Origin of the sequence: Paracoccus sp. PAMC 22219, assembly GCF_000787695.1 — a bacterium.
In the GTDB taxonomy this organism is placed as follows: domain Bacteria; phylum Pseudomonadota; class Alphaproteobacteria; order Rhodobacterales; family Rhodobacteraceae; genus Paracoccus.
The window spans coordinates 1-56,288 of record NZ_BBPH01000020.1 but is presented as its reverse complement, the minus strand read 5'-3'; the positions used below and the strand labels follow the sequence as shown (position 1 = coordinate 56,288).

Genomic DNA, 56,288 nt, shown 5'->3' with positions numbered 1-56,288 from the left:
GCTGAAGATGCGCTCGCCCCGCGAGTTCATCGCAGCTCAAACCGCAACCGGCTGAGCGTCCGGTGAAATGGGGGCAAAGCCAGATAGCTGGGCAAAACCTGTGTCTTCCGTTGTGAAATAGTGTATTCCACTTCCGCAGAGCGTCACAGACTTGGTGGTAACTACACTTTCCCAAAGATTCTTTGGCATGAATGAGGGTCACTAACTGCTCACGCCCTATACGATTTATTTAACGGACTGGTCTGCAGAACGGATTCATAAGTCAAAGCGCATAGCGAGCGGCAGAAAAAGGTTTGCAACTTAGAGGAGATATCCCTCATATAGCTCGCATAACTCTGCAGGACCGTGACCCACGAGTGACCAAATGACCCGATTAAATTCTCGCCAAGAGGCTTTCTGCCAAGAGTACGTGATCCGAAAGGATGCGAAAGCATCAGCAATCGCTGCTGGATATTCGGAAAGCCGGGCGAAGCAGACGGGGTTTGAACTACTCCAGTACGACCATATCATCTCCGAAATCGCTCGATTGCAGGCGATACGTGACGTTGAATTCGGAATGACGGCCGCTGACGTGCTGCGCGAGATCGTCATCGTCGCCCTTGCCGATATTGGGCAGATGCTGACCTGGGGCATGGAGGAGGTCTTCGATGAAGGCGGGCTGCCTCTCACCCTGCCGAACGGCAAGCCTGTCATGCGCCCTGTATGCCACCCGATCTCTTCTCAACAGATGACCGAGTACGAGCGCCGCGCAATTAAGTCCGTGAGCGTATCTAAGGACGGTACATTCAAATTCGAGCTTCACGACCGGATGAAGGGCTTGGAGCTTCTTGGCCGGCATCTGGGACTGTTTGACAAAGACAACAAGCAGAAGGGTGAGGCTAGCGCCAACAATGCCCTCGCCGCGCTGGTCGCCGCAGCACAGGGCACGCCCCTGATGCCCAACGCGATGACCTACGACAACTGAAACGGGACACAGACCTCTGCCCCGTAAGCGAGCAGACGCTATCAGACACGGACAAAACCGTGGCAAAAACAGCGGAGTATTGGGAAGGGTGTTGATTTCCACCCAGAACTGATGGGGTGGAAATCAACAACTAATCGTCAAATAAACGTTCTCTTGGGTGGCGGGTTGTACCTAGGGTTTTAAAATTCGCGAAAACAACTATTTAGGTTGATGAAGTCTAAAGTGACAGATCGCCTTAAATCTGTTTACTTGGTGGTGCGTCTCGGTCAACGTAAAGAGTATTTCCGATGGAAGTCTGGATTCCGCTGCTTTCGGCCTTCATGGGTGCCTTCAGTGGCCTCTTGGCAGCGCTCATACCGCTAAGAGCGCAAAGCGCAAAATTTGCGCGGGAAATCGAATTTCAAAGAGAGAAGCTAGAACGCGAGCTTGCAGCGGAGAGACAGGCCCTTCTCGCCGAGTTTGGCACAGAGCAATCCGTCGAGACTGCGATCAGTCACCACTTAGGTATATCTGAGTTTCCGTATCGAAGCTTTCCCATGATACGTCATCATCTCGGGGGCTTCGAAAGCAACGAGCTGCGACGCCTGCTCGTGCGTGCCGGAGCCGTCCGGTTCATGGCGGCAGATGAAACGGAACTATGGGCGCTGCGGGATCGAGTTGCAGACGATTACCGCCGAAGTAGATGGAAGCATCCAGATGCACCGCTAAACAAGGTCACTGACGATCATCTGTTCCCCGGTGCTTTTAACGATCCGACGCAGTTTTAGACTCACCTTTGGCTGGAGGTTCTAACCGAGCCAGAAGCTACTGCTTTCGTCCTATATATTTTTGATAGGAGCACACATCATCCGTCGCCACGGTGCTTGTGAAAGGCTTTCGCGACATTCTACTCTCGGTGGCCGTCGCGCCAGCGCGTCTCGTCGGTAAGTGATATCGACGCAAAGGTCGTTCGCATGTTTTTCAAGCGGACGAGCCATTCGACAAACTCAAGATACCTGTCCGCCAACTCTTCTCCCCGGAACTTCAGGGCGCCTCCCGGATCCTTTGTCGGAGGTGTCATGTCCAGACGGATATGCAGGGAGGTCTGCCCGGGATCGATATCTGCTAGACGTTCGACCTCGTCGATCAGCACGAGCAGAAGCTCCACGGTCGTGGCAAGAAGCGTATTCCCATAACGGCAGAACCAGTAATCCTCCACGACGAAAAGGGAATGAAGCTGGAGGGAGATGTCGAACATGACCTCGTCCCCGCAATCCAGAGTACGGCTACGATATCGAACGCCCAAAGCGCCACGAACTGGTCCAGACATGATATCCCTGACAACCAAGGTCTGCGCATACCAGCCATCCACGAACATGGCCCGAGGAAGGTAATTCTCGAAGGGTGGGAACCGGCTATGACAACCCTCACATCCAACGCAGCTGTCGTCCTGACAGGCGTCTGTGTGGGGTGTGGTTGACCAAGCGATCGCGAGCTCCGCGTATTCCTTCGGTTTGCTCACGAAGTGAACAAGCCGCTTCTCGAAACCGTCGACGAGATGCTGATGCTGTCGCCCGTATGAAAGTGCCCTGACCTGCTCAAGGGTGATGTCGATCCGAAAGTCGGCCGGGATCGGGGTCCGGAGGTAGTTTATCGTCATGGTTCGGATCGACATGCCATTGAAGAGATCTGATCCCTCACGCTTACGACGGGCATGCTGCGAAGTCGTTAAGGAAGCCCGTCGCTGAAGCAGCGATGTGTCGATCTCGCCGCAGTGCGCTACTGTAATCTGCGAGGCTTAAAGCGTTTCGGCTTTAACCTGATACATACCCTGCGGCGTGTAAGTAATTCCAGCACTCCTGGGTTGAGAACATGTTGCAGATGTTGCCGAGGGCTTTGAACAGGTCATCGAAGGTCCGTGCGCCGATCTTGCGGAGTTGCGCCGTCAGCTTCGAGAATGCCTGCTCGATGGGATTCAGGTCTGGCGAATAGGGCGGCAGATAAAGGAACCAGCATTTCGCAGCCCGGATGGCCTCAGCGGCTTCGACGTTACGATGAGTGACAAGGTTGTCGAGGATGACGGCCGTGCCTGGCGTCAGCTCCGGAGCCAGAACATCGCGAATATAAGTCGCGAAGGCGGGACCATCCATCGCGCCTTTGATGACCCAGGGCGCGATGAGCCCTCTAACCCAAGGCCTGCGATGAAGGTTTGCGTGCCCCAGGCACCGAAAGGCGCGTCCATCCGAAGCCTCTGGCCGCGCCGGGCGCGCCCCCGCAGCCGGGTCAGGTTCGTCTTCACGGAGGTTTCGTCAATGAACACCAGCCGTTCAGGCTGCCGCCGCATGGGGGCATGCGCCGTTCCAGCCACTCACGGCGCGCTTGTCTTATGCGGGCTCGGTGCTGTTCGGAGGTGACCAACGATTTTTTTTATAGCTGAAACCAAGCCGCTTGAGCAGTGCTGCAATCGAGGAATGATGCACCTTTACCCCCTCGGCCATGGCCAGGGCATCAAGCAATTCGAAGAGCGTGATGTCCGGGCCCTGAGCGACCAACTCCTCGAGAAAGGCCTGATGTGGCGCAAGCTTCCCGCCCCCGCGTGGCCGTCCTTGCGGCGCAGGCGCTGCCTCCCCTCGCTGCCAGATCGCCCGGGCCCAACGTGTTCCCGTCGCAGGCGAGAGCTTCAACCGCGAGGCGGCGGCTCGCCCGCTCAAGCCTTCTTCGAGATAAGCCTTGAACCGCGCACGCAACGCATTCGGTAACAGTGCCGACATGATCCATCCTCCCAGAGAAGGTGAATCACAAACAGGCCCTTTGGGGAATCCCACGACTCCGGTTTGCGCAGAAACGCTCTAGTGCCTGAACTGGCTCGGGGAGAGCATCAGCGCTAGGCAGAGCTGGCTGTCTTTCGGACCTCGCAATCTCCTTAAGGCGCTCGGGCAGCCTGCCCACACGGCCGGTGATCTCAATGCGGGCATTGATCTCCTAAAGTACGGCGGGCGTGATGGCGGTCACCGGGACCTCGAACCGCTCATTCCCTTTTAGTTGCGCATCAAGCTCATCCAAGGCGGCGGAATCACTTCTCATCGTCTGTCGAATGGCTAGGGGCGCTCCTGTCAGTGACTGCGATCTGCCTCGGGGGTGCCACAGCTCGTTTAGATCTACTCAACCACCTAGGCAGTGAATGACATCTTGGAACACGGCAGCGCATCCGGCAGGCCAGTTAGGGACGGGGCGTCTTTCCGCCCCGCCCCACGCATCACGTGAAGATAAAATCTTCAGCCCCAAGCTGGGTATGATCGAAATTCGACAGAGTGATGGTCACGTCGCCGAAGGAGACCCGTGCATCAGCACCCAGGTCGGCAATTCTGACATGGCCAAAGGTCTCAGCGCCACTGTCGATGACGATCCGGTCAATGCCATTGGCAAAATCGGTAATTCTGTCATTGCCGTCGCCCCTGGAGAACAGGAAACGGTCTGCTCCGATCCCACCGGTCAGGATATCGTTCCCTGCCCCACCTTGCAGACGATCGTTCCCTGTCTGGCCGAAGAGGCGATCATTGCCCGCCAATCCCGACAGAACGTCATTGCCCGATCCTGCAGTCAGGGAATTGGCTCCTGCACTGCCAATGATCCGGTCGTTGCCAGCACCGGTCAAGGCGTTCTCGACATTGCGGATCGTGTCCAGCCCCGCGCCGGTGTTTTGAGCGGCTGCTTGTGAGAGATTAACTGAAACAGCAGTGCCGGCTGTGAACCGGACCGTATCGTTACCAAATCCACCGTTGAGCAGATCGTTGCCCGAACCCCCTTCCAGAGTGTCGTTGCCCGCTTCGCCATACAGGCTGTCATTCCCGTTGCCGCCGTTGAGCATGTCGTTACCGCCGCCTGCAGAGAACGAGTTCGCTGCGCTGTTGCCGGTAAGCCTGTCGTTCCCAGAACCCGAGGTGAGGTGTTCGATCTCCTTGAAACTGTCTTGCCCATGCCCTGTGCTCTGGAAGCTCGTGAGGTTAAGATTGACAGTCACGTTCGTCCGAACATCATAGATGACACGATCTGACCCGGCGTCGCCAAGAAAGGCATCGTCAGCACCACTCAAGAACGTATCGTTGCCATCTCCTCCAAAGAGGATGTTGAAACCATTTCCACCATATAGGAAGTCGTCTCCAGCAAATCCGACAAGTGTGTCGTCCTCATAGGAACCAGTGAGCTTGTCGCTTCCGGAGAAAACGTAGGCCTGCGCGCCCCACGCATCGTCCCGGTCGATGAAGCTCTGAAACGTCGCAACGTCACGATTGATCCTCGTCGCGCTCACCCAGGTCGTTCCGTAATAACTCACGTCATAGCCATCAAGTCGGCCTTGAGGGTTGCCGTAGTTGTCATACCAGAAAGAGCCTCGATAGGTGCCCGCCAAGCCGCCGTTCTCAACGCGGATCGTCGTTGAATTTGCGACAGTTACGTAGCCGTACCACACGTCGGTACTGAGCATATCAAGAGCGTAGTTCGCTTTTAGATCGGCCACATGTGCCTCCTACGAAGGGCGGTCATTCAGGTGCTTTGGCGTCCCCTAGAAGGTGCGGAACGGGAAGCAACAATGAACGCTAAATATTTGGGGAACACCTTCTGGTGGACGAGCGACATCGACGGTTCTAGGTCCCTGTGTAATGGAGTTAAGAAATCCTATCCATTACAACTAAAGGAAATGGTAAATGACTGGGACCTCCTGCGCGATGCTGGAAGGGCCGCTTTAGGGTCGGCCTCGAGGCAAAAGAACGCAAAAGATTTTGGAAGAAGGGGACTTAGTGCTGCGGCCGGCGAGACCGGCCTCCCCCATGCTTGGCTTCAAGCCATCGCATTCCACCGGATAAGTTCAAAGACTCTAATGCAGTTGGCCACAACATTCAGCATGGCTGGAGCCTGCGGCGCCATCCATTAACATTGCTTCTTCTATGTAGTGGCCGTACCAAAAAAGCGCCTGCATTATGTCCCCGAGAGAGTCATGACACCCTTGGCGTACATAAGTGTCACATCCCAGGTGATTATACGGCCTCTTCCTGAACAGGTGCGGCCTTTGTTTTTGCCAGTCCTTGAGCGCATCGACGGGCGTTCGGCCCTTCAGCACTGATTGCGGGAGCTGACCGTTGTAGAGCCGGACGTAGCGCAGGATGGTCTGTTCGAGATCCTCGCCGCTGCGGAAGCGGTGGCTCTGCAGGACGTCCTCGATCCGGCCATTGAAGCGTTCGACCATACCATTGGTTTGCGGGTGCATCGGCGGGGCCAGGCGATGCTCGATACCGAGGTCGGCGCAGAGGCGGTCGAAATCGTGGTTGCCGGTGGGCCCCCGCCGGCGAAGTCCGAACAGACGATCGGTGAACTCCTTGCCGTTGTCGGTGAGCACACGGGTGATCGTCATCGGCGCGGCGCGTTCCAGATCGCGCAGAAAACGGCGGGCGTTGGCAGCAGTCTTGGCTGGGTAAATGCGCACGAAGACCCATCGCGTGGCGCGGTCGATGGCCACGAACAGATACCGGCGGCGGCTCTCGTCGGCCATCTGCGGCAGGTATTTCACGTCGACATGCAAGTAGCCCGGCTCGTAGGTCTTGAAGGCCCCGTGTGCAGGCCGTGGCAGAGCAGGCTTCAAGGCGCGCAGGTTGCCCACGCCATGCCGGCGCAGGCAGCGGTCCAGCCCGGAACGCGAAACATGCGGGTTCAGGAACTCCCGCACCACCGATAGCAGGTCATCCAGCGGTAACAGCAGCGACTTGCGCAGTGCCACTGCCACAGCTTCTTGCGCGGGCGTGAGCGTCGACTGAAGCCTGTGCGGCGTGTGGCTTCGGTCATGCACGCTGTCCCGGCTCCGCCACTTCCAGACGGTCTGCATGGAGATGCCGTAGCGCTCCGCCACCCTCCAGGCCGGCTCAGTGCTTGCCTGGATCGCAGCTCGTATTTTCGGTGTCGTTGCTGCCTGCTTGTGAAGAGAGATCAGCATCCTCGCCTCCCGTCCCGAAACTCGGCCAGGATCGATCTTGCCACGAAGAACGCGGTCCGGCGAGGGTCTATGTGATCATCCGGGATGGAACACATAAGGAGCAACCAAGAATGGGCGGTACGGTCATCCATCGAAGTCCGGTCGGTTGGAATGTAAAGGAAGGCAGCGGCATGCCGCAGGCCATGACTCCTGAAATTGCAGCCGCGATGAAGAGAGCCGCAGCCGCCCACCAAAAAAGGAAGGACGACCAGGTAAGGCGAGAGAGGGAGGTAGCTGGGGCCAAACGCGACAGGTTGGCTTACGAGAAGTTGAGCAACCTGGATAAAGCGAGCCTCCTGAGGGCAAACGTCACTACGACACGGGAGTGGCTGTCACTAATTGAGAGGATCTGGCCGCTTCTGCCAGAGGTGCAAAGGCCGCACTGCGAATGGATTCATTCCTTGCTCGAGAACAAACCAGAGCCAGCGCCGAAGATGCGGAAAGTAAATCATATTTCCCCGGTCACGGCAGGAACACCTTTGGGGAGCAGTTTGAGCATGACAGAGATGCTCCTTGTATTACAGGCAAAATACTCCTGATCAGTATGGCATACTAATTTTGCCATCCCCGATTGTCAAAAGGTGACGTCATTCTCAAGGCTCCCACCGCCTGCTGGGAGGCAGAGCAATTGAAATCTCATAGTCATAACCGTTCCAGTTGCGGAGCAACGCAGACAGCAGTCTGAGGAGAAGAAACATGTGTCAGCCAAGCCTGCGCGCCATATTCTGCACCTGTACCGGTGATGAGCCGCTCGGCTAATTACGTTGGGAGCTGTGGCGTTCTGAACGGGAGCTGCTTGTAGTTGGCTCACTCATGCCCCCCTCCCTCGACCATGAGCTCCTCGTTGATCGCGTGCTCCAAGATCTGAATGGACCTGATGCATTCGACACCGATCTAGGTTTCCGTGACGGCCACAAGCTGGTTCTGCACTAGCGCGAGGACGACTGTATGGAGTTCCGCTATGAGGGCCAAGGATGGGAAAAGTCGTGGGGGTCAGGCCTTAGGGAACAGAGTGAAGAGCGGCCTCTGGCATCGGGCCGGATGGAAGGCCGTCGCCGCTAAAGCGTTGAAATATGCTTAGACTAGAAGCCGTACCGCTTCCGGCTCATCTGGTAGGCTATGACAAAGGCAACCCGCAAGCCATTTATCCATCATGACGCGCCGCTTCAAGTGCCCGACCTCAGCAATGATCTGTTGCTTTAGCTGCTGAGGTCAGCGTGATGTATACTCTACTGGAGGGCCGCCTCCTGAGCTTCACTTTGTACCTCGTCCGTGATCGCCTGATAGACCAGCTGCATCACGTGACGGCGGTAATACGCCCGGCTCGGACCGGCGCGTTGGGACATCAACACCGCCACGAGATCGTATTCCGGGTCGACCCAGAAATAGGTTCCCCCATAGCCTGCCCACATGAACTGGCCTTCCGCGCCGGGGACGCTGGCGATGCCGTCGTCTTCGCGCACCATGACGCCAAGGCCGAACGTGTAGCCGGGCGATCCCATAAGAAGCTGGCCCGGACCTGCGCCCGGATCGATCTCGCCGAGGTGGTCTGAGGCCATGAGCCGTACCGTGGTGGGGCTCAGGATCCGCACGCCGTCAAGTTCGCCGTCATTGGCGAGCATCTGTGCAAAGCGAAGGTAGTCGCCGGCAGAAGAGACGGCTCCTGCGCCACCGGAGTCATTGGCGGGCCGCTGGCTCACGTCGATCATCGGCAAGGGCTCTTGGCTTCCCGGATCGGTGGCGAAGGGTTCGGCAAGCCGCGTCGCGGCGTTCTCGGGCACGTGGAAGCCGCTGTCCTGCATCTGGAGGGGGCCGAAGACACGCTCTTCAAGGAAATCGCCAAGTCGCTGGCCAGAGACCTTTTCGACGACCCGGCCCAGCACGTCCGTTGAAAGGCTGTACTCCCACTGGGTCCCGGGCTGTCGTGCGAGGGGCGCACGGCCCAGGCCCGCCACCTGTTCGTCGCCGGAGAGTGCGCGAGCGTCGAAGGCCATGCCATCGGGATTAAAGGCACCCGCTTCGGCATAGGCAGCCTTGACCGCCTCGTTCTGGGTCAGCTCGCCGTAAGCGAGGCCTGATGTGTGGCGCAGCAGGTCCTGAACCGTCATCGGGCGGTCGGTGGGCTCGGCCCCCTGCCCCGCATCGTCGCCGGTACTGACCTCCAGCCTTCGAACTCGGGCAGGAACTTGTGCACCGGATCTGCAAGCTGCAGCTTGCCTTCCTCCATGAGGATCAGGGCAGCGACGGACGTCAGCGGTTTGGTCATCGAGTAGATCCGGAAGATCGCGTCATCGACCATTGCTGTATCGGCCTCAGGTGCGAGTTCGCCGACCGCTGCCGTGTAGACAAGCTGTCCGTCGCGGGCGACCATGATCACCGCACCCGGCAGTTCGCCGCGGTCAACTTCGGCATCGAACGCTGTGCCGATGCGGTCGAGACGCTCGGAAGACATGCCTACCGTGTCCGGCTCGGCGGTTGGAAGAGCTTGTGCCCACGCTCCTGCAGCCGAAAGTGCGGCAGCACTCCAGATTGCCAGACCCATCATCAGCTTCATGCGGTTTCCTCCCCGTTCGGTGCCGTGCATCCGCCCCGAATTGCGTAGCCGCGGCGATGAGCGCCGCAGCCAGACGCCTCCTCCGCGCCTTGGGTCAGGCTAGCTGCGGCAGCTGAAGCGGTCAATCAGGAGGAAGTTCGTCGGCATTGGCTTGGAGGGCTATGCTGCGAGGACGCATATTGCGGAAGATCGGTGTCGAATGCCATCTACCACTTGAGGTCGTTACCACCAGTAAGTTCAATTCTTGCTTCGACAAGGGGGAGCTGACCAAAGTTCTCTTGTAAATTCGCGAGTGCTTGCAGCTGTAGTTAGATTAGCCAGCTTACCCATCACTCTTCTCGCATAATGTTCCTCTTTCATTTCAGTAGATCAGAAGAAGTGCGATGCGCCATGACCAGACACTGGACCCGCAAGATCACCGGATGCCAACGATTGGGTCGTTCTCTGGGATAGGATGGTTGTCGGGCGCATTGTGCGTGATGACCATCAGAGGAGCCGTCTCAGCCGCCCCCAGTGGGCGTGGTTGATCATCACCATACCGTTGGAGAATGGCTTGTCAGATTCAATGGCAGTGGCGCTGGAGGAGGTTCGTGCGCGAGCGTCGGACGAGTGGGATTACAAGCCTTATGGCTGGCCAGACGCCCGCATGTAATTTCTTGCCCTCCTCACTAGCATCTATCATTATCGGTCCTCTCCGCATAACCAAGGGTGGTCTTTTGCGTATGGGGGACATGTCATGCGTCCCCTATTTCAGCAACCTTCTTTTCTTCTCTTTCTTCTTCTTCATTGGCATTTAGAGCTTTGAACAGAAACAGAAATGTATCACTGAACCGTAGCTATTGGGTGCAAGCCCCGTAGAAATTGGGTCGTTCAGATGCTCGAACCCGTAGAAATCGGGTCGTAAAGCCGTAGAAATCGGGTCGTTCTGCGCCAGAGTTGGCGTTTTAAGCCCCCTGCCTTGTCAAGCGACCCGAAAACTACGGCTTTATCGCTTTCATTTGACCCGCAAGGTTCAGCCGTAGTTAAAGACATGACGCGCAGCTACGGTTTGACATGGAAAACGACCCGAAAACTACGGTTTCAACGCTTGCTTTACGGCCCTTCGGTGGCGAGATGCTCAAGCCTGCCGAACTGGTAGAGGTCGATGGTGCCGAGAAGCTGACGCTGAATGCCCGCCGTGCTTTCAACCTGTTGCTTCATAATGCTCATGGTCCGGACATGGCGATTCCCCATCAGCGATTTACCATTCCCCTGACTGCACTCAAGTTCTCGCACGCAGGCAACGAGCGCCTGGCGCAAGCGATCAAGTCCCTCATGCGGACCATCGTTACTATTCGCTCCCCTGACAGGGTCGAGCTGGTACCCCTTCTAGGCCGCACCACCATCGCAGATCGCAAGAACGACCGTGGCTATCTCACTTACGAGTTTGACCCGGTTCTGGTTGAGCTACTGCGCGACAGCCAGATCTTCGCCAAGCTGCAGCTTGACGTGATCCATGCGGTGTCCAGCAAGTATGCCTTGGCCCTTTATGAGATCGTCGCCAAGCGCGCACGTCTTTCGTACGTCCGATCCGAGACCTTCGAAATCGACCAGTTTCGCTCAATGTTGGGTGTCGAAGCGGGAAAGCTAGGAACCTATTCCAACTTGCTGAAATTCGCGATCCGGCCAGCTTTTGAAGAGGTGAATCGGTTGGCAGAATTCCATGCAGCGTTCGAACCAGTAAAGGTTGGCCGCAAAGTTGGCGCAATCAAGATCGCATGGGCCGTCAAGAGCCCTGAGGCACAGAAACTAGCATATGCTGAGCTTCATGGAGCCCCTGCCCTTTCGCCTAAGAGCACGCAGCAATCAATTCCCGGCTTGTTGGAGTGATCGCGCGATGAATTTTCAGAGCGGTAAATTCGGCACGTTAATACTCGAAAAATTGTTCACTCTGGCACGTGTACAAACTCATCTGCCCACAATTGAAAGCGCTGAAAATTTGTGGCTCACCCAATTTTCAGAGTTGAAAATTGAGTGCGCGGACACTTTGCCAATTGGCAACCCGGACTGGTGGAGATTTAGCCTGTCGCGTAAGCAAGCGGGAAATTGGTCACGTTACAAATTTCCCGCGCTGAAAATTGAAACCGTAGAAAATGGGTTAATTCGACAATGAAAACGATCGTCATCGCTTCACAGAAAGGTGGGGCTGGAAAGACCACCACGGCCATCAATATGGCTGTCGCCGCATCCCAGGATGGCATGAAGGTGGCAATGATCGATCTCGACCCGCAACGCAGCCTGCGCGGATGGTGGGAGGGCAGGGACGGCGAATGGCCCTCAATGCCTGATACGGATCCGGCGCCGGACAAGGTCAAGGCGGCGCTTCCCGCGCTGGCAAAGCACTTCGACCTGCTTGTGGTCGACACGCCCCCAGCTGCACCGGAGTGGCTCGAAAGTGTCATGGCAGCTGCTGACTTGGTGCTGATCCCCGTTCGACCCTCACCGCATGATCTGCGAGCCGTAGGAGCTACCTTGAAGGCCGCGAAGGCCGCGGGGTCGGACTTCGCATTCGTCCTCTCTCAAACCCCGCGCGCAAAGGTTACGGACGAGGCGGGGCGCGTGCTAGCCCAGTATGGGAAGGTCGCGCCCGTCAACTCGGTCATGCGTGTGATCTATGCCGAGACGGCTGCCACGGGGCAGGGGGTCACCGAGGCTGGGGATGCCAAGGCAGCGCAGGAAGCGCGCGACCTGTGGGCTTATGTACAGGGGCTGCTCAATGGCTAAAAAAGGTGGGTTCTCATTCGACGGCATGGTCGACCCGGGAGCAGATGAGCCGGTACCGATAGAGGGTGTCGAGCAACGCGGGGCAGGGGAGAGGCCTAAGCGTGAACCTAAGCCTGTCGAGAAAGCTGCACCGGCGCGCCGAGGGCGCCCGCCGAAGCCTCGTACTGCGACGGAGGCTCGACCGAGCTTTGGTCTCGATCCTGAGACACACGCGCTGTTCAAGATCTGGTTGCTGCGTCGCGGGGTTTCTATGCAGGACTATCTGGAGAAGCACATCTGCGATCTAGTGAAAGATGACAAGCTTTGAGAATTTTCAGCGCCGAATTTTTCAGAATTAAACGAGTTGTAAATTCTGAAATTCTATCAATAAGATGAAAAGCCTCGCAGCGTTATGATCGCTGCGAGGCAAGTACAGATGATGAGGTCCCCTAAGGGACCTGGTAATCATATCTGCGGCAAAATGAATTGTAATCCATAATCAACTGATGCCCCAGACAGCGGCAGATTTCCCACCGCCATCCGTTCCCGCTCCGTCTGCAGCCGATACCCACACCTTACCAGATCGTTCCGTCGCCCGGCCTACCATGCCTTGCAGGGCCAACTGCAGCTGCCCTGCTGGCGCGCTGCGTTGACGGTCTCGATCCGATGGGGCAGGGGGCGTCATAGGACAGGCTGATGTTGCTGCAATCAGATAATATGAGCTACAGCGCGTGCGGCGCTAGCCAAAGACCTCATGCTTCGCGTAGAGGTATGTCCTGAGCCGGTAGCGATAGCATCCCCAGCTTCTCAGCCTGTGCCAGCAGCATCTTGACCGACGAGGGCTGCCATTTGCTTCGCCCACGGGGCGTCCTCTCCCGCATCTTCTCCAGACGGTCGCAGACTGCCTGCAGGGTCATGTGGGGATCAGCCCCCTTTATCGCAGCCACGATTGCCGGCAGACGGTCATCGCCAACGCGTCGGGCGGCACGTCCGAGTACCTCCTTGGGCAGGAAGCCGTCACGAACATAGGCTCGCACAGCCCTCAGGAGCCGCGGCTGTGTCCATTGTCGGTTCTGGGGCAGAGATGCATTGATGATCCGCAGGATATCCTCCCAGGCCATGTGTGGGCGCAGCTGCGTACATGGGGAACCCAGTCCGCTGCAGTCTGGGCAACGCGCTCCATATAGCCGTCATGCCGCGCCAAGCGCACCTTGCGAAGCGCCTCCGGGTTTCGGGCACGCAGCCCGGGATTTCCGCCAATGCGGCCTTCGAGACGGGCGCTGGCCAGTCCCGCCTTGGTGCGCTCGCGGATCAGAGCCCGCTCGAACTCGGCCGCAGCACCGAGCACCTGAAGCGTGAACTTCCCCTGGGGCGATGCCGTATCGATCGGATCCTCGATCGAGCGAAAGAACGCGCCCTTCGCGTGGAGCTGCTCGATGATCTCCAGCAGATGCGAGAGGGACCGAGCCAGTCGGTCGATCCGAACGACGACCAGCGTGTCTCCCTTACGGATACCGTCCAGGACGCTCGTCAGGACGGGGCGGGCGCGATTGCCTCCGGAGCCGTGCTCCTCGCGAATAACCGAGCAGCCTGCGGCTTTCAAAGCCTGGGCCTGCGGCAGCAGTGTCTGATCATCCGTAGAGACGCGGGCATAGCCAATCAGCGGCATAGAGGGCCACCTTCCAAAATTTGGATATTCCAGTAAACGACCGTTTGTAAACAGATGCAACGCCAATGTCTGCTGCAGCTGTAAGGATGCCCAGATCGTTTGCGCTCAGCAGGAGACGGAGTTTGGCGCCTTCATACGCTCTCTGGGCCGTATTCTAAGGCTGTCGCTATCTCACCTGCGTCAGCGGCAGGATGACGAAGATTTTTGACTCATTATTAAAAGTACTAGGCAACTGTAAAATACTGCGCTTATGCTAAATGTTGATCGACATAGTTATGGATTATCAGATGGATATCGGGTCTCGTCTTCTGAGTGCCGAGACCCATGCAGCCAGGGTGGAGGGCATCCTTCTCGCCGACCCCGCCCTGGCTGGATTGTGGCGGATGGAGACAAGCCTTCTGGAAGCCGCCGCCTCGGTCGGGCTCGAAGGTGAACGGATTTCGACACAGGGGATGGTACTCCGTCTGACCAGCGGCACGGCGGTGGAAGAGGATGCCCGGGCGGTCGAGATGGCCCTGAAGCTTCTGACTGTCATCCGCCGGCCCGGAGACCCGTTTGGCGCGCCGGTCGCGGCGCTGCGCCGGATCGAAGCGGCCTCTGCACCCATCGGCCAAACACGCGACGAGGGCGATCGTCTCGAGGATGCGGAGCTGCCCCTGGTCGTGGAGGCCGGTCGCACCTGGTCCCATGTTCCGATCCTGGCAGGATGGCGTGCGGCGGCCAGCTATGCCTTCCGTTCCCGGCGCAGCAGCCCGGTGGCCGAGCGGCTCGTCTTCATGGCCGTGGAGGGTGCCGCGCGTCACCTGCAGGGACTGTCTCCCGATCAGAGGGCTGGTCGCGATGAGGTTGATGAGACGGCAGGGGGCCTGCTCATGCCGGCGACTGCCGGGTGGATCGTCCCGCCATCCGTGTCGCTGACCCGCAATGGCTTCCGGGTCTGGTCGCCGATGACCGGGCTGGCCACGTTTCTAGAGGCAGCCACGCGGAGCCTCTCTCATGACCTCGGCCACTTGGGGACCCTGCGCCATGAGTTGGCACGTCTTACGGCCATGACGTCTTCTGCGCATGGCCGGTCGCGCCTTGTCGACCTGATCACCTATCTGAAGGCGCAGCCGGTGATCAGCTCGGCGATGGTCATGGATCATCTGGGTGTGACACGCCGAACGGCCCTGTCGCTGATCGGCGAGCTCGTCGAGGCCGGCTGTCTTAGCAATCTCACCGCCCGCGGCACCTCCCGGTTCTGGGCGCTGCCCTCCCTCGCCGCGCGGATGGGCCATGCGGGAGGGGCAGGGGCCATTCGTGGCGGTATTTTCGCCGACCGCGAGGGGCCGCGCGGACACTTGAAGCCAAGCGGTCAATTGGATCGGCTTCGGGAGGAACGTGACGAGGGCCAGCTCGACCGGATCATGGCGAATCTCGATACCGCGATGTCGGGCGTGGATGATGTCGTGCGTCGGGCGGGGGGCCCGAGACCTCGGGAGAAGTAGGAAAAGCTGTACAAACGGCCGTGGAAGCCGAACGATAGCCAATACTAGTTGTCGCGTAGCCCCTAAATGTGATATATGAAATTAAATAAAGTCAAGGTTTATGCGCTACCGTTAAACATGACACGTTGCCCTCAAAGGCAATGTTTTTGCCTATAAAACGTAGATAAAGCGCGACCCGATAATTGCTGAAAATTTAAAAATTCCTTTGGGCGTAGATCAAATCTCATCTTTAAGGGCAAAAATGACGGTGAACGCGGGGCGTGTCAGATTTACGGGCTACGCGACACCGGTCAACCGGATGCCCAAGGCATCGAAGAATTTGGTATTTACCCAAGTTTAAGCCTAATCTAGAAACGAATAACTGGCCAATTGTCAAAACAGAGGTGGGCCATGTACGCGATCAGTCTTACATTGTGCGCGCTCGTTTTTGCTGCCATGCCGGTGTTCTCCGTAGCGGCAATCTGCGACGAAGACCCCTTCGACCTTGTCGTTGATACCGGACGGCTTTCTGACGATCCCCGCCATTTTAATTGGTTTCTCGACGGGGCGGATCGTAATCGGGGCGCGTCGACCGGTCTGCTTGAGCCGCTTTTCACTACCGATCCCCGCACCGGCAAGACGGTCGGCTGGTTGGCGACAGAGGCCGAATGGATCGAGGAGGGCCGGCTTATAAGGCTACACCTGAGGCGCAACATCCGCTGGTCGGACGGCACCCCCTTCAAAGCCCAGGATGTGGCTTTTAGCTTGGGTCTAGTAAAGGCACATCCGTCGCTCGACGGCCTGCATGCCGACCAAATTCGTGCAGCCTTATTAGAGGTGAAAGTAGAGGACGACCGGCATCTGCTGCTGACATTGCATCCAGGCCATGAAGACTTTGTCGATGAAATCCTGACTGCGGGGGCGACCGACGCCTTTGCGATCGTGCAAAGCCAAGCATGGCAGGGCGTCGACCCGTCCTCGGCGGATGTACCTGCCCCAATTGGTACTGGTCCCTACATGCTAGACATGGCCAACGCCGACCATGTCTTGTGGCGGCGCAATCCAGATTGGTGGGGCGCGCGAACCCGCTGGTACGCCGCCCCCAAGCCCGAGCGCTTGGTCTGGCGCAGCATTGCCGCCGACGAAATTCGCGCATGGCGGCTGACTCGCGGCTGCTCAGACATCGCGAGCGATTTCTCTCCCGGTTTGATAGCCGGCCTCACTGAGATAGCGCCGGCCACCCTGCGCGGCGGGGCAGAAGAGCACCGGCTCTGGAGTGAAGCAAACTGGACCGGGCTGTTCGACGGCGGAGCCGCGACAGCGCTCAGCCTCGGTACGCAGATGTCGCAATGGGCGCTTTATGGATTGCAGCCCGTGAATGAAAAGATGTTGACTTTGCGTCACCGCTAGCTGACCGTTTCAATTAGTTCTTTCGGCTTGCAGGGGCGGCTCTTCGAGAAACGATAAATCGGTCGTAAATTCCGCACGCTCCATTTTAAATAGTATTCGCGTCCTGTGAGGTCGTGCCTCCGATGATCACCTCGGATAAATACCCACACGTTGAAAGATCTAGATCCGCATTTACGCTTACCCGTCGCAACTTTCTCGGTGCCATTGGAATGGCGCCACTTGCGTCGGCGGCGGCGTATGTCGAGACTGAACCATTCGATGATGTGCGCGTAGAATTTGTACAGGCGACCGAGTCCAAGACCGGGCGTGAGGTCCTTGACATCGTCCTGATCCAGCGCCTCGCAACCTCCGAGGGCGAGGCTGTCCTATCAGCCTACCACCGCATCTGGCGGTTGCGGGCAGAGGCCTTTGGACCTGAAGCCCGGTTTGTACTCGATCCGCCGCCATCGCGGGCTGAGGCGCTGGGACCTTGGCAAGTCCGCATCGCCAGTGTCTCATATGCTAGGCTACGCGGGCGTGAGCTATCGCTAAGCTTCCGAATCATACCGCTTGTTGTTGATGGGAAGACCCGACAGCGCTTGGTTGTGTCAATGAACACCACTGTCTGGAGTTCGCAGAACGGACCGACCAGCGTCAACATGATCCGCTTTGCGGCAGTGCGGCCGGTGCCCGGCATTGATCCTAGCTTGGTGGTATTCCGCAACCTCGTCGCCCCTGAGGCTTCGGCCTTTGCGCCGACGACCTTGGACTCCGAACTGTTTTTTTTCGGATGGACGTTCCTGTCGCGCGGATTGTTAATACCGCTCGGCTGATGTTCAACGGCGCGGTCAGCGCAGTGCGTGACGCCACCGGCAATCCCGACATCTTGTTTAGCCGGGATCTGCACTGGCGCGTCGAGGCGCCAAATGGCAATCTCGCGGCTCTTGGCGGGCGCGCGCGGCTGTCGCGGCTTGACGTCTGGTGGCCGACGGACCGGCCCGCGGATCAGGTTGCGGACGCCGCACCGCTGTTCGGCAAAGGCACGATCCTTAATGAGTCAAACGGGATAGACGAGGTCGAGATCGGCGGCGGAGGCGGGCCCGTAGCCCGGCTCACAGTACTTGACAAACAGCCGTTACGGCTGCGTTCTCAGCCACCGCGCAACCGCGACCCCGAGGCCAGGCAGGTTGGTGAGATTGAGACTGAGACGGTTCTTTCCGGCCGCTGGCGGTTGGAATCGCTCGCCCATCGTGGGCCCGAGCGCAGCCTAGGCCGTCTACCACTGCTCGAGGGGTCGCTGTTGGAGCGGATCTCGGCGCCGGCAGTCTCCAATTCGATCAATTACGCTGCCCAAGCGGGTACAATCAGCTTTCAGGCGTTCTACGCCCAAGCTGGTACAAGGGCAGAAAGGACCGCGAGCCCGATAGGGCCATTGGTCACGGTTGCAATCGGGGAGGCCGGTGATCGGCCGCGCCAGGACAGCGTCAATGACGGCTTTCCGGCGCGGCGGGATTGGCCAATCCAGCTAATCTGGGCTTGGGGTCCAGAATCGGAGCGGGCAACCGCCGCACGGCCCTACGCACATTTCATGGAACTTGCGACGGCGATCACCAAGGCCGGGCTACGGCTAGAGGGGGCAGACTACAGCCGTTTGGACTTTAACGACACCGAAGTGAGGGTGTTCTATGCGCTGACTCCGCCCAGCATTCCACCACTTGGCAGCTATATCGACCTAGGCGCGGGGCAGGGTGCCGAAGTAGCGCGCTTGGACATGGCAAGGGCTCGACTGCGCGTCAGCCAAGGCCATAACCTGCTATCGCTGCTATTTCGGTTCTCAGATCTAGCGCTGTCATTCCGAGCGGGGGCGCCTGAGATCGTGGCTTTCAACGATCGCTGCGAGATAGGTACGCGGCCCACCCGCGAGACTGGCGAGCTTGGTGTGCACGACACCCGGCCGACGCTGGTAGTGGAGTTTCCGCCCCAGCACTTGTTCGAGGAAGTCAAGTTCCGCCCTGACCTGATCCCACCACCCGATACCAAGATCGGATTCATGGTTATTGCGGTTAAAGCCACTGGAGCTGTGAAGAAGGTCGAAGGGGAGAGTCTGCCAAAACTGTATCAGGAAACAGCGACTGACATTACTTTCGATCCAGACAATCGAGCGCATGTCGTCGACGCGCTCGCCGCAATGCGTCGGCGGAGCGGCAAGCAGGAATGGATGCTCCGGAGCTGGATCCGTCACCAAAAGCGACTTGACCCGGCCTTCCGGTCCTTCGGCTACAAGGTCGAAGCGGAACTTAAAAAGTTAAAAGTTCGGGCCAAGCTGCCGCCACAGCAGACCCTTTATATTGGGCCCTTTGCGCTCGATGTGGATGCGCTGCATATGGTGCGCAAGGTCCATGCGGACAACTATACTGCGATCGCCCGCGAGTTGACTGAAAAGATGTTCGTCACCGTCAGCCAAGTGCGCGACGATCTTGAGCTTCCTGAGCCGAAAACGTTTCAGGAAGCGCTAACCCAAGAACTGCAGGTCCAAGCTGAAATTCCGCAATATCGCCTGTTCCGTGACTTATACCGCGATATCATGGCCAAATCTCTTTTTTCTGAAGGCGGCACCGGACTGAGGCCAGGCGATATTGCAGAGGGCGGGACACCGGGCGAGCTAGAATTCATATTCGCGGCACAGACGGGCCAGCCTGCTTCACTGGCGACCCCAAAGCGTCAGAGCCGCGCCCAGCATGTCGTACGCGAGTTTCCCAAGAGCCTTATGGGGGTCGAGGAGCTGGGCGGGCCGATGCGCGCGCGGCTGTCGGGGCCGTCGCGCCTAGCATTCCGAGTCAATTGCCCTGACGGAATCGCAGCTGCGCGGGCCCAGGCTGAGGGGCTTGACCTTCCCGAAGATTCGGCCGAGCGGCTGCCTGAGCGACCGCTGAAGTTCGACCTCGAGACCCTGACCACTTTCCGTGGTATGGAACTCGCCGTGACCCGGCGCGCGAGATCGTGCAGGATCCGGGCCAGTTGGGGCAGATCGGGTGGCGCACGCCGCGGGTGTCAGACACTACGCCCTCGGCAATGCTGGCCCATCTGGGCTTCGATCTGCGGCCCAACGCCACCGTGGCCGAACGCTTGGCCGAGGTGGTGCGCACGTTGCGTCGGCCAAGCCCGCTTGAGACGGCAATCGAGTTACCGGCCCGGTTGATTCTGTCGCCGCATCAGTATGCTGTCGTGCTGACACCGGGCGTGGCCGATCCTGACATCTACGACTTGACGATCGGCGATTCGTGCCAGAGCTTGACAGGCCCAGCCCCCGGAACCTGCACCAAGACGCTGTGGTCGGCCAAGTTCGTTACCGGATCCGACGGACTAGGGCTCGATCCCGGTCTGCGCGCGGTCTGGTCACACGATCTGCGACCTGGCGCGCTGCTCAACCGTTTTGCCGAACGAGCGGAGGCCAACCTTCCCGGTTCCCTCATAGAGGCAACGCCCCCCGGCGGCAGCATCGCGCTTGGGCGCTCAGCCGGCTTGATGCCGAGACTGCCGGCATGACCCAGGATCAGCTCAATGCGATCTTCGAGGCCAATGGCCAGTCGATCAATGTATGCGCCGAGGCCACAGATCCCCAGAAGGCGCGCCAATTTGCGCAGGTGGTGCGTGACTTCTGCGTGGCGATCCTCAGGCGGCCTGCCGCACCCAACCCAGCCCTGACCTTTCGGTCGTCGATGAGCGCGCTGGACCGGCACGAGCTGGTCCTGGCAATGTCCGCCTTTGGCTTGCCGATCATTGACAAGTCGGGCCCGACCTATTCGGAGCCCGAAGAGCAGCTGCGTCTGCGCGACGTCCTACCGGGCTACGCCTCGCACCATCCGGGCGCGATGGCGTTGCACGAATTAACGCTGACCAGCCTCGGCGGCAGCCTAGCTCACGATACTGGCGTCGAAACGTTGAACGCACCCTTCTATTGGCGTGACGGTCGGGAAGTCTACGACGCGACCAGCGTTGAGCGATGGCAGCATACGATCGCTCTCGGCCGCGACGTGACTTCCGAGGTGGTATACAAAGGTTACCTGTTCCCCCTAGGGATCCGCGCTGCGCTGGTGAAGGTCACGGAGCGAATCTTCTATGTCGATCTTGCCAATGGCGGGCAGATCACCGCCCCGCTCCGGCAGCGGATGTTCATCCGCGTGGCCAACCCTGAAAAGCTTTATCCTGCGATCAAGATGCCGGCACAGGGGCGGCGCTTCCCCGTCGACCGGCTGACCTTGCTGACCACGACGACGCCTGACATCGTAGACCCCTATTCTGACAGCGGAGAACATAACGACATTGCACTGCCCTCGGGTCGGCTGAGGCTGCCGAACACCAAAGGCTGATCTTCTGGCCTCGCACGCTGAAGGATCCGCTCGGCAACATCCGCTTCGAAATGGATATCGACGGCGTCAAGACAAACCTGCCGATGATCTTCGTCAGCAACCTCGCCGTGTCGAACCAAGAGACTGTAAGGGAGCTGGTGACCTACTATAATGATCCCGAACGAGTGCCGTCTCCAGACTTGGGAACAAATCAGGTCACTGTTGAACCCCTCCGCCATTTGCGCACGATTCTCTTTAGCGGGGCGGATCGGCGCTATGCGGCCGAGCGCGAGGTCGGTAGCGCAACCTACCAGACCGACCATTGGACCCTGCGTGCCAACGGAGAGAGGATCGGCGAGACCGTCGCCAGTGGAGCGCCGGTCGTAAGCTACCGCTTCGATACCTCAAATCACCTATTCGACCAGGTCCTGCAATCGGCCGACCAGCCACCCTTCTATCCTGCGATCGAGGTCGCCCGGATCCACCTGACGCAGTCCGAACGCCTGATGGGCAAGGTACTGGGCCCCAAGCGCGTCACCTTCGATGCTCGTTACATCCAGCACGGCATCGTGCTGCCGGAAGGGGACGCATCCTTGCGCACACCGCAAAGCGCCGTTCCCGAGCCGAATGCCCGCGAGGTGGTATTGGCCCTCTTGGACAAAACATGGCTGAAGATGGAGGAAAAGGGTGACCACTCCGGCGGCGTGTTCCGCCCCGACGCCCAGATTGTAGCGCTATCGCCGCCTAAAGGGGCGCTCACGCTCAACACCTATACCCCGATCACGCTCGTAGGAAAGAACGACGACCTTCTGCCGGACGTAGCGCAATACTTCCTTACTGCCTCGGAAGCGGCGGGCAAGCTGCCGCCGACCAAGGGCGACCTCACCGATTCAGTCCAAGACATGACCGTCGACGTGCAGGAGGAGGTGCGGGTGCTCTACCAGAAGCTCTTCACCTGCGAATCCAAGATCCTTGGGCTGGTCTGCCTGCCTGACTTGATCAAGCTAATCCGCCGTTTCGCCCCGCCCGGCAAGGGCGTCCCATTGCTCAACGAGGTCAAGCAGTTCGGCAATGCCGGGGCCGAGGCCGCAAACACAGTGCGCGAAGAGGTCGTGTTGCCGTTGTCCGGCGCCGTCCGGCGGGTGCGCCAAGAATGGGACGAGATCGACCGCGCCATCGCCAAGACGCTGCCCGGCACCGACATTCTCGGGGAGGGCGTGATCCGGGTGCGCGACGTCTTCCCTGACCTCTTCGCCTCTCTGGTGGAACTCGACGCGGCGCTGGCGCGCGCAGTCGGGACCACTGATCCGGTCGAATTCGCGCTGGAGCTCAGCGCCTGCTACGCGGCCGGGCAACGCTTCCTGGCAGCGATCAAGCGCGCCGCCGCGGACCCCAAAGCCGCGATCGACGATGCACTTTCAGCCAAGTTCGGAGAACTGCTGGCGCTCTTTAAGGCGATCGATCAGGGCCTCGGGCCTCTGATAATTGGGCTGTTGACCAAAGCTTTGGAACTCGAGGGCAATGCCATCGCGGACAAGGTAACAAAGCGCCTGGTCGCGGGGCTTGACAGCGTGATCGACACAATCGCCGCCTCGGTCGCGCGGCCGACGCTGATCGCGCTACCGGTGCCGGCAGATCCCAATCGGTACGACTGCCTCGAACCGCTCCTCCCGTTCAAGGAAGATGTCGGCGTGGTCCTGAAGTCGATCAGCGCGGCTTACGCCAAGGAAGTCACGCTCGCTGCCGTCAAGCATCCCCACCTGCCCGAGCCCGAGCCCGATGACGTGCTTAAAGCATGGCTGGAGGAAGAAGAGCCGCTGTTCGGCGACAGTCTGTTTGCAGTCACCAGGGAAGATCTGGCGGACGCAATAGACAGCGCGAAGACCGTAATTGCGGACGCTTTCCCGTCCAACGCGACACTAAGGACAGAGCTGCAGGCGCAGATCGATGCACTGGCCCAGATAATCAATGCACAAGCGACGGACCTCTTTGAGGGGGAAGAGGAGAAGCTGCGTCGCGGCACACATGCACACCAAATCCGGACTCGCTACCTGGTCAGCGTGATCCTTGGCTTTGCCAGCGACCCAGACATGCTCATTGAGTGTCTGCCGCGCGTCGATCCGAGGTTTCTGCACGATCTGTTCGACTACCTTGCAAAGCTGATCGGATCGCCCGATTTAGACCCGCCCAATTTGTTGCCTGACCTTTCGGCGCTGATGGATCCAATCTTGCGGATGCTACGCGCCTTGGCCGAGCTGGTCCGGACGCTGCTCACAACCGATCTGCCGGGAATCCTCCACGCGCTTGGTCGCATTTTTGGCGAGATTCGTCTGCCGCTGCCGAATTGCACCGAGCTGGAGCAGGTCTGGAACCTGACCACGGGGTTAATGGTCAAGATAACCGCCGTGGCCGAGGATGCTGACCTGTGCCCGCCCGACTGGGGCGGTCCGGCAGCTGGTCGAACAACAGAAGCTTTCATCGAGGACCTTGAGGATGTGGCCGCCCTGCCCGGCGGCATGTCCGCCTCGCTCTGCCGGTTCTATCTAGGAGGCGCCGTAGAGGCCGAACGGCTGCGCCAGACCATCGCGAAGGAGGGGACCTCCTCCTACGTGGGTGCGGTCAGCGCGTTTGTCAAAAAGGCGGAGGGCATCTCTGACATTCCGATCGAGGCGAAAACGGCTATCGCTCAGCTCGAGGCGGGCCGGGCCGAGACCGTGGAGGGACTGGCGGAAATCCGCGATGCGCTGAAGGCAGGCTATATGGCCGTCGTGGCCGACAGCGCCGCGCTGCGCCGCACCATTCAGGATATGCGGCGCATCTCGACATTGCAGGTCTGCGAGAGAGGCGCGATCGCGACCGAGTTCCTAGAACAGATCCAGGCACTCGCCAACCTTCCTCGCGACGTCCAGCGCCTGGCCGATCGGCGCAAGGCCCTAATGGAGACGATCCTCAACAATCAGCGGCTGCTTTTCGTCAAGTTGCGTCGGCTTGATAAGTTGGCCGAAAAGGGCGAACTGACCCTGCCACTGATGGCGGGCGGCACTGCCTATCTGTTGTCGACGGGCCTGTTGGTCCGGGACTCCACCAACACGCTGCAACCACCCGTCTGGACCGAGAAGATCGATACAGAATACGCGGCTCTACGGGGCCAGATCGAGGCGGCCTCGGAGGCAGTCCAGGCACTGGCGGAGGGGATCGCGCTGGCGCTCTGCACTCTTGGTGGGCAGGCGGTTGCGCTAATCGAGCAGTTGACCGCAGCCGAGGCGGACCTGAGGGTAGGCCTCAGCACGTTACGGGCCCAGGCTAAACTCCTCCCGCCCCCGGTCCGCGCCATCGTCGAGAGGATTGCGCGGGAGGCTGATTTTGACGGCGCGCTGTCCGAGATCGGCCGAACCAAGGACCGGCTGAATCAAGTACGGACGATCCTGATCGCGCTCTGCGACCCGATGAACGTCAAGCCGGTCGCATTGCCAAAAGTGACGGGATTAGCCGCCCTCTTTGTCGCGAAGGCGGGCGCGCCGCCAGTCGATCTGGTTGCCCCTGCCACTGGATCCGCCTTGCTGGACGATTTGGTCGCGGGAGGGTACAGGGTATCGAGAGCACTTGCCCCCGTTATCGACCAAATCCGCACCATCGTTGAGGCCGGACCGCAGGCCGCGCTGCTTGACCAGCTAGGCCCGATCCTAAAGCTGATCATTCAGGACGGCTACGATCTGGGCGTCCCGACCTTTACAAACGGTGCGGGCAAGACCAGCGTCCTATCCGTCTACGAGACGCTCCAAAAGCGGCGCGACCAGTTGCTAAGTTCAGAACTGGTAGAGACCCTTCGGCTCGAGCAGCCGTTCCTAGTCTTGCCGGATGCCGCACGACAGGCGATTGGGACCTATTCACCGGCCTTGACCGACAAGGCCTTGAATAACCATAACGACCAGCTCGCTGGGGACGTCGCTTGGCTTAGGGCGGCTGGAGACGGGAGACTCTCGGCTGCCGAGGCAGGCTTCCTGCTAAAATTCGCCCAGGAATGGGGCGACGTTGGCTCGACCCCAATCAGGATTCTCCACAAGGTCGGCGACGTCATCGAAGATCTGTTCTCGGGCCGAATCTATAAGTTCATCGATTTTTCCCGATTGCGCGAGGAATTTGAAGACCAGCTCCTCGCCTTGGTGCCAACCAAGGTCGAGATGTCCTACGGCTTTGAGATGGAACTAGGCTCCGAAGTCGCCTCTGCGACGATGGGAATATTCCGCCCCGGCCCCGGGACCGCACTTGGCGTCGACCTCAAGATCGCCATGGATCTGGCTCAGATCGTCACCGCGAACGGCCCGCCGCAAGTCGAATTTCTTTCGATCGGGACGCTTGGTCCGTTCGACATTAAGTTAGTCGGCGATCTGTTCGACGCGCTCACGCTGAAATTCGCCGCGGCCCGGTTCGAAACTCGAAGCGGCGACAAGCCGCGGCTTGATATTGCCTATATCGGCCACGAAATCGGGCCCGAGCTAAAGTTCGTCGAAAAGCTTCAGAATTATCTGGCGCCGAAAGACGGTTCGGGCGCGATCTTGAATTTCGACAGCGCTATTCCCGGGATCGAGTCAGGATACCGTTTGCAACTTGGCGACTTCTCTGTGGGAAACCTCGCCTTCACCAATGTTGGGCTTGAAGCGACCGCGATCCTGCCGTTCTCGAACCGGGACGCGGTGTTCAAGGCATCCCTCTCGAGCCGAAGCTCGCCCTTCACTCTGACCTATGCGCCCTATGGCGGTTCGGGTTTCTTCGCGATTTACGCCAATACCAACGGCATCATCGGGTTCGAGGCGGGCTTCGAGTTCGGCGGCTCTGCGGTCTTCGCCTTTGGACCGTTGACGGGGCAGGGTCGCCTGATGACGGGCGTCTATATCAAGCAGCAAAAATCCGAAAGCGGAACGGTCACCGACATTTCGATGACCTTTATCGCCGAAGGGTCGGCGGCGATCTGGATTTTCCATTTCGGCGCCTCTCTCAGCCTAAAGATGGGGATGCAGGACGGAAACATGACTGGTGAGGCGACCTTTGCCTTCAGTTTCTCGATGGGGCTCGCTGACTATGAGTACAGCATCAAGATGCAAAAATCTGAAGGCGAAGGCTTTTCCGGCCAGCAATCGGCCGATGGCCGAAGAACGACTCAATTTGCCCAGCTTGGAGGAGATCTCCAAGCGCCAACCGGCAGGGCGAACTCCTATGAGGCCATCATTCGAAAGGACGCAGTCTGCCAGGCCGCAGATTGGCGGACGTTCCAAACCTATTTCGACGAAATTACTCCTCCACAGGATTATTTCTAATGCGCAACCTCACCAATCTAGACAACGGGACATCATTCGACCCAATTTTCGTCGAGCCTAAGCTTCGGATCATTCCAAACGGAGCGACGCGGAACGGTGACGAGATCACGTTGAAGGCCACGCTTCTTCTGTCGCCTGTCCCCGACGCAACCGGGACCAGCACGCTCACCCTGCGCGACTGGCCCGGATGCGTTGCCGAACTCCTCGCGCTCAAGGAGGACAAAACTTTCCTTAATGTTACCGCCCAGTTCACACCGACTCCGACAGACGATGCCTGTGCCCCACCACGTCCCAACGCCGTCAAACATCCGCTGCGTCCGGTAGCGCCAGCGCTTTTTGAGGCGATGCGCAAAGAGCGGGGATCTCTGAACGACATCTGGCGCGATTCGCTAGTACCCGACGGCCTCGACAAGGACGCCGCCTGGTGGCACCTGGCTAAGACGCTGAAAGCGACACAAGACGGCAACCGCGTCGCGCCTGGTAGTGGGTTCAGTGCGGACACGCCGCCTTCGGAACCAATTGCTCCCCCGCAAGGCGCCCATGGCCAAATCCTGCCAACCAAGGTGGCCGACCAGCGCGAGTGCTATGCGATCCTGGGGACGGGACTTGCCGAAACAGCGGTCGCCCTTGAGCTGGGGCGCGCACGCGAATGTCTCGAAACGCTGGCAGACAAGGGCGCACTGACCAAGCGCATACCTGACCCTGCGCCGGATTTGATCTCGAAGGTAGCAAAGGTCGAACTGACCTCGCAAGACAAGGCGGTGATTGCGAATGCGAATGTATCAGTCGAAATCAAGCTCGCGCTGCTAGGCAAGACCATCGAATTGAGGGTGTCCGAGCCCAACTCGTCCTCGCTCATGTCGACCGAGGGGCGCTACTTCCAAGCGGTCGATCTCTTCGAAAGGAAACTCTTAGCCGAGGCCCAAGCTCGCTCCATCTTGCCCGCAGAAAGGACGATCGAGACGCTCCGCAAAGACCTTCCGGATGCATTAGTCGCCGCACGAAAAGCTAGGTTTGAGGCCGTGCGCGCTGCCGAGGGCAAGGCCCGGTTCGACGCCTTGTCGAAAGAAATGCAATTCGACCGGAAGAAGTCTTGGGATCTGTTTAGGGGTAAGGAAGGCGGCACTGAAGCTGATGTGTGCTGCTTTGACGCAACTACGCCGGAACGTCTTGTGCAGGACCGCAGGCTTCACTCCGACACGCTCACCAAGTCGCTGCAGCGGGCAGAGTACGGGCGTTGGCCGAGCTACCTTTCCGATCGCGACACGGCGCGGGACGTCACTGCTGCCGCCCCCGACCCTGGAGCGGAGTCCCAAGCCGAAGCCGAGCTGCGCGCATTGGTCGGCCAAGCCTATTTTGGGATTGAGAGCAATCCCGGCCTTGCCCGGATCTTCGGTCTTGCAGTGGATGTAGAGTTCAGCTTTCCCGCACCGGAGAGCGACCAGCGCTATGGCCTGATCACGGCCTACCTGAAGGCGCCGTTCCAAGAGGCTACAGGACGTAAGATACATACCCGAGTCAAGCTCTTCAGCGACAGTTCCCGCAATATCGGCCGTGTTTGGGGTTGGCCGGTGAGTTCGGCCGAGGTCCGATGCTGGGCCAAGTCTCCGACCAAGGACGCGGACCTGCCAGCGGAGTGCCTGTCGCAATATGATGGAGTAATTGTGATGGGTGGTGTGCCGGTCAACGGCATCACACTGCCGCGGTTCGATGTCGCCACGCTTAACGTCGGCGCCGCGCTCGAGGCTGAGCGCAACTGGCTAGACTCGGTTCGCGCGTCGCACGAACAGTCCGTCACTCAAAACATGGAAAAAGACCTCCTGTTCGTTGGGCCAGATTACCAGTCGGACGGCCTGACCCTGCTGAACCGCGCTGCGGTCGGTGACGCAGTGCGCAAGCTGCGGCGGCTGGCCACCAAACAAAATCCCAACGGGAACTGCGAAGAGACTGGTATCTCCGGCGACGAGGAGTATGTCATCCACGACGCAGAAGACGTTACCAATGGCTACCGCCTGCTAATTGGCGCGCCTGTCAGCCCCGGCCAAGCCAACGCTCCGGCCTCTGAGCCCTCCAGTTTCTTGATGCCGACGCAATGGCGCTCGCTTATGGGCCGGACCGTGCGCTATGGCGGGTCGGGGAAGGGCGGCCAGCTGGTCGAAGACTTGCTGGCGATCGCCGTAGGCCCTGCAGGCTCGCCCGAACGGATTGCACTGGAAAGTGCGATGCAGGCGGTTCCAGCGCGTGACATGCCTACCGGTAACGTCTCTGGAGCCGCGGATGCAGTAGTCGAGACCATCGTCGACGAAACCTTCGGCCATTGGGATGGCAGTCCCGGCGGCGTTGCCTGCGCCGAAGTAAAAGGCCCGCCGACAGAGATCGCCGACAGCAACTGCTTTGGCCGCCGCATCGACGTCCCTCGACAGGCCGGAACCGACCGACCTCCAAATCTGCGCAATGGACGTCCCTACCGCTTTGCCCTGCAGGCCGTATTCTCCGGCGGGCGGGCTGTTTCGGTGACTGACATCCCGGTCGAGACTCCGGAAGCCAACGGCGTTACCGGCCGGCTATATTACCCCTCACGCGCAATTGCCAAACATGGCGTTACCAATACCGCCCGCGTGGCTCCGTATTTCCGTGCACTACGCCACTCGCGACTGGGGGCACCAACGATTCTGCTTCCCAGCGGCCATGCGACACGGGAGAACACACCAATGGGCTACGACAGCTCGGGCAAAATAATCGTGCGTACCATTCGCGGCGACGCCGAGGCGCGGGACCAAGGCCGGGCGACGCCCCGAATTGCTCAACGGCTGGTCTTGGTGCCGAGCCTGCCCCAGGCGGCAGTCGCGCGGCATCTGGCCCAGGACACCAAGCAGGGCGTCTTGGACACACGACCAGTCTCAGGCGGGGCGCCGACTGGCGCCCTCGCAGATCTCACATACGACCTTTTCCGCGCTTCGGGATTTCCGGTGGCCCAGACAACAACCGTGCGCGGGATCGACGGCCGTCGCTACCTGCGATCGCGCCAAATCGTCGCTGGAGCAGGCCCCGACGCGATCGAACCCGACATGGAGGAGGCCAATGCTGTCTATCAGCCGCGCAACGGCACGCGTGCGACAACTTATTACCCTGATCCCGCCGCAGATTACTTAGTGCTGCGGCTGCGCCGCGCCCGGGCCGAAACGGGCGAGCGACCACCGCTAGAAGGCACACCGCTGGCGATCCCGCTTACCGGTTCCTATCCGGAGCTGCGCCGCGTCCTGCTGAGCTTGCGGACCAATACGAGCGATCGCCGAATCGACGCGACGCCATCGCAGCAGGCGATCATGGTTAATCGCGGCTTACGATACATCAACGCCGCCCGCTCGGGCGATATCGCCGGCGATGTTTGGATGCGCGACCAGGCGCACGAGATCGCTTTCCAGCTCTTTCCCGGAGAGCATTTCGCACTCGACCTCTGGCTGGTCCCCTCGGCTTGGCGGCTCGCGCACGATTTTGCGCTGATCCAGAGCATGGCAGCCAGCCTCGCCTGCAACCGCCGGTCGCAATCTCCGCGAGACCTGGTCGACGCGGTGATCGGGGGGCTGAACGATGCTGGGCTCTATGGCGCGCCCTGGCAGGAGATGGTCGCCGCGCTCGAAGACATCGCCCGCGGCGCCGATGAAGGCATCCGCTACGTTGGACCGGGCGGCATGATCGTGCCCGGAACTAAGATCCTGCAACTGCTCGGCACGGCGGTGCACAAAGCGATGCTCTGCCATCCAGTGCACGAGATCTCGGCGGTACGGCGAGTCGACTTGATCCATGCCACCAACCGTCACGACGTGGCGCCCTTTGCCGAGAGTCTGCCGCCCGGATCCGACCCGTTTCCGGCTGCGGTGGTAGGACCAAGGGCCGCCGCGACTCCTATCCGGGTGACCACGCCCCGCGTAGAGCCCATGCCGCTTCGCGCGGTGCGCCCGGCCACGCTCGGAAATCCGGTTGCGGGGATCAGCGACACCACGGCGATTGCCAGTGGATCAAAGCATTTCGTCCTCAAGGGCAGCGTGACAGTCGATCTCGAACGGATCGACACGCTTGAAATCCTGGCCCGTACTGTCTCCCCCGATAGCGCCGTCTTCGACGACCCCAAGCGCGGTCGGTCGCTTGCACATCGGCTAGCCGGCACTTGGCCAAAGGCGCTAGGAGGCGATGCCGAGGGCATCCTGCGCCAAGCCCAAGACATCTTTGGCTTCAAGCTCGCAGCCGATGGGCGGGTCGCATTGCAGGATGCCGAAATCATGCTGTTGCGGATCGACGACATTCCCCCGACCCAAGCCGGCGGCGCGGTCACGGTAATCGACTTAGAACGCTACTTCCTTGAGCCGCCCGCGTCGGTGACTGCGCCGGTGGACACCCACACCCAAGCAGAGGTCTTCCCAAAGCCGCTTGGGCGGGTCTCGTGCCGGCACCTGTTTCCCGACGGCAAGGCACGACGTTTGAAAGTTCAGATCAATGGCTTGGCCCGCACGGCAGAGATGATGACGACCGCGCCGCGCGAACTGGGGCAGGGCGACCCTTGGTTGAACACCGACGGGATCGTGCATCGGGTCGGTGAATTGCTCGACCCTCAGCCCTTGCCGCGCCGCTTGATGGAAGCCTTAAGCCTCTCCTGCGAGGTCATTCTGCCCGCCACGATCCGGCCGGCTGCTCTCCTCGCATTGTCAGCGACCCATGCTATCGAGCGCGAGCGCCAGATTCTAAACGGTCCTTCCGGTGCGCTGCAGATCCGAGTCGACCAGCGCGCTCGTACGCGGCTTAGGTTCGGACGGGGCTGGTTCTCCAGCGGCGTAGACGAGCGGCTGGGTATTGTCACTTGGCCGCCGAACCAGGCGGCCGCTGACGAGCCTCGACTGGCGGTCAACCTGGTGCCGCTTCGTAGCGATCCACCCTCGGTCGGCCGCTTCCCCAGCCTCAACCCCGAGGGGTGTCTTGCCGTCCCCCTCGGCGACCCAGGGATACCGGAAGAGGAGGACCGCACTGCAGCCATACCAAATTTCGACGATGCTGACTTGGGACCCGGCGGCCGTTTTGTCACCCGCCGCGGCATGGACCCCACCCGGATCCCCGACGGCAAGGTCCATGGCGGCGAGACCCAGATCTTACTCTCTAAAGAAGCATTCCCCGATCTTTGGCGCCATCCGGCCGATCCGAACCTTGCCGAATACGTCCCTCATGCTTGGATCCCGCTAGGCGACGCTCCCGAGACCGGCGGGGCAGGAAGTGCGGTAATGGAGACTCCGGCCGAGATCGCCGAGGCACTGCCGCCTACGACTACGGCGATTGATACTGTCCCGCAGATGGCGTGCGGCCTGATCGCCTATATGCCGCGCTTTGATCCAGTTGCTGAGGAGTGGTTCGTCGATGTCCATTTGCGCCCCGGGCGCCGTGCCGATGAGATCGTTCGATTTGGCCTCCTGCGCTATCAGCCCCATACCCGCCCTGACCTTCGCTGTTCGCGCCCAGTGGCGGTGCAGGCACAGCCGCTCCCCGATCGCCGTGTTGAGATCGCGCACCAAGACGGCACGCTGACAGTGACCATGGAAGGCCCGGTCTCGATCGGACGGCTGCACGAACACGGATTACGTCCGGACCAAATCCATATTGCTGAGCGTTCCAGTTCGATCCTAAGGGTCACCGCCTTCGTTAGCGGCGTTGCACCGAATGGTACCCAAACGCACGAAGACATCTCACTCGACACCCTAGCAATCTCGTCCGCCAATCAGGACAACCTTGTAACCACCCGCCCAGATCGGAGCCGTATCGAGGTGATGCCCCGGGGCCAAGTGTGGACGGTGCGCTTGCCGCTTGGCGATATCCAACAAGAACCCGGAACCCGACTCAACCTTAGGATCGAGGAAATCGAGTACTGGCTCCCAGCTAGTTACGAGGGCCTGATCCGCGAACCAATCGACCCGCTGGCGACACATTGGCTGCAACAGAATATCTGGCGCGAACGCAATTCAGGCCTCGACTTGACCGAAGAGGTCACCGCGCTAATCGACGGCAATTCTGCTGCACTGAATGGAAGGATTTCATGTATCGATCCCTGATGCGGCGCGATGTCTGCCTGGGGGCTTCCGGCGGCGGCGCTGTCCTTTCAGCTCTGGGTTGAGCCCAATGGCCCGACTTCCTTCGCCGAACAAGGGATCGATGCGCTAGGGCATATCTCATATCAGGCATCAAGCTTCAGGATTCCTAGCCAGTATGGAATGCAATTCTCTTTTGCTGAGGCAGAGATGGAGATCTGATAGGAAAGCCACATCCATTGGAGCTTTGGACGCGGGTCGTGACCTATGTGGACGAAAGGGATGGGCATCGCGAGGCGGAGCGGCACTTTCAGGTCTTGCCAAAATTTGTCAACGATCTGGTGAAGCTGCGACGCGAAGCCAGATTGTTGACACTGAGACAGCAAGGCAATGGCGGCGGGCACGGGAGGCTGGTGGGCGTGGCAGGTTAGCTCAAGGCGCGTGTCACGGCCAAAGGCGAGATCACGCTCAATGAACTGGTGGCTGAACTGGCTCAAACCCACAGCATCGTCGTTTACTGAGCCACTGTCTGGCGAATGTTGCGCGGGCTCGGATTGACACACAGAAAAAGCCCTGCAGGCGCTTGAACAGAAGCGCTAGGATGTTGCTGGCCTGCGTCATACTTGGATCGCAAGGCACCAACCTTTCATGGCCAACCATCTGGAGCAGCTGGCCTTCCTTATGAGATCGGGCTCAAGACCAACATGACCAAGACCACCGGCTTGTCGCCTTGCAGGCAACGTTTCGTGGATCATGCGCCGTTTGGACGTTGGCGGAGCCAGACCTTCATTGCAGCGCTACGCCATTACCGGCCGGACGCACCTTGGATGATCGACAGGGCGATGAACGCCAATGCTCGAACTTTATAACAGAACCCAACTCGTCCCCACGCGACATCGTCATCTTGGAAAACCTCTCCAGCTATAAAAGCCCTGCCGCTGCGGCTGCACTGCATGATGTCGGCGCGTGGTTCTTGTTCCTGCCGCAATACAGCCCCCATCTCAAGGCAATTGAAATGGCATTTTCCAAGCTCAACGCTCTTGTCAGAGAAGCTGCCGCACGGACCTACGATTACCTATGGGCCGAGGTCGGAAAAGTCTGCGACCTGTTCTCCGACAAGGAATGCTACAACCAATTCAAAGCCGCTATGAGATCGATTGAGTGCAACCGGCCCTAGAGACGAATACTTGATCTCACCAAGGCAGAACTACGGCTCCTACAGGTATACCTGCCAAAAAGACAAAACGCGATTGCGGGTGGGGCTACAAAATGAAATGTCCCTGATCGTCACTTCCCAAGCTATGGCTGCGACCGGCAAGATAAGCTGCTTGCGGCTTCCAGGTCCGCGCGCAAAACTGACATGCAAGCACGGCGCATCTCCTCCGCCGTTCTGGTATCGCGCATTTCAGCGAGCCCCTCGCGGGTCAGGCGCAACTGATCCTCGATCTCAACTCTCATCCGGACGATTTCTCTGTATCGATCGTTTGCATTGGAAAAGTTTTTTATCGCGAGAATGACGCCGACAGAGCTAAGAACCTTCGAAGCAACGCTCGATACTTGAGCTGATCGTCGACTTAGGGCATATGCGTCTTCGCCCATAGAAGATAGTACGCCGCTTGTTCGATCGAGTCCGACGCCTGTTACAATCTCAAACGCCGACCCATCCGCTGGCGCTGTCAAAGTATCGGCCAGCATAATAGTTCCAGTGAAGACGATCGAGCCGGCGAATAACAAAACAACTGCAGAGCCGCTGACGGCTAAGCCCGCCGCAAAAAAACCGATCGAACCAACCGCATTGGCATAGGCGACAACTTGACGGCGGCGCTCCGCGGTTTCGTTGGCCATTGCTGCAGAGAGGGCTGCCTCAAAGCTGGAGATCCGCTGCTCCATCTGTGGAATTGCTGTGAGGGCCGCGGTTAAAGCCCAAGCCGTTGCATTCGTCGCCTCCTGCTCCGCGCGTATGATCATCGCCGAGATGATACTGCAGCCTTGATCCTGCTGAGAAAGTAAGAGCCGCGGCTTTGTAAGTAGCGCTCCCGTCACGCCACAAAAAAGCATTCGCCTTGTGCCGTCAATCATGCTCATCTCCACAAAAAGAATAAACTACAACTGCTAGTGTTTTACGCCTACGACATGAAGCCTATCAGGGAAGCGGCAAGAATGCCCCCGCCACGGCCTGAGTGTTTCTCTTACGCTCCGGAAGGGGGATCTGCTGCTAAGCGGCCCCCGACTAACTCTAAGTTTCGACAGTGGTGGCTGACCAAAAATCAAACTTCCCAAAGCAAATTCTAGGAACCTTATGTTAACAGAAATCGGCTTGATTAAAAACATTAATAAGACCAAAGGTAGTAAAAATAACCCATTTTTTTACTCATAAATATAAATCCGCCAGAATCGCTTGGGGTTGTTTTGCGTCAACTATCCCAAATTCGTGATGACTGTATTGACCGCAGCTAGAATTTACCGGGGTTGCGCGTCTAGAAAAATTTTCAATCAGAGAGTGCCTTTTCAGCCTGTTTCCAAATGAAATAACCAATATCGCCAGCCTGTGCGCGATCAGCTGCGGACTTTGCACGTGCTCGATGAAGGGAAGAGCTGAACGACTTTTGTTCGTCAAGACTTGACCATGTTGGCAAAGATTGCCATGATTATAGAGAATAGTCCGATGGAGCTTCTGATGGCCACGATGAACGTCTCAATCCCCGATCCCATGAAGGTGTGGGTTGAAGAGCGGGCCCGCGGGGGCAGCTTCAGCAATGCCAGTGACTACGTTCGGCATCTGATCCGGCGTGACCAGGAACGCGCCGACGCAATCGGGCAGCTTCAGGCTGCTGTCACCGAGGGTCTGCAGAGCGGTGAGCCCCGGCCGTTCGATGCCAAAGCCTTCAAGGCGAAGATGCGCCACAAGCATGCCGGCTGAGGAGCGCTACAGTCTCAGGCTTACGCCCCAAGCTGAAGGCGACATGGAAGAGATCTGGCTGCACGGCGTGGCGGAGTGGTCACCCGAGCAGGCAGACAGATATGTCGACGGGATTACGGCTGTTTTCGATCTGCTCTGTGCCATGCCGGGGATCGCGCGAGAGCGTCCGGAGTTTAACCCGCCTGTTCGCATTCATCCCTCCGGGGCTCACTTGATCATCTATCGGACCATCGGTGACCGGCTTGATGTGCTTCGTGTTCTCGGAGGTCGTCAGAACTGGCCGATATTACTGGAGGTTCTGGAATGACCTCGGACTTTTTGCCCTCTTTTCCTAAGGGTCAGTTCCGGTTCGTGGCGCTTGATGTCGAAACCGCCAACAATGACCGCGGCAGCATCTGTCAGATCGGCGTCGCCTGCGTGCGGCCAGACTATTCGATCGAGACATGGATGACCTATGTCGATCCGCAGGTGGACCGTTGGATATTCACCTATCTGCATGGGATCAGCGCCACGACCGTGCAGGGTGCCCCGACATTCGCGGAGGTGCTGCCGGTTCTGCGCGAGGCGCTCATCGGGCACACGATCTATCAGCATTCAAGCTTCGACCGGAGTGCGGTGTCTGCCGCCTGTCACCACGCGAACCTTGCCGTTCCAGACTGGGAGTGGCGAGACAGTGTTCAGGTCGCGCGCCGCGCCTGGCCGGAACTGCGGGGAAATGGCGGCCATGGACTGGCCAGTCTCAAGCAGCATCTTGGTCTCGTCTTCGAGCACCATGACGCGGGCGAGGATGCCCGTGCGGCTGCAGAGGTCGTGCTGAGAGCGGAACGCGCACAGGTCGATAAACCTCGATATTCCACAGTATCTGCCGCAAGAAAGGCACGACATACCGAAGACTTTGATCTAATCGATGACGGCGATGACAGCCTGAATGTCACCACGGAGCGTGTGATCGGATGCCCTGCATCAACGGCCTCAGAACACGCTCAGTCACCCCGCGCTCTTGGAACGACAGAGATTACACAAGGCAATCTGAACAATAGCCACATCTACCTAAAAAGCTTCTTCGAGGCATTTCCGGAAGACACTATCGGCGGCTCAAACCGCACCTTGGCGGCCCCGCGCGAAATCACCGTGGACTGGGGTGGCGACGCTGCGGTCATGACCGATCTCGATGGTGCCAAGCGGTTTTTTCGAAAGCGGGGCTGGATCAGATCCTTCTTCGAACAGAACGACGTGCGGGCAGGGGACATGGTCTTGGTCGAAGAAATCGCGCCCTATAGCTATCGTATCATTGCGCAGCCGCGACAGAGGACTATCGAGGCGAGCGCTTCATCATGACGAATATCGAAAATGGCTGCTACCCTCTGAGGCATCCGCTCCTGTGATGTCGTCAGATCTTGTTTCGTACCGAATGTCCTTCACAACGGGCGGCCTCATGCTGCTCGAAAGCCGGGCCGTGGCCAAGCTGCACGTACCGGGGGAGACGTGGGCGGCGACGCTCGAGCGGGCCAGAGATGCAGGGGCGACAGCCCTGCCGAAAATTGCGTCGAACCGGCGGGTCCTGAATGAAATCGTTCTGCGATTGTCGGCTCTGTCCGCCGAAGAACTGGCCTTCCTAGCCGACGAGGCTGACCACGACGAGGCCCAGGCACTGCTCTGGATAGCCGTGTGCAGAAGCTACAGGTTCATTGAGGAGTTCGTGCGGGAGGTCGTAATCGACCGATACCTCTCCTACCGCCTGGACCTGCCGCCCGAGAGTTTCGATGTCTTCTTCCATGACAAGGCGGAGTGGAACGACAAGCTGGCACGCCTTAGCCCAGGCACCCAGAAAAAGCTCGGTCAGGTGATGTTCCGCATCTTGCGGGAAGCCGGGATCATCTCCCGCGACCGCCACATCCAGACAGCGATCATTTCCAATCGAATGCAAATTATGATTGAAAATGCACAGCCTGCAGCCTTTGATTATTTTCCCGGCCTCCGTCGGGGTGGAGTTTGATTTTTGAAGATGATGTTTGATCGGAAGGGCAGGGCCGAACACCTGTTCAAGGTCGTGACCAGCCAGCGTTTTTTGACCAAGCAGGGCCTGGGCAATGAGGTGCCGTTTTTCATCTGCCCCTATGCGGCTGCGGACGGCATGGCGATGGACGAGGATCGGGCCGATCTGATCACCCGAAGTGCCCATGCGGGCGTCCGCGTTCTGGACCTGAACCTCTATGACATCACGCTTCAGATCCTCGCCGAGCGAGGCATCCTCGAGCAGGTCCTGGAGATCGAACAGGATACGGAAAAGGCTGAACTCAAGGAATTGCTGCAGGGTGTTCTGGACCCTCAGGCGCACCTGGTGCCGATGGTGGCAGAGATGATCAAGGCCACCCCTCACGACATCATTTTCCTATCGGGTGTCGGTGAGGTCTATCCCTACCTGCGCTCGCACAATGTCCTGAACAACCTGCAGAGCACGGCCAAGGAAGCGCCGACGGTCATGTTCTTCCCCGGAAGCTACACCCATGCGCTGGCCACCGGCGCATCGCTCGATCTGTTCGGGCTGCTTCACGACGACAAATATTACCGTGCCTTCAACATCATGAATTACGAGGTCTGACCGTGACCCAATATCTTCGCGACATTTTCGCAAAGCCCGTCGATCGCGCCATTGATGGCGTCATCAAGGCCGATGACGACACAGGGCTGCGCATCGAGCTGGATGAGTACGTCATCACGGATGAGATCGGTCAGCGCATCGAGCTATTCCTGGAGGCCTATACCAATTACCACACCGCCAATGGCGTATGGATTTCCGGGTTCTTCGGCTCAGGCAAGTCACATCTACTGAAGATGTTGGCGTTGCTTCTGGAGAACCGCGAGGTCGATGGCCGGCGCGCAGCAGATATCTTCCTTGAGAAAGAGAAGATCAAGGACGCCCCGATGATCCGTGGCCTGCTGCAGAAGGCCGTCGCCATCCCGTCCAGGTCGATCCTGTTCAACATCGATCAGAAGGCAGATGTGATCTCCAAGACCGATGTCGACGCCCTGTTGGCGGTCTTCCAGAAGGTATTTGACGATTCCTGTGGCTTCTACGGAAAGCAGCCTCATATCGCGCAAATGGAGCGCGACCTGCATGGCCGCGGTCAGCTGGAAGCGTTCAAGGCTGCCTTCCACACTGCGTCAGGAAAGTCTTGGGAGCGGGGACGCGAACAGGCGCTGCTGGAAACCCGCAACATCGCCACGGCCTTTGCCGCAGCCACCGGTGGGGATCCTGCGGATGCCAAGGATATCCTGAACCAGTACCGCAAGGACACCCGGGTCTCGATCGAAGACTTCGCCGCAACCATCAAGGTGTGGATCGACGAGCAGGAGCCGAATTTCCGGCTCAACTTCTTTGTCGATGAGGTCGGCCAGTATATCGCCGACAACGTGAAGCTGATGACCAACCTGCAGACGATTGCAGAAAGCCTGAACACCAAGTGCAAGGGTCAGGCCTGGATCATCGTGACCGCGCAGCAGGATATGGCCTCCGTCATTGGGGACATGACCCAGCAGCAGGAAAATGACTTCTCCAAGATCCAGGCCCGGTTTAGCAACCGGATGCCTTTGAACTCGGCCGATGTCGCGGAGGTCATTCAGCGCCGGCTTCTCTCCAAGACGGAGGAGGGGGAAGCCCAACTCGGCAATCTCTATCAGCGGGAAGAAAACAACCTCAAGACGCTTTTCGACTTCACGGATGGGTCGATCAAGCTGAAGAATTTTCGCGATCGCGACCAGTTCGTGCTCAGCTATCCTTTCCCGCCTTATCAATACACGTTGTTCCAGATGGCGATCCAGGCGCTGTCGCAGCACAATGCCTTCGAGGGCAAGCACAGCTCCGTCGGTGAGCGCTCGATGCTGGGGGTCTTCCAAGAGGTCGCCAAGAAGCTGAAGGATCAACCCGTCGGGGGCCTCGCGACGTTCGACCAGATGTTTGAGGGCATTCGCACAGCCCTGAAATCGTCCGTCCAGCAATCCATCCACATCGCCGAGCGCGATATCGAAGACGTGGATCCGTTCGCCGTGCGTGTGCTGAAGGCGTTGTTCCTTGTCAAATACGTCAAGGAGTTCAAACCCTCGGTTCGCAACATCTCGATCCTGTTGCTGTCCGGGTTTGAAAGCGATCAGACGGCGCAACGGCGCCGGATCGAAGAGGCCCTAGCCTTTCTGGAGCGCAACACCCTCATCCAGCGCAATGGCGAGGTCTATGAGTTCCTGACCAACGAAGAAAAGGACGTCGAGGCCGAGATCAAGGCCCTTCCCGTCGAGCAGTCGGAGGTCTCGGGCGCGCTGGAGACCATGGCCTTCGACGCTATTCTGCGAAGCCGCAAGATCCGCCACAACACATCAGGCAATGAATACCAGTTCACGCGGCGGCTCGACGGCCATCTGATCGGCAAAGAGCATGAGCTGGCGATCCACCTGTTCTCGCCGTTCAGTGAGGATGGTGACAGCCCGGAGACCATCCGCACCCGGACCATCGCCAATGAGGAGCTGGCGGTGGTCATGAAGCCCGATCAGCTGTTCCTGCGCGACATGGTCCTCTTCAAGCAGACGGACAAGTTCGTCCGCCAGTCCCGGAGTGGATCCCCGCAGCCGGGCAGGGATCGGATCATCGCCGAAAAGGGCGAGCAGAACAGCCGTCGCGCGAAGGACCTGGAGCTGCGGCTGCGCAAGCTGATCGGCGAGGCGCGATTGTTCGTCCGGGGGGACGAATTGGACCTCAGCGGCGAGGATCCTCAGGAGCGCGTCACCAAAGCGTTCCAGACCCTGGTCGACAAGGTCTACACGAACCTGCCGATGCTGCGCAGCGTCATCTACACCGAAGCAGATATCATGAAATCCGTGCAGTCGGGCACGTCACTCTTCGGGGAAAACGGTGAAGGGCTCGGCGAGCCGGAACAGGAGATCCTGAACTTCCTGAGCAGCCAGGCCCGCAATGGGGTGAAGGTCTCGGCGAAGCACCTGACCGACAAGTTTTCCGCAAAACCTTATGGTTGGCCTAGCCATGCAGTGATGTGCCTGACCGGGAGCCTGGTCACAAAGAACAAGATCGAGGCGCGCATCGACGGTGCGGTCCATGAAGGCGTCGATCTCGCCCGGGCGCTGAACAACAGCCAGATGGTTGGAAACCTCTTGCTGACGACGCAGACCGAGTTCACGCCAGCTGCACTGCGAAACGCGAAAGAGCTCTATCGTGAGCTTTTCGGATCACCTGCCGGCGGCAGCGATGCGCGTGCCTTGGGCGAGGACTGGAAGCAGGCTGTCGATGCCTTGGAAACCAAAGTCGATGATCTGACCCGACAGGTCCATGATTACCCATTCATGGAAGCATTGGCTCCTCTGCAGGCGCGCCTGAGGGCCATGAAGGGCAAGCCGGCCGCATGGTACATCACCGAGCCGATCACGCAGCAGGAAGAGCTGCTCGATGCGCGCGAGACGATCCTCGACAAGATCCTCAGCTTCATGGGTGGTGCCCAGAAGGGCATCTACGACGATGCGCGCGGGGCGCTGTCTCAGCAGTCCGAGAACATCGCGGATGTCGACGCGGATGCCGGACGGCGGCTGCGGGCGGTGATGGATGACGAGAACTGCTATCGGGGATCGGCGATCCAGAACCTTAAGGCGGATCTCTATGATCTGAAGAACAAGGTTGATCTTGCGGTGATCGCCGAGCGCAAGGCCGCCAACGCAGCCTTGGACGAGGTTGCAGTGAAACTGGGCCAGCTACCGGAGTATATGACCCTCACGGCCGAGCAGAAGCGGGCTATTGACGAGCAGATTGCAACCCAAAGAACGGGTCTCGACACCACCAGCCTGATCCCGTCGTTGCGGGATCGTGGCAATCAGGTCCGTCACCGGTTGTTCACTGCCTTGCTTTCGCGGATCTCGGAAATGACCGCCGTCCAGCCTGTCGTCCCCACCTCTCCTGGTGAGCCTCCAGCACCTGCACCGAAGAAAACGGTGTTTGTATCCGCGCGCGATCTGAAGGTGGAAATGGGCAAGCCTTTCCTCAGCAATGAGGCCGAGGTGACCGACTATCTTGAAGCATTGAGAAAGACTCTGCTGTCCGAAATCGCGGCAGGCAACAAGGTGACGATCTGATGGATACCAACGCGCTCAAGAAATTCGCGCAGGCGGCGCGTAATCTGCTGATCAGTCAGGTCACCGCCAAGCTCGATCTAGTTCTGGCCGAAGGCGCAGCTGCTCGGCGTGAGCATCCGCGGGCGGTCAAAGATCTGGAAAACGCGTTGCGGACCTCCGGCAGGACCCAGGTGGTCGAACAGGTCGCCTATACCTGGTTCAACCGCTTCACAGCGCTACGCTTCATGGATGCCAATGGCTACACTCAGGTTCGCATCGTCTCTCCGGCTGACGGCAAGACCCGTCCGGAGCTTCTGGCCGAGGCTGCGGCGGGCAATTTGCCGGACGGCGCACCTGCCGAGGTTTCCGCGTTGCTGGAGGGCCGTCTCCCGTCGAATGATCCGCAGGCAGAGGCCTACCGCCTGCTGCTAGTCCATGCCTGCAATGCATGGCACGGGCCGATGCCCTTCCTGTTCGAGGAGCTGGACGATTACACCGAACTGCTGATGCCCGAGGATCTGCTGTCTCAGACCTCGATCCTCGCCCGGCTGCGCGCGGTCATGACCGAAGAGGCCTGTAAGGATGTCGAGATCATCGGCTGGCTCTACCAGTTCTACATCTCGGAGAAGAAGGATCAGGTCTTCGCGGGGCTGAAGAAGAACCAGAAAATCACGGCCGAGAACATCCCCGCTGCGACACAGCTGTTCACGCCGCACTGGATCGTCCGCTATCTGGTGGAGAACTCTCTGGGGCGGCTGTGGCTGCTGAACCGCCCGGGGTCGAAGCTGGCCGCGCAGATGGACTATTACATCGCACCGGAAGAGCCCGAGACGGACTTCTTGAGGATCGGCAGGCCTGAGGAGATTAAGGTCTGCGATCCGGCTTGCGGGTCGGGGCACATGCTGACCTATGCCTTTGACCTGCTCTACGCCATCTACGAGGAAGAGGGCTATGACGCGGCCGAGATCCCCGTGCTGATCCTGACGCACAACCTGACCGGGGTGGAGATCGATGATCGCGCCGGTGCGCTGGCCGCCTTTGCGCTGGCGATGAAGGCCGCGGCGCGGCTGGGGCGGCGGCGGTTTCTGCGGTTGGAGGCAAAGCCCGACATCGTGGTGTTGCAGAACGTGGCCTTCACGCCCGCCGAGATGCAGGACGTGGCCGCCGTGGTGGGCAAGGATCTGTTCACCGATGAGCTGCGAGAGACGCTAGTCCAGTTCGAGCATATCAAGAACTTCGGCTCGCTGATCATGCCGAAGCTGCGCGACCCGGCAGAGACGCTGCGAGTGGTCGAGACGCGGGACTTCGGCGGCGACCTGCTGCTGAAGGAGGTGCAGGATCGCGTCATCGCCGTGCTGCGCATGGCCGAGGCGCTTTCACCGAAGTATCACGTGGTCGTGGCTAACCCGCCGTATATGGGCTTTAAAGGAATGAACGGAGCTCTATCCAATTTCCTTTTGGCGAACTACGCGGAGTTCAAATCTGACCTTTTTGCCGCGTTCATTTCGCGATGCACCTTGATGTCACGAACGCATTCTTACTTTGGGATAATGTGCCCTCACGTTTGGATGTTTCTTCAGTCGCACGAACGACTGCGGATCGAGTTGACTGAGAAGAATGCGCTTATACATCTGGTCGAGATGCCGCTTACCGGGTTCTCTGGCGCCACTGTTCAAATTTGTGGATTTATTTCTAAAAGGGCCGGGCGCTCATCAGCACCAGCTACGTTCATTTCTCTATTGAAGTTCTCAGGTGGTGAGCCGGAGATGGAACGCATGACTTTGGAGGCGGTTCGAGGTCAGAGCGTTTCATACAGGTTCTCTGCATCACCTGATGAGTTTCTTGTAATTCCCGGTGCCCCTATATCCTATAGTTCCGGATCCGGGATCAGACATAGCTTTGCGGATAGTGAAACGCTGTTAAATGTTGCGCGACCAAGGCAAGGACTCGCGACAAGTAATAATGAGAGGTTTCTCAGGAACTGGCATGAAGTGGCATTTGATCGGGCTTGCCTTGGCGCCCGGAATCACAAGGAAGCGAAGCTGTCGGAAAGAACTTGGTTCCCCTATAATAAAGGGGGGCCGTACCGAAAATGGTTTGGTAATGCCTTTCATTTCGTGAACTGGAGAAATGATGGCGCGGCACTGCTGGCGTTTGCTGGAGAGCTTTATGGGAGTCCGACACGGACGATCAAGAACATCAAGTTTTATTTCCAAGAAGGTGTAACTTGGTCAGACATAAAGACAGGTGGCTTCGGCGCAAGGTTTAACCCGCCTGGGTTCATCTTTGACGTCAAGGGCTCTTGCGCATTCCCCGACGCCAAAGACCGCTTAAAAGTCTTAGGATTGCTATCAAGTAAACTTGTCGAAGCATATGTTTCTATACTCAACCCAACCGTTACTTTCCAAGTCGGCGACATAGCGAGGATTCCTTACAATCCAGCGGAAGTGGACAGTCTGGTCGACGTCTTGGTAAAGATCGCCAAATCCGACTGGGACGCCTACGAAACCTCCTGGGATTTCACGACGCTTCCGCTGCTCCAACCCGACCACCGCGCCGAGACGCTGGAGGCCACCTACGCCGCCCTCCGCGTCCATTGGCAGTCCATGACGGACGCCATGCAGCGGCTGGAGGAAGAGAACAATCGCATTTTCATCGACGCCTATGGTCTGCAAGACGAGCTGACCCCCGAGGTACCGCTGAACGAGATCACCCTCACCTGTAACCCCGCCTATCGCTATGGCATTAAGAACGACGTGGCGGCGAACGAGGCCCGCCTGCGCGCCGACACCATGGCCGAGTTCCTCTCCTACGCCGTGGGTTGTATGTTCGGCCGCTACAGCCTCGACGCGCCCGGCCTGATCCTTGCCAATCAGGGCGAGACGCTGGCCAACTACCTTGCACGCGTGCCGGACCCGACCTTCATGCCAGACAAGGACAACGTCATACCGGTGCTCGACGCCGACTGGTTCGCCGACGACATCACCGACCGGTTCCGCCAGTTCCTGCGGGTGACCTTCGGCGAAGACACCTTCCGCGAAACCTGCGCTTCATCGAGGAGGCGCTTGGCAAGGACATCCGCAGGTACTTTACCAAGGATTTCTACGCCGATCACGTGAAGCGCTACAAGAAGCGGCCGATCTACTGGATGTTCTCCAGCCCCAAGGGCACGTTCAATGCGCTGATCTACATGCACCGCTATCGCGGCGACACGGTGTCGGTCCTGCTGAACGAATACCTGCGCGAGTTCGTCACCAAGCTGGAAGGCGAGCAGGTGCGCCTGAACAAGCTGTCCGACGACCCCACCGCGACGCAGGGGCAGCGGACCAAGGCCCTCAAGGATGCAGGCATCATCGCCAAGCAGTTGGATGAGCTGAACGAGTGGGAGCGCGAGGTGATCTTCCCGCTGGCCCAGGCCAAGATCGACATCGATCTGGATGACGGGGTCAAGGCAAACTACCCCAAGTTCGGTACGGCGCTGAAGAAGATCGTCGGTCTCGAGGCCAGCGATGAATGATCGACTGACCGCAAGCCTGGCCCGATTGTTCGATGAGCATCGGATCGTGTTCTGGTACGACGCGGCCCGCGACATGCGCACCGCAGTCGAGGCGATCGATCTGGACGGTGTCGCGAAGGTCGAGATCGTCAACAACCAGTTCGGACTGAAGTACCGGATGCTGCGGCAAGAGCCGGAGCAGAAGTTCCTGGTGTTTCATGACGGGCCGGAGCCCGCGATGCAGGAGAACTGGCTGCTAGACGTGCAGCTGGCCACGACCGTCTTCAAAGCCGATCAGGCTGCGATCTGGCTGAGCGAGCTGAGCCTGCGACCGCTTTTGAGGAGGTCGTGCGCGACCACATTGAGTTCTATCGCGCAAGCAGTCGCATCGCGGATCTGAAACGTCTGATGCAGCAGGGCGATACCAGAACCGACATCCGCAAGCGCATGCTGGCGGTCTGCGTGGGCGCCGAGGGGGCGTTGGATACGGTGATCGAGCAGCTGCTGGATCAGCTGGCTGCCGGACGAGAAGAGGGCATGCGGCTGATTGAACGGTCGCACCTGTCCGAATTCTTCTGGAAGCAGGTCGGCAACGCCTATGGATATCGCTCTGACAAGCCGGACCTCGAGGATTTCGCAATTGCGTTCTTCGAGGGTGCCTACCAGCTGGCCTTGGGCGAGGATGCAAAGCTGAAAGCGGAAGCGCTGCTGGTTTTCCGTCGCTGGAAGAACAACAAGCACTATTCCGAAGCCTTCGAGACGCTCAGCAAGCGCTTTGAGGGTACTCTCAAGATCCCGCAACATCTGAATTTGCGCCAAGCTCGGACCTTGAAGTCCGTCGATCATTTTGAAGAGATCGACCGACACGTGATCCGTTCCCTGGTTCAGGCCATGGCAAGCCAAACCTTGGGCGCTGCGGATGTTCTGCAGATCATCCGGGAGCGGCGGCAAAGCCACTGGTATGCGACCTACGAGCATGTCTATCAGGCGATCAGCCATGCCATCGAGTTTCAGCAGGCTCTGGCCGAGGCCAATCTCAGCATGACCAGCCCCGAGGAGGGCATCAAGCGGTACGTGTCGAGCTGGTACAAGCTGGATCAGCTGTATCGCAAGTTCATCTTTCACATGCAGAAAAGCGGTCAGGCTACGTTGCTAAGTGACTTGTTCGAGGTCGTGGAGAACCGCTACACGACCAGCTACCTGCTGAAGGTCAATGACGCCTGGCAGGATCAGATTGCGACCATGCCCGACTGGAGCGTGCGCGGCTATCCGATGCAACGGGATTTCTACCGGGACCAGGCCGCTGAATTCCGCCGCAAGGATCAGAAGGTCGTCGTCGTCATCTCGGACGCGTTTCGCTACGAGATTGCCGAGGAATGCCTGCGGGCCATCCGCAAGCTCAACAAGTTCGATGCAGATCTGAAGCCGATGATCAGCAGCCTGCCCAGCTATACCCAGTTGGGCATGGCGGCCCTGCTGCCAAACAAGGACCTGACAATCCAGCCGGACGGCATTGTCATATCTTTCGGCCAGTCGACCCAGGGGACATCAAACCGGGAACGCGCTCTCGCCCAAGGCCGCACCGGTGACCGGGTCAAGGCGATGAAGGCAGACGAGTTCATGGGCATGCGCTCCGAAGACGGGAAGGTGCTCTTCCGAGACCATGACATCCTCTATCTGTACCACAACCGGATCGATGTGGTCGGCGACAAGCTGACCACCGAAGAGCGCGTGCCTGAGGCTGCCGAAGGTGCCATCGAGGACCTGACAGTCCTGGTCCGCAAGCTGACCAGCGCCAATGTCTCGAACATCCTGATCACTGCCGATCACGGGTTTCTCTATCAGCACCGCCCGCTCGACGAGACGGATTTCTCGGTCGCGGACCCGGCGGGGGATGAAATCCATGTTCGTAACCGCCGCTTTGTCGTCGGTCGCGGACTGAAGGCAACAGCCGGAATGAAGCGGTTCTCACCGGCTGAGTTGGGCCTTGCCGGCGATCTTGATGTGCTGGTGCCAAACTCCATCAACCGTCTGCGGGTCAAGGGATCCGGAAGTCGGTTCGTTCACGGTGGGGCAAGCCTGCAGGAAATCGTCATCCCGGTTCTTCGGGTTGGAAAGCAGCGCGAGTCCGACGTTCAGATGGTCGAGGTTCAGATCATCTCGTCTGGCCGCAATCTGATCTCGTCGGGACAGCACGCCGTGACGCTGTATCAGGTACAGCCGATTTCGGACAAGCTGCAGCCGCGCGAACTGGTGGCCGGGCTCTATGCCCTCGATGGCACTCTGATCTCTGACGAGCATAAGGTGCTTTTTGATTACCGCTCGGATAATCCGCGCGAACGCGAGATGCCGTTGAAGCTTTTACTGTCCCGGGACGCCGACGCCTTCAACAATCAGGATGTGGTCCTGAAGTTGCGCCAGCGCATCGGCAAGACCAGCCGCTATGATGACTACCAGAGCCAGCGCTATGAACTGCGACGCGGCATCCCGACCGATTTCGACTTCTGAGGAATGGCCATGAGCACGCTTGACGACAAGATCAACGACCATTTCGCAGGCTTCGTGGTCCGAAAGGATCTGGTCAAGGCCGTAAAGGGTAATGCGATCGTCCCGACCTACGTGCTGGAATACCTGCTGGGTCAGTATTGCGCGACCGATGACGAGGCGTCGATCGCGACCGGCATCGAGACGGTCAAGGAAATCCTGCGCAAACACTATGTCCATCGCAGCGAGGCAGGCCTGATCCAGTCCACGATCAAAGAACGGGGCCGCTACAAGGTCATCGACCAGATCAGCGTGTCCCTGAACGAAAAGACCGACAGCTACGAGGCAACCTTCGATAATCTGGGGATCAAGAAGGTGGCCGTGGACAGCGGCACCGTCAAGGCGCACCCGAAACTGCTGGTGACGGGGGTGTGGTGCATCGCAGACGTTCAGTACGAGTTCTCGGAAGATGCCCGGACCTCGCCTTGGATCCTCGAGACGATCAAGCCGATCCAGATCGCCCGCGTGGATTACGAGAGCTACAAGGCGGGTCGGGCGAAGTTCAGCACCGACGAATGGATCGATCTGCTGATGCAGTCGATCGGGTTCAACCCGGACATGTTCGGCCGCCGCAGCAAGCTGCTGCAGCTGATGCGGTTGATCCCCTTTGTTGAACGCAACTATAACATCATCGAACTTGGCCCCAAAGGGACCGGCAAGTCCCATATTTATTCGGAGTTTTCTCCGCACGGGCAGCTGATCTCCGGGGGAGAGGTCAGCATCCCCAAGCTGTTCGTGAACAACTCGAACGGGCGGATTGGTCTGGTCGGCTATTGGGACGTGGTGGCCTTCGACGAATTTGCCGGGCGTGAGAAGACCGCCAACAAGGCGCTTGTCGACATCATGAAGAACTACATGGCGAACAAGACCTTCTCGCGGGGGATCAACCCGATGGGGGCCGAGGCCAGTTTTTCGTTTGTCGGCAACACTGATCACAACGTCCCCTACATGCTGAAGAACAGTGACCTCTTCGAAGCCCTGCCGCCCCAGTTCCATGACTCGGCCTTCATCGACCGGCTCCATGCCTACCTGCCGGGATGGGAAATCGACGTTATCCGCGGTGAGATGTTCACCCGGGGCTATGGGTTCATCGTCGATTACCTGGCCGAGATCCTGCGCCATCTGCGTCAGGAGGATTACTCCAACCGGCCGGATCGGTACTTTAAATTAAGCGAGCAGATATCGACCCGTGATCGCGACGCCATCTCGAAAACCATGTCCGGCTTGCTGAAGATCCTGTTTCCAGCTGGTGGCGAGACAGAGCAAGAAACCGAAGAGCTGCTCAAGCTTGCCTTGGAGAGCCGCAAGCGGGTCAAGGACCAGCTATTCCGTATAGACGCGACCTATCCCGAGGTGGATTTCTACTACACCGGCTCCGACGGCAAAAAACGCCATGTGCGCACGGTCGAAGAGGAAGAGTTTCCGCAATTCTACTATCGCAAAGGCACGCCAGGCGCCGAAGCCCCCCAAAGCGTCGGCATGGATGGCGACCGAGTGCTCGCCGATGCCGCTGCGCCGTCTCAATCGCGGTCACATGGCACTCTCGCATCCATGACGCCTGATCCTATCGAAGGGCATCATGTCTTTGCCGAGAACCGGAAGGGGATCAGCTATGACACGCTGTTCGGCCATCACCTTCAAGGCGCGTCCCGCATCATCGTGACGGATCCCTACATTCGATACTTCTATCAAATCAAGAACATGATGGAATTCGTGGAAATGGTCATTTCACGGAAAGCGCCTGAAGATCAGATTTCCATTCATCTGGTCACGGCTCCGGATGACGGGAACGTGCCGAAGCAGCGCGAATTGCTTGAGAGTATTTCCGAGGCTTGCGTCGGTACGGGCGTGGATTTTACTTGGGCATATGACACCAGTGGTGCGGCCCATGCCCGTGATATCGTCACCGACAATGGTTGGAAGATCGTTCTTGATCGTGGGCTAGATATATTTCAGGCACCCATGCGCCGTGAGAACGGATTCAACCTTGGTGACCGCCTTCAAGAACATCGAATGGTAAAGGCATTTTACGTGACCTATCTGAAGGAAACGGCAAATATTTTGTTAGCGGAGCACAACAATGGTTAAGTTTTTAGCCGGCGCCAATTTATCCGAAGCTATAAGAACGGTTTGTGCGGGACAGGATGTTAGATGCGCCGTAGCATTTTGGGGGAGGGGATCTGAATCTCTATTCAATGAAAAAAATCCTCAGCCTTGGATATTTTGTGACATCACTCTCGGTGGTACGTCACCAGAGGCTTTGCGCGCTCTCGGCGCGCCTGATAACAAAAGCCTGCGCCATGTTCGCGGGCTTCATGCTAAGGTGTACCTTTCAGAGAGAGGAGCCGTGATCGGCTCTGCCAATGCCTCCCAGAACGGCGTTGGCTTTGATAAGTTGGCTACACTGACTGAGAGCGGCGTCTTCATCAGCACGGAAAATGATCAGTACAAAGAAACCGAAAGATGGATTGAAGGCCTAATGGTTGCTTCTGAGCCCATCGACAAAGACGCGCTCGACCTGGCGAAGAGAAGCTTCCGACCGACCAAGCCAGTTGGTGGTCAGAAAATACGTGAAGGATCATTACTTGACTTGGTAGCAGCTTCACCCGACAGATTTTCGGATTTCAGCTTCGTATTTGCGAGCTCGGCCAGCACCTCAGATGACCGCAGGCTAGCGAGAGAGTCACTCCTCCGAGCCAATTCAAAAGAAACAGAGGCTATCAACGCTCTGCCAGACCACGGGATGTTTACCGGTTGGGATCAGAAGGACCTTAATAGGTGGCGGCGAGCATTCTTCGAGTTTTGGATGCCCGACAAAACTCTCAAAGTCTTTGGGAGAACGGTTGCTTATTTTGATGACGTTGAAGGCAATGTTATGACTAAGCGCGATTGGCGGGCAGTACGCGGCTGTATACCTGGTGAATTGCCAACAGCCGGCAGCATTGAACAAACAGACGCCGCTATCAGTAAAAAAATCATTGAAAAGTATGGGAATGTTCTTTTCACAGCCCTTGACCTTGCTCGAGAGATGGAGGTGATCTCGGAACAATAGCGTGCATTATACCTTTCGCTTTTCGCCTTTTCCGTAACTAGAAAAAGCTGTGCTCCTCATGCTGGTGCAGTCCGAAGTATTGACGGCAGCTAGGCGGCATAAACTGAGCTACTCCCGGATCCTTGGACAGTTTTTAAGGATATTTAAGCTTCTCTTAGAAGGAACCTCGGCTTTTGTGCGATACCGGAGCTGCTGCCCAGCACGGCATTTATATCGGGCAGCAACGGGGGGTGAATCAAATTAAGCTGGGCCGTGTTGAGCCGTGCAGTAGTCTGATCACCCCCGCCTTTTCATGTAGCCTGAACTGATACCTAGCAGGCCGCAAAATTTTCGCCGTGCCGGAACGGTTTCCCTTCTGCGCGGGGGTTGGCTGACGGCGTCAGGTTCGTGAACCTCGAAGGCGCATGTGCCCGATGGTGTCTATCATCGTTATGCGGTAATCCCCCCCGAAAGTGGCGGGCTGCATGAGTAGAATTTTCTCGGCAAGATGAACGAGGAGATTTCGAATGAAGACAAGCAGATACACTGAGGCTCAGATCATCGCGATCCTGCGGCAGGCCGAAGGCGGTGTGCCGGTGGCCGATCTGTGCCGTGAGCACGGCATGAGCAACGCGTCATTTTACAAGTGGCGGGCGAAGTATGGCGGGATGGATGCGTCCCTGATCAGCCAGATGAAGGCCATGGAAGAGGAGAACCGTCGGCTGAAGCGGATGTATGCGGACCTGAGCATGCAAGCCGATTTGCTGAAGGAGGCCCTTGGAAAAAAGTAACTCGGCCGTCTCAACGCCGTGAGATGGCCGAGAATGTAGTGGCGCGAAGAGGAGCGAGCGTTGCGCTGGCCTGCCGTGCCTTTGGGGTGAGCTAGACCTGCTATCGCTATGGCCCGAAGCTGAAGGCAGAGAACGAAGAGATCGCCGATCTGCTGGTCGGGCTGACCGATGCACGCAAGACATGGGGTTTTGGTCTGTGTTTCCTGCATCTGCGCAACGTCAAAGGGCACCCATGGAACCACAAGCGGGTCTACCGGATCTACTGCGCGCTGGAACTGAACCTGCGCATCAAACCCCGCAAGCGGTTGAAGCGGGACGAACCCGATGCGCTGGCCGTGTCGGATGCACCCAACATGACCTGGTCGATGGACTTCATGGCGGACCATCTCGGCGATGGCCGGGCGTTCCGGCTGCTGAACGTGCTGGATGACTTCAACCGCGAGGGGCTGGGGATCGAGGTGGACTTCTCGCTGCCAGCCGAACGGGTCATCCGCAGCTTGGACAGGATCATCGAATGGCGCGGCAAACCAGACACCATAAGGGTCGACAACGGCCCAGAATACATCAGTGAAACGCTGAGAAAATGGGCTGAGAAGCACAAGATCACGATTCAGCACATCCAACCCGGGCAGCCCCAGCAGACCGCCTACATTGAGCGTTACAACCGCACGGTTCGGCATGAATGGCTTGACCAATACATCATCGAAACGATCGAGGAGGCACAAGACCACGCCACGCAATGGCTCTGGACTTACAACAACGATCGCCCGAACATGGGCATCGGCGGTATCACACCCGCACAAAAATTGAAAATGGCTGCGTAAGTTCTACAGATGCACCCCGTTAAAAACGGGGGGATTACCCATCGCCTTCGAAGCGTTTGACAAAGCGGCGGCGGACATGGGTCCAGCAATAGACCAGCTGCCACGGGCCGCTGTCGCGCGCGACCTCGGTCAGCGCATTGTAGGACTGGTAGGCGTCGCATTGCGAGGCAACCGACCGCGGTATCCGGCCAGGAACCTCCGCGGATGCTCCCGTCCACGACCGGGGGCGTCGTGGAGGGAGGGCATGACTACCATTGGTTCGAAGGAATGCCCGAACGACCATGGGCGGGCAGCACCGCCATGTCCGCGATCGTCGGACACGACGACCCAGAAATGCCGCTCTTCGTAGCCTTTCGGCCCGGATCCAGCACCGGCGCGCGGGTGTCGTCAACGAAGATCCGGTCGGCGGCGCGCAGATGAGCGCGCATATGGTCTATGACGGGCATCAGGTGGAAGGAGGCGCGCCCCGTCCGGTTGCCTAGCGTGCCACGGTCGAGGTGGAGTCGCTGCCGCTCGGGGATTCCTGCCTAGCGGTAAAACGACAGGTCGTCACCAAACTTCAAGACCATGATCCACGCGATCAGCCGCTCGGTCGGCAGCCCGCCAAGGACGACATGCTCAGGGGCATGGGCTTGCACCACGGCATGCGAGCAGCCGCGACAGGCGTATCTCGGGCGCCGCGTTTACCAGCACCTGGAACTGCGCGGGGATCACACGCTTAAATGTATCGTCCCCGATCCGGGCAATCTCACCATAGCCGCAGGGACAAAGCATGCTGGCGGGCTCGATTACCCGTTCGACCCGGGGCAGGTGCTATGGCATTCGCGGCGTCTCCCCGCGCGTCCGTTGCAACGCGGTCTCTGCCTTTTCCTGTGCGGCCGCGAGCACAGCCCCTGGGCCATTTTGGCATCCTCGAGCGGCAGAGTGAACTGATCGGGCGACAGCTTCTCGAAACTCTTGCCGAAGCGTTCGCGCTGCGAGGAGCGCAGGATGTCCTCCAGCCGACGATTGGCCTCCTACACCTCGCTAGCGCCACCTCGACCGCGGCCAGGCGAGCCTTCAGATGAGCGTTCTCAAAATTGAGGGCGTCGGCATTCATGCATGAAGTGAATCACGCCAAGGCCGCTCTTACCACTAAAAAGGGAGCTTCCAGTGCATCGGCCGCACTTGCCCGCCGCGCTCGCTCCGGTCTTACCAGACGCCAGTCCAACCGCTCGAACAGTGCTGCCAGCTGCGCCGAAGACATCCGCATCACCCCGTCGCGCACCTGCGGACAGACGAACTTGGCTCCTTCCAGCCGCTTATGAACCAGCACCATCCCGGTCTGATTCCGTACCAGGAGCTTGATGTGGTCCGCCCGTTTCGCACGAAATACGAAGCGGGCGCCACAGAACGAGTCGAGCCCGAACATCTCTTGAACCACCAGTGCGAGGCCGTCGATCCCCTTGCGAAAGTCCACCGGCCGCATCCCCACGTAGACCTTCACTGCCCCTACTTTGCCGCCCTACTTCGCCGAGCATCACGATGCTGCCGCTCGGATCGACCGCGTCAGCAGGACCTCATCGGCGTCGGCGCTGACGCGGATCACAACATCGCCAACAACGATCTCCACGCCGGTGGCAACCTCCGTCTCTGCCGGCATCGCCGCTGCGGGACCCTCGACAACCCACGCGGTTCTGAAACGCCAGTCCCAAACTCGCCTAACCCTGATTGAACGTCAGATAGCGGAGCTTGATGCTGAGAGTGGCGGACGCAAGGCTTTGCACGACGCGCTCTACATGCCTGCGTTGGTTGCCATGCGATTCAACCTGTGCTTCAAGGCCAAGTACACACAGCTACGCGACGCTGGGAAGCAGGCAAAGGTCACGATCGTGGCAATCATGCGTATGCTGCTGGAGACTGCCAACACATTGGTTAAAGCCGACCGCCTCTGGTCGATCAAGGCACCTTGTGCATGACGGATACTCAAGCTGTACTATATGTTTACTGGTCCACTCCAAACGCAAAGCTGCCGCGCCATCGGTACAGCCCTGACGGGCGGCCCTCAGGACTTGGCGGAACGGCGTGCGTGCGGGGGTGAGAACGCTGTTGGCAGATCTGCCTTAAGCAAAACGTGCGGCTAGCATCCGTAGCCCCCGTCACTTACGCTTCGCTCGTTCCCCCTACCAAGGGCTACGGGCTCCTAGGGAAGGTGTTAGTTATATATAGGCAGTCGATTTCGACTACTCTTCGACTATGCCCACGAGAACCGGGCGGCATGGCCAGGGTATCCCTTACTAACCTTTTTAATAATGCCGGCCTCGATCAAGGTGCGGCGAGCCTTTGAGAACCGCTTAGGGTTCCACTTTCCGTCTGGCATGTGATCGGCCATCCCATCGGCACAGAGAAACTCTTCGTCGCTGCCTGCCCACCTCATCAGGACGCCGTGAAGGTAATAGGCATCTGCACCAAGTTCTTGGACTTGGTCACGGATGCTGTTGCGCAGGATCGTATGAGGTTCGCCTCCAAAGCGGTTATCCCCGCGCTCGGTGATTTGGTGGACGCTGCGAGCCGTTGCAATGATCTCAGCGTCAGTAAACGGATGGCCCGCTCTCCTATCAATGACTGCATCGGCATAGGTAAAGGCCTCGTCCAGTAGGACTTCCAGATCATCACAATGGCGAGCCACCCGCATCAGGTGGCGGAACAGTGCTTCGGACCGGCCGCCCGCCGCAATCTTGCCCCAATTGGCTGCGACGGGTTGCACAAGCTTCGGCTCAGGGAACTCAATCATGTTCGCTGCGGGCCGCAGCTTGTGCAGATCGTCCAGACTGCCTCGTATAAATTCATAGGGGCCCTTGCTGCCCTTGGAAGGTGGCGCAACAACAACGCCGCCGCCTAGGACATCGACAGGAACAGATGCCCCATAAGGGCGGATCAGCCGCTTTTCTCCACTGAAACGATACCATGCCTGAAGGTTATCAGAGCCTGACCGCACGATGATTGGGCTTTGCCCATGACGTTTCATCATGTCTCGCAAGAGATCTTCGTCGGTGCTATCGCTGTCCAATACTGTAATTCTGGATCGTTCTCCAGCCATGAACCCCAAGGCGTCGATATCAGGAAATTTGAGAGCCAGTTGCTTGGAGGCCTTGAGGCCTACTCCTGCAAAGCGCTTCACGGCCGGTTTTTTCCCCTGCATGGGAAAGGTTGGAATGTTGTGTGTCGCATAGTTACGTTGGTGATCAGTGAAGACTCCCAAGGTCTTTGTCCTTATGGATACCTTGGGGGATCGCCTCTTGCCGAGAAACATATGTTCCTCTAGCCTCTGTCTGGTCATATGAGACGCTCACCAAGGCTGTTTCTAACCAGAAGCCTGTTTCTGTTTGCCGCAGGAGCGGGCTTCGCTCATTTCAGGCCATATAGAGCCCGATACTGACAGTACCGCTATCCGTCGGTGTTTTTCAAGCTACGGGCACAATCAGAAGTGCTAATGTCTATCCGTAGTTAGTTAGATAGTGAACTGGCCCTGTTTCGACCGGACACTTTGGCATAGCATGGAGGCTTAGGTATATGCCTGAGCACGTGCTTATGTCTGAGATTGAGATCATCACGGATGGCGGCCGCCGCCGCCGCTGGACCGCTGCCGAGAAGCTGCGGATCGTCGAGGTCGAGGGGAACCGTGGCCCCGGTGGGGCCGCGTAAGCCCCCGAGGGCTGGAGGATCAGGCCAGCATTTCCATCGTTGCGCGGCGCAATGGCGTTGCACCCAACCTGGCTCGTATTCTTGGCGAAGGCTCATGCTCGAAGGGGGGAGTGTCGCCGTGACCCAGGATGATGACGTCACCAGCAACAAGGTCGTGCGGCAGCTCGAGGATCGTATCCGCGAACTTGAAAGGCATCTTGGCCGCAAGACGCTTGAATGAGCCTGTTCGCGCCATCGGTCCAAGCGGGCATGCGAATGAGATCCTGCGCGAAGCCCTGGACAAGTCACGCTCAAAAAACCGACCTTGCATGCGCGGTCGCCGCTGACAGGCGGTTCCCGGGGAAGGTCGTGGCAGAAACCCTTGGTGTGGCCC

At 58.8% G+C, this 56,288-nt stretch carries 38 protein-coding genes and 5 pseudogenes; 29 read left to right on the top strand and 14 right to left on the bottom strand.

The window, feature by feature from the left end:
• The first annotated feature begins 364 nt into the window (after positions 1-364).
• Together TY51_RS03395 and TY51_RS03390 are read left to right on the top strand one after the other, a co-directional pair.
• Entirely contained in the window at positions 365-964 is a 600-nt protein-coding gene (locus TY51_RS03395) for a terminase small subunit (RefSeq protein WP_042245868.1), read from the top strand.
• Between the two features lie 287 nt (positions 965-1,251).
• Positions 1,252-1,731, top strand: a complete 480-nt coding sequence (locus TY51_RS03390; RefSeq protein WP_042245865.1) for a hypothetical protein — start codon at positions 1,252-1,254, stop codon at positions 1,729-1,731.
• 119 nt (positions 1,732-1,850) lie between these two features.
• Here TY51_RS03390 and TY51_RS22460 read toward each other — a convergent pair whose 3' ends face one another.
• The 4 genes and pseudogenes from TY51_RS22460 to TY51_RS03370 all read right to left on the bottom strand — a co-directional run.
• Positions 1,851-2,201: a hypothetical protein gene (locus TY51_RS22460; protein ID WP_197054625.1), complete on the bottom strand. Its 351-nt coding sequence runs from the start codon at positions 2,199-2,201 to the stop codon at positions 1,851-1,853.
• Positions 2,202-2,757: 556 nt separating this feature from the next.
• Positions 2,758-3,714: pseudogene (locus TY51_RS20765) on the bottom strand (IS630 family transposase).
• A 485-nt stretch (positions 3,715-4,199) separates the two neighbouring features.
• Positions 4,200-5,459 (bottom strand): calcium-binding protein, encoded by a 1,260-nt coding sequence (locus TY51_RS20040; RefSeq protein WP_052649726.1) that lies wholly within the window; start codon positions 5,457-5,459, stop codon positions 4,200-4,202.
• A 501-nt stretch (positions 5,460-5,960) separates the two neighbouring features.
• Positions 5,961-6,926, bottom strand: a pseudogene (locus tag TY51_RS03370) (IS481 family transposase); the annotation flags it as partial.
• A 110-nt stretch (positions 6,927-7,036) separates the two neighbouring features.
• Between TY51_RS03370 and TY51_RS03365 the strand changes: the two are divergent.
• Positions 7,037-7,504: a hypothetical protein gene (locus tag TY51_RS03365; RefSeq protein ID WP_156117860.1), complete on the top strand. Its 468-nt coding sequence runs from the start codon at positions 7,037-7,039 to the stop codon at positions 7,502-7,504.
• 690 nt (positions 7,505-8,194) lie between these two features.
• Here the strand turns inward: TY51_RS03365 and TY51_RS03360 are convergent.
• Together TY51_RS03360 and TY51_RS23920 are read right to left on the bottom strand one after the other, a co-directional pair.
• On the bottom strand, positions 8,195-9,073 hold the full coding sequence (locus TY51_RS03360; RefSeq protein ID WP_052649724.1) for a serine hydrolase: 879 nt from the start codon (positions 9,071-9,073) through the stop codon (positions 8,195-8,197).
• A complete protein-coding gene (locus tag TY51_RS23920) occupies positions 9,070-9,519 on the bottom strand; it encodes a serine hydrolase (protein WP_052649722.1) in 450 nt (149 codons plus the stop codon). The genes TY51_RS03360 and TY51_RS23920 overlap by 4 nt, the downstream gene beginning before the upstream one ends.
• 1,053 nt (positions 9,520-10,572) lie before the next feature.
• On the opposite strand from TY51_RS23920, the gene TY51_RS03350 reads away from it, so the two are divergent.
• Genes TY51_RS03350 through TY51_RS03345 form a run of 3 tightly spaced genes read left to right on the top strand, consistent with a single transcriptional unit; the run spans position 10,573 to position 12,282 of the window.
• Positions 10,573-11,388 carry a replication initiation protein gene (locus TY51_RS03350; RefSeq protein ID WP_081994686.1) on the top strand — a complete coding sequence of 272 codons (816 nt, stop codon included), beginning with the start codon at positions 10,573-10,575 and terminating at the stop codon, positions 11,386-11,388.
• Between the two features lie 7 nt (positions 11,389-11,395).
• Positions 11,396-11,671 (top strand): hypothetical protein, encoded by a 276-nt coding sequence (locus TY51_RS21640; RefSeq protein WP_197054624.1) that lies wholly within the window; start codon positions 11,396-11,398, stop codon positions 11,669-11,671.
• On the top strand, positions 11,668-12,282 hold the full coding sequence (locus TY51_RS03345; RefSeq protein ID WP_042245851.1) for a ParA family protein: 615 nt from the start codon (positions 11,668-11,670) through the stop codon (positions 12,280-12,282). Before TY51_RS21640 ends, TY51_RS03345 begins: the two co-directional genes overlap by 4 nt.
• Before the next feature lie 731 nt (positions 12,283-13,013).
• On the opposite strand, the pseudogene TY51_RS03340 reads toward TY51_RS03345, so the two are convergent.
• Positions 13,014-13,930: pseudogene (locus TY51_RS03340) on the bottom strand (recombinase family protein).
• 275 nt (positions 13,931-14,205) lie between these two features.
• Between TY51_RS03340 and TY51_RS03335 the strand changes: the two are divergent.
• The 7 genes from TY51_RS03335 (at position 14,206) to TY51_RS03305 (ending at position 32,541) form a co-directional block, all read left to right on the top strand.
• Positions 14,206-15,417: a helix-turn-helix domain-containing protein gene (locus TY51_RS03335; RefSeq protein ID WP_197054623.1), complete on the top strand. Its 1,212-nt coding sequence runs from the start codon at positions 14,206-14,208 to the stop codon at positions 15,415-15,417.
• Between the two features lie 390 nt (positions 15,418-15,807).
• Positions 15,808-16,806, top strand: a complete 999-nt coding sequence (locus tag TY51_RS03330) for an ABC transporter substrate-binding protein (RefSeq protein ID WP_042245845.1) — start codon at positions 15,808-15,810, stop codon at positions 16,804-16,806.
• Between the two features lie 122 nt (positions 16,807-16,928).
• Positions 16,929-17,618, top strand: coding sequence for a hypothetical protein (locus TY51_RS03325; RefSeq protein ID WP_156117858.1), 690 nt, complete (start codon positions 16,929-16,931; stop codon positions 17,616-17,618).
• Entirely contained in the window at positions 17,576-19,984 is a 2,409-nt protein-coding gene (locus TY51_RS03320) for a hypothetical protein (protein WP_156117857.1), read from the top strand. The genes TY51_RS03325 and TY51_RS03320 overlap by 43 nt, the downstream gene beginning before the upstream one ends.
• 343 nt (positions 19,985-20,327) lie before the next feature.
• Complete coding sequence (locus TY51_RS03315; protein WP_042245836.1) at positions 20,328-21,155, top strand: hypothetical protein; 828 nt, start codon at positions 20,328-20,330, stop codon at positions 21,153-21,155.
• A gap of 50 nt (positions 21,156-21,205) precedes the next feature.
• On the top strand, positions 21,206-26,449 hold the full coding sequence (locus TY51_RS03310; RefSeq protein ID WP_042245833.1) for a hypothetical protein: 5,244 nt from the start codon (positions 21,206-21,208) through the stop codon (positions 26,447-26,449).
• Entirely contained in the window at positions 26,449-32,541 is a 6,093-nt protein-coding gene (locus tag TY51_RS03305; protein ID WP_042245830.1) for a hypothetical protein, read from the top strand. Before TY51_RS03310 ends, TY51_RS03305 begins: the two co-directional genes overlap by 1 nt.
• Before the next feature lie 122 nt (positions 32,542-32,663).
• Here the strand turns inward: TY51_RS03305 and TY51_RS03300 are convergent, their stop codons facing one another.
• The gene (locus TY51_RS03300) at positions 32,664-33,014 is read right to left on the bottom strand and encodes a hypothetical protein (protein ID WP_156117856.1); all 351 of its coding nucleotides are present in this window, start codon (positions 33,012-33,014) and stop codon (positions 32,664-32,666) included.
• A gap of 326 nt (positions 33,015-33,340) precedes the next feature.
• On the opposite strand from TY51_RS03300, the gene TY51_RS03295 reads away from it, so the two are divergent.
• The gene (locus tag TY51_RS03295; protein WP_197054622.1) at positions 33,341-33,694 is read left to right on the top strand and encodes a transposase; all 354 of its coding nucleotides are present in this window, start codon (positions 33,341-33,343) and stop codon (positions 33,692-33,694) included.
• A gap of 122 nt (positions 33,695-33,816) precedes the next feature.
• Here the strand turns inward: TY51_RS03295 and TY51_RS03290 are convergent, their stop codons facing one another.
• The gene (locus TY51_RS03290; protein WP_197054621.1) at positions 33,817-34,596 is read right to left on the bottom strand and encodes a hypothetical protein; all 780 of its coding nucleotides are present in this window, start codon (positions 34,594-34,596) and stop codon (positions 33,817-33,819) included.
• A 598-nt stretch (positions 34,597-35,194) separates the two neighbouring features.
• Between TY51_RS03290 and TY51_RS03285 the strand changes: the two genes are divergently transcribed.
• The 13 genes and pseudogenes from TY51_RS03285 to TY51_RS03230 all read left to right on the top strand — a co-directional run bounded on the left by TY51_RS03285 (position 35,195) and on the right by TY51_RS03230 (position 52,231).
• Positions 35,195-35,437 (top strand): type II toxin-antitoxin system ParD family antitoxin, encoded by a 243-nt coding sequence (locus TY51_RS03285; RefSeq protein ID WP_042245878.1) that lies wholly within the window; start codon positions 35,195-35,197, stop codon positions 35,435-35,437.
• The gene (locus tag TY51_RS03280) at positions 35,391-35,744 is read left to right on the top strand and encodes a type II toxin-antitoxin system RelE/ParE family toxin (RefSeq protein WP_307534336.1); all 354 of its coding nucleotides are present in this window, start codon (positions 35,391-35,393) and stop codon (positions 35,742-35,744) included. The genes TY51_RS03285 and TY51_RS03280 overlap by 47 nt, the downstream gene beginning before the upstream one ends.
• Positions 35,741-36,775 carry a 3'-5' exonuclease gene (locus tag TY51_RS20030; RefSeq protein WP_052649720.1) on the top strand — a complete coding sequence of 345 codons (1,035 nt, stop codon included), beginning with the start codon at positions 35,741-35,743 and terminating at the stop codon, positions 36,773-36,775. Before TY51_RS03280 ends, TY51_RS20030 begins: the two co-directional genes overlap by 4 nt.
• A 46-nt stretch (positions 36,776-36,821) precedes the next feature.
• Positions 36,822-37,433, top strand: coding sequence for a DUF1819 family protein (locus tag TY51_RS03270; RefSeq protein WP_042245819.1), 612 nt, complete (start codon positions 36,822-36,824; stop codon positions 37,431-37,433).
• Between the two features lie 9 nt (positions 37,434-37,442).
• Positions 37,443-38,039, top strand: coding sequence for a DUF1788 domain-containing protein (locus TY51_RS03265; protein WP_081994687.1), 597 nt, complete (start codon positions 37,443-37,445; stop codon positions 38,037-38,039).
• 2 nt (positions 38,040-38,041) lie between these two features.
• Positions 38,042-41,566 carry a BREX system P-loop protein BrxC gene (brxC, locus tag TY51_RS03260; RefSeq protein ID WP_042245816.1) on the top strand — a complete coding sequence of 1,175 codons (3,525 nt, stop codon included), beginning with the start codon at positions 38,042-38,044 and terminating at the stop codon, positions 41,564-41,566.
• Complete coding sequence (gene pglX, locus TY51_RS03255; RefSeq protein WP_231558885.1) at positions 41,566-44,664, top strand: BREX-1 system adenine-specific DNA-methyltransferase PglX; 3,099 nt, start codon at positions 41,566-41,568, stop codon at positions 44,662-44,664. Before brxC ends, pglX begins: the two co-directional genes overlap by 1 nt.
• Complete coding sequence (locus tag TY51_RS23135; RefSeq protein ID WP_231558884.1) at positions 44,661-45,062, top strand: BREX-1 system adenine-specific DNA-methyltransferase PglX; 402 nt, start codon at positions 44,661-44,663, stop codon at positions 45,060-45,062. The genes pglX and TY51_RS23135 overlap by 4 nt, the downstream gene beginning before the upstream one ends.
• A complete protein-coding gene (locus TY51_RS23130; protein WP_231558883.1) occupies positions 45,055-45,441 on the top strand; it encodes a hypothetical protein in 387 nt (128 codons plus the stop codon). The genes TY51_RS23135 and TY51_RS23130 overlap by 8 nt, the downstream gene beginning before the upstream one ends.
• Positions 45,390-47,549, top strand: coding sequence for a BREX-1 system phosphatase PglZ type A (gene pglZ / locus TY51_RS03250; RefSeq protein WP_231558882.1), 2,160 nt, complete (start codon positions 45,390-45,392; stop codon positions 47,547-47,549). Before TY51_RS23130 ends, pglZ begins: the two co-directional genes overlap by 52 nt.
• Before the next feature lie 9 nt (positions 47,550-47,558).
• Positions 47,559-49,673 carry a BREX system Lon protease-like protein BrxL gene (brxL, locus tag TY51_RS03245; RefSeq protein ID WP_042245813.1) on the top strand — a complete coding sequence of 705 codons (2,115 nt, stop codon included), beginning with the start codon at positions 47,559-47,561 and terminating at the stop codon, positions 49,671-49,673.
• Positions 49,666-50,637 (top strand): phospholipase D family protein, encoded by a 972-nt coding sequence (locus TY51_RS21635; protein ID WP_156117854.1) that lies wholly within the window; start codon positions 49,666-49,668, stop codon positions 50,635-50,637. Before brxL ends, TY51_RS21635 begins: the two co-directional genes overlap by 8 nt.
• Before the next feature lie 506 nt (positions 50,638-51,143).
• Positions 51,144-52,231, top strand: a pseudogene (locus TY51_RS03230) (IS3 family transposase).
• A 34-nt stretch (positions 52,232-52,265) separates the two neighbouring features.
• Here the strand turns inward: TY51_RS03230 and TY51_RS22450 are convergent.
• The 4 genes from TY51_RS22450 to tnpB form a co-directional block, all read right to left on the bottom strand.
• Complete coding sequence (locus TY51_RS22450; protein ID WP_197054620.1) at positions 52,266-52,514, bottom strand: transposase; 249 nt, start codon at positions 52,512-52,514, stop codon at positions 52,266-52,268.
• Positions 52,480-52,752: a transposase gene (locus TY51_RS22445; protein ID WP_081994684.1), complete on the bottom strand. Its 273-nt coding sequence runs from the start codon at positions 52,750-52,752 to the stop codon at positions 52,480-52,482. Before TY51_RS22445 ends, TY51_RS22450 begins: the two co-directional genes overlap by 35 nt.
• Positions 52,753-53,019: 267 nt before the next feature.
• On the bottom strand, positions 53,020-53,175 hold the full coding sequence (locus TY51_RS22440; RefSeq protein WP_231558888.1) for a hypothetical protein: 156 nt from the start codon (positions 53,173-53,175) through the stop codon (positions 53,020-53,022).
• A gap of 167 nt (positions 53,176-53,342) precedes the next feature.
• On the bottom strand, positions 53,343-53,717 hold the full coding sequence (gene tnpB, locus TY51_RS03220) for an IS66 family insertion sequence element accessory protein TnpB (protein ID WP_081994683.1): 375 nt from the start codon (positions 53,715-53,717) through the stop codon (positions 53,343-53,345).
• A gap of 10 nt (positions 53,718-53,727) precedes the next feature.
• Between tnpB and TY51_RS21625 the strand changes: the two genes are divergently transcribed.
• Positions 53,728-54,189 carry a hypothetical protein gene (locus tag TY51_RS21625; protein ID WP_156117853.1) on the top strand — a complete coding sequence of 154 codons (462 nt, stop codon included), beginning with the start codon at positions 53,728-53,730 and terminating at the stop codon, positions 54,187-54,189.
• Positions 54,190-54,464: 275 nt separating this feature from the next.
• Here the strand turns inward: TY51_RS21625 and TY51_RS03210 are convergent, their stop codons facing one another.
• A complete protein-coding gene (locus tag TY51_RS03210; protein WP_042245801.1) occupies positions 54,465-55,523 on the bottom strand; it encodes a bifunctional DNA primase/polymerase in 1,059 nt (352 codons plus the stop codon).
• 260 nt (positions 55,524-55,783) lie between these two features.
• On the opposite strand from TY51_RS03210, the pseudogene TY51_RS20760 reads away from it, so the two are divergent.
• A pseudogene (locus tag TY51_RS20760) lies at positions 55,784-56,288 on the top strand (transposase); the annotation flags it as partial.

What these genes read in the sequence shown, in the direction of transcription:
- TY51_RS03360 (WP_052649724.1), bottom strand. Translation starts at nt 9,073, where the DNA reads ATGACGGTTCAGGACCTGCTGCGCCACACATCAGGCCTCGCTTACGGC.
- TY51_RS20030 (WP_052649720.1), top strand. Translation starts at nt 35,741, where the DNA reads ATGACCTCGGACTTTTTGCCCTCTTTTCCTAAGGGTCAGTTCCGGTTC.
- TY51_RS03270 (WP_042245819.1), top strand. Translation starts at nt 36,822, where the DNA reads ATGTCGTCAGATCTTGTTTCGTACCGAATGTCCTTCACAACGGGCGGC.
- TY51_RS22460 (WP_197054625.1), bottom strand. Translation starts at nt 2,201, where the DNA reads ATGTTCGACATCTCCCTCCAGCTTCATTCCCTTTTCGTCGTGGAGGAT.
- TY51_RS03290 (WP_197054621.1), bottom strand. Translation starts at nt 34,596, where the DNA reads ATGATTGACGGCACAAGGCGAATGCTTTTTTGTGGCGTGACGGGAGCG.
- pglX (WP_231558885.1), top strand. Translation starts at nt 41,566, where the DNA reads ATGGATACCAACGCGCTCAAGAAATTCGCGCAGGCGGCGCGTAATCTG.
- TY51_RS03285 (WP_042245878.1), top strand. Translation starts at nt 35,195, where the DNA reads ATGGCCACGATGAACGTCTCAATCCCCGATCCCATGAAGGTGTGGGTT.
- TY51_RS03320 (WP_156117857.1), top strand. Translation starts at nt 17,576, where the DNA reads ATGGACGTTCCTGTCGCGCGGATTGTTAATACCGCTCGGCTGATGTTC.
- TY51_RS03210 (WP_042245801.1), bottom strand. Translation starts at nt 55,523, where the DNA reads ATGTTTCTCGGCAAGAGGCGATCCCCCAAGGTATCCATAAGGACAAAG.
- TY51_RS23130 (WP_231558883.1), top strand. Translation starts at nt 45,055, where the DNA reads ATGAATGATCGACTGACCGCAAGCCTGGCCCGATTGTTCGATGAGCAT.
- TY51_RS03305 (WP_042245830.1), top strand. Translation starts at nt 26,449, where the DNA reads ATGCGCAACCTCACCAATCTAGACAACGGGACATCATTCGACCCAATT.
- TY51_RS23920 (WP_052649722.1), bottom strand. Translation starts at nt 9,519, where the DNA reads ATGAAGCTGATGATGGGTCTGGCAATCTGGAGTGCTGCCGCACTTTCG.
- TY51_RS03315 (WP_042245836.1), top strand. Translation starts at nt 20,328, where the DNA reads ATGACCCAGGATCAGCTCAATGCGATCTTCGAGGCCAATGGCCAGTCG.
- TY51_RS03325 (WP_156117858.1), top strand. Translation starts at nt 16,929, where the DNA reads ATGATCACCTCGGATAAATACCCACACGTTGAAAGATCTAGATCCGCA.
- TY51_RS03345 (WP_042245851.1), top strand. Translation starts at nt 11,668, where the DNA reads ATGAAAACGATCGTCATCGCTTCACAGAAAGGTGGGGCTGGAAAGACC.
- TY51_RS03310 (WP_042245833.1), top strand. Translation starts at nt 21,206, where the DNA reads ATGGATATCGACGGCGTCAAGACAAACCTGCCGATGATCTTCGTCAGC.
- TY51_RS03335 (WP_197054623.1), top strand. Translation starts at nt 14,206, where the DNA reads ATGGATTATCAGATGGATATCGGGTCTCGTCTTCTGAGTGCCGAGACC.
- TY51_RS22450 (WP_197054620.1), bottom strand. Translation starts at nt 52,514, where the DNA reads ATGGTCGTTCGGGCATTCCTTCGAACCAATGGTAGTCATGCCCTCCCT.
- TY51_RS03265 (WP_081994687.1), top strand. Translation starts at nt 37,443, where the DNA reads ATGATGTTTGATCGGAAGGGCAGGGCCGAACACCTGTTCAAGGTCGTG.
- TY51_RS03395 (WP_042245868.1), top strand. Translation starts at nt 365, where the DNA reads ATGACCCGATTAAATTCTCGCCAAGAGGCTTTCTGCCAAGAGTACGTG.
- TY51_RS03330 (WP_042245845.1), top strand. Translation starts at nt 15,808, where the DNA reads ATGTACGCGATCAGTCTTACATTGTGCGCGCTCGTTTTTGCTGCCATG.
- TY51_RS03350 (WP_081994686.1), top strand. Translation starts at nt 10,573, where the DNA reads ATGGAAAACGACCCGAAAACTACGGTTTCAACGCTTGCTTTACGGCCC.
- TY51_RS21640 (WP_197054624.1), top strand. Translation starts at nt 11,396, where the DNA reads ATGAATTTTCAGAGCGGTAAATTCGGCACGTTAATACTCGAAAAATTG.
- brxL (WP_042245813.1), top strand. Translation starts at nt 47,559, where the DNA reads ATGAGCACGCTTGACGACAAGATCAACGACCATTTCGCAGGCTTCGTG.
- TY51_RS21635 (WP_156117854.1), top strand. Translation starts at nt 49,666, where the DNA reads ATGGTTAAGTTTTTAGCCGGCGCCAATTTATCCGAAGCTATAAGAACG.
- TY51_RS03390 (WP_042245865.1), top strand. Translation starts at nt 1,252, where the DNA reads ATGGAAGTCTGGATTCCGCTGCTTTCGGCCTTCATGGGTGCCTTCAGT.
- TY51_RS03365 (WP_156117860.1), top strand. Translation starts at nt 7,037, where the DNA reads ATGGGCGGTACGGTCATCCATCGAAGTCCGGTCGGTTGGAATGTAAAG.
- TY51_RS03280 (WP_307534336.1), top strand. Translation starts at nt 35,391, where the DNA reads ATGCCAAAGCCTTCAAGGCGAAGATGCGCCACAAGCATGCCGGCTGAG.